The organism is Streptomyces diastatochromogenes, assembly GCF_002242805.1.
GTDB classification, from domain to species: domain Bacteria; phylum Actinomycetota; class Actinomycetes; order Streptomycetales; family Streptomycetaceae; genus Streptomyces; species Streptomyces diastatochromogenes.
Window position 1 is genome coordinate 1 of the sequence record NZ_MCGQ01000029.1, and the last position, 56,370, is coordinate 56,370.

Annotated in this window: 51 protein-coding genes and 1 pseudogene; 18 read left to right on the forward strand and 34 right to left on the reverse strand. The window is 71.4% G+C overall.

Translation table 11 applies throughout. The annotated features are described in order from the left end of the window. The first annotated feature begins 155 nt into the window (after positions 1–155). The 8 genes from BEK98_RS30035 to BEK98_RS30070 all read left to right on the forward strand — a co-directional run bounded on the left by BEK98_RS30035 (position 156) and on the right by BEK98_RS30070 (position 7,666). Positions 156–1,373 (forward strand): MCE family protein, encoded by a 1,218-nt coding sequence (locus BEK98_RS30035; RefSeq protein WP_094219845.1) that lies wholly within the window; start codon positions 156–158, stop codon positions 1,371–1,373. Beyond that, positions 1,370–1,843 (forward strand): hypothetical protein, encoded by a 474-nt coding sequence (locus BEK98_RS30040; RefSeq protein ID WP_094219846.1) that lies wholly within the window; start codon positions 1,370–1,372, stop codon positions 1,841–1,843. Before BEK98_RS30035 ends, BEK98_RS30040 begins: the two co-directional genes overlap by 4 nt. 31 nt (positions 1,844–1,874) lie before the next feature. Beyond that, positions 1,875–2,624, forward strand: coding sequence for a hypothetical protein (locus tag BEK98_RS30045; protein ID WP_094219847.1), 750 nt, complete (start codon positions 1,875–1,877; stop codon positions 2,622–2,624). A gap of 149 nt (positions 2,625–2,773) precedes the next feature. Further along, the gene (locus BEK98_RS30050; RefSeq protein WP_094219848.1) at positions 2,774–3,604 is read left to right on the forward strand and encodes a TIM barrel protein; all 831 of its coding nucleotides are present in this window, start codon (positions 2,774–2,776) and stop codon (positions 3,602–3,604) included. Positions 3,605–3,648: 44 nt separating this feature from the next. Further along, positions 3,649–4,563, forward strand: coding sequence for a 2-hydroxy-3-oxopropionate reductase (locus BEK98_RS30055; RefSeq protein WP_094219849.1), 915 nt, complete (start codon positions 3,649–3,651; stop codon positions 4,561–4,563). A 206-nt stretch (positions 4,564–4,769) separates the two neighbouring features. After that, positions 4,770–6,227 carry a catalase gene (locus BEK98_RS30060; RefSeq protein WP_094219850.1) on the forward strand — a complete coding sequence of 486 codons (1,458 nt, stop codon included), beginning with the start codon at positions 4,770–4,772 and terminating at the stop codon, positions 6,225–6,227. Positions 6,228–6,592: 365 nt separating this feature from the next. Next, positions 6,593–6,826, forward strand: coding sequence for a hypothetical protein (locus tag BEK98_RS30065; protein ID WP_094219851.1), 234 nt, complete (start codon positions 6,593–6,595; stop codon positions 6,824–6,826). A gap of 162 nt (positions 6,827–6,988) precedes the next feature. Then, positions 6,989–7,666 carry a TIGR04222 domain-containing membrane protein gene (locus tag BEK98_RS30070; protein WP_094219852.1) on the forward strand — a complete coding sequence of 226 codons (678 nt, stop codon included), beginning with the start codon at positions 6,989–6,991 and terminating at the stop codon, positions 7,664–7,666. Between the two features lie 120 nt (positions 7,667–7,786). Here BEK98_RS30070 and gcl read toward each other — a convergent pair whose 3' ends face one another. Continuing rightward, on the reverse strand, positions 7,787–9,574 hold the full coding sequence (gene gcl, locus BEK98_RS30075; protein ID WP_094219853.1) for a glyoxylate carboligase: 1,788 nt from the start codon (positions 9,572–9,574) through the stop codon (positions 7,787–7,789). Between the two features lie 195 nt (positions 9,575–9,769). On the opposite strand from gcl, the gene BEK98_RS30080 reads away from it, so the two are divergent. Then, complete coding sequence (locus BEK98_RS30080) at positions 9,770–10,507, forward strand: hypothetical protein (RefSeq protein ID WP_094219854.1); 738 nt, start codon at positions 9,770–9,772, stop codon at positions 10,505–10,507. Between the two features lie 13 nt (positions 10,508–10,520). Here the strand turns inward: BEK98_RS30080 and BEK98_RS30085 are convergent, their stop codons facing one another. Together BEK98_RS30085 and BEK98_RS30090 are read right to left on the reverse strand one after the other, a co-directional pair. Continuing rightward, a complete protein-coding gene (locus BEK98_RS30085; protein WP_094219855.1) occupies positions 10,521–12,119 on the reverse strand; it encodes an AMP-binding protein in 1,599 nt (532 codons plus the stop codon). Beyond that, positions 12,116–13,789: an AMP-binding protein gene (locus BEK98_RS30090; protein ID WP_094219856.1), complete on the reverse strand. Its 1,674-nt coding sequence runs from the start codon at positions 13,787–13,789 to the stop codon at positions 12,116–12,118. The genes BEK98_RS30085 and BEK98_RS30090 overlap by 4 nt, the downstream gene beginning before the upstream one ends. 128 nt (positions 13,790–13,917) lie before the next feature. Between BEK98_RS30090 and BEK98_RS30095 the strand changes: the two genes are divergently transcribed. The 3 genes from BEK98_RS30095 (at position 13,918) to BEK98_RS30110 (ending at position 18,755) form a co-directional block, all read left to right on the forward strand. Beyond that, complete coding sequence (locus tag BEK98_RS30095; protein WP_094219857.1) at positions 13,918–14,754, forward strand: helix-turn-helix transcriptional regulator; 837 nt, start codon at positions 13,918–13,920, stop codon at positions 14,752–14,754. A 172-nt stretch (positions 14,755–14,926) separates the two neighbouring features. Then, positions 14,927–17,761 carry an ATP-binding protein gene (locus BEK98_RS30100; protein WP_094219858.1) on the forward strand — a complete coding sequence of 945 codons (2,835 nt, stop codon included), beginning with the start codon at positions 14,927–14,929 and terminating at the stop codon, positions 17,759–17,761. Between the two features lie 202 nt (positions 17,762–17,963). Next, positions 17,964–18,755, forward strand: coding sequence for a S1 family peptidase (locus BEK98_RS30110; RefSeq protein ID WP_094219860.1), 792 nt, complete (start codon positions 17,964–17,966; stop codon positions 18,753–18,755). A 123-nt stretch (positions 18,756–18,878) separates the two neighbouring features. On the opposite strand, the gene BEK98_RS30115 is transcribed toward BEK98_RS30110, so the two are convergent. Then, a complete protein-coding gene (locus BEK98_RS30115) occupies positions 18,879–19,982 on the reverse strand; it encodes a winged helix DNA-binding domain-containing protein (RefSeq protein WP_094219861.1) in 1,104 nt (367 codons plus the stop codon). A gap of 155 nt (positions 19,983–20,137) precedes the next feature. Here BEK98_RS30115 and BEK98_RS30120 point away from each other — a divergent pair, with 155 nt between their 5' ends. The 3 genes from BEK98_RS30120 to BEK98_RS30130 all read left to right on the forward strand — a co-directional run bounded on the left by BEK98_RS30120 (position 20,138) and on the right by BEK98_RS30130 (position 23,027). Further along, entirely contained in the window at positions 20,138–21,280 is a 1,143-nt protein-coding gene (locus tag BEK98_RS30120; RefSeq protein ID WP_208643271.1) for a magnesium and cobalt transport protein CorA, read from the forward strand. 194 nt (positions 21,281–21,474) lie between these two features. Beyond that, positions 21,475–22,449 (forward strand): RNA polymerase sigma-70 factor, encoded by a 975-nt coding sequence (locus tag BEK98_RS30125; protein ID WP_094219862.1) that lies wholly within the window; start codon positions 21,475–21,477, stop codon positions 22,447–22,449. After that, the gene (locus tag BEK98_RS30130; protein WP_094219863.1) at positions 22,446–23,027 is read left to right on the forward strand and encodes an NADPH-dependent FMN reductase; all 582 of its coding nucleotides are present in this window, start codon (positions 22,446–22,448) and stop codon (positions 23,025–23,027) included. Before BEK98_RS30125 ends, BEK98_RS30130 begins: the two co-directional genes overlap by 4 nt. 21 nt (positions 23,028–23,048) lie before the next feature. On the opposite strand, the gene BEK98_RS30135 is transcribed toward BEK98_RS30130, so the two are convergent. The 19 genes from BEK98_RS30135 to BEK98_RS30225 all read right to left on the reverse strand — a co-directional run bounded on the left by BEK98_RS30135 (position 23,049) and on the right by BEK98_RS30225 (position 40,566). After that, the gene (locus tag BEK98_RS30135) at positions 23,049–23,966 is read right to left on the reverse strand and encodes a TIGR03854 family LLM class F420-dependent oxidoreductase (protein WP_094219864.1); all 918 of its coding nucleotides are present in this window, start codon (positions 23,964–23,966) and stop codon (positions 23,049–23,051) included. Between the two features lie 31 nt (positions 23,967–23,997). Continuing rightward, positions 23,998–24,807 (reverse strand): thioesterase family protein, encoded by an 810-nt coding sequence (locus BEK98_RS30140; RefSeq protein ID WP_143684182.1) that lies wholly within the window; start codon positions 24,805–24,807, stop codon positions 23,998–24,000. Then, a complete protein-coding gene (locus tag BEK98_RS30145) occupies positions 24,797–25,777 on the reverse strand; it encodes a beta-ketoacyl synthase N-terminal-like domain-containing protein (RefSeq protein ID WP_094219866.1) in 981 nt (326 codons plus the stop codon). Before BEK98_RS30145 ends, BEK98_RS30140 begins: the two co-directional genes overlap by 11 nt. After that, positions 25,774–27,000 (reverse strand): beta-ketoacyl-[acyl-carrier-protein] synthase family protein, encoded by a 1,227-nt coding sequence (locus tag BEK98_RS30150; protein ID WP_094219867.1) that lies wholly within the window; start codon positions 26,998–27,000, stop codon positions 25,774–25,776. Before BEK98_RS30150 ends, BEK98_RS30145 begins: the two co-directional genes overlap by 4 nt. Next, on the reverse strand, positions 26,997–27,239 hold the full coding sequence (locus BEK98_RS30155; RefSeq protein ID WP_094219868.1) for an acyl carrier protein: 243 nt from the start codon (positions 27,237–27,239) through the stop codon (positions 26,997–26,999). Before BEK98_RS30155 ends, BEK98_RS30150 begins: the two co-directional genes overlap by 4 nt. Before the next feature lie 64 nt (positions 27,240–27,303). Beyond that, complete coding sequence (gene fabI, locus BEK98_RS30160; protein WP_094219869.1) at positions 27,304–28,080, reverse strand: enoyl-ACP reductase FabI; 777 nt, start codon at positions 28,078–28,080, stop codon at positions 27,304–27,306. Positions 28,081–28,095: 15 nt separating this feature from the next. Beyond that, complete coding sequence (gene fabG, locus BEK98_RS30165) at positions 28,096–28,800, reverse strand: 3-oxoacyl-ACP reductase FabG (protein ID WP_094219870.1); 705 nt, start codon at positions 28,798–28,800, stop codon at positions 28,096–28,098. 25 nt (positions 28,801–28,825) lie between these two features. Further along, positions 28,826–29,254: an acyl-CoA thioesterase gene (locus BEK98_RS30170; RefSeq protein ID WP_094219871.1), complete on the reverse strand. Its 429-nt coding sequence runs from the start codon at positions 29,252–29,254 to the stop codon at positions 28,826–28,828. 22 nt (positions 29,255–29,276) lie between these two features. Continuing rightward, positions 29,277–30,464, reverse strand: coding sequence for an acyl-CoA dehydrogenase family protein (locus BEK98_RS30175; protein WP_094219872.1), 1,188 nt, complete (start codon positions 30,462–30,464; stop codon positions 29,277–29,279). Continuing rightward, entirely contained in the window at positions 30,461–32,035 is a 1,575-nt protein-coding gene (locus tag BEK98_RS30180; RefSeq protein ID WP_094219873.1) for an amino acid adenylation domain-containing protein, read from the reverse strand. Before BEK98_RS30180 ends, BEK98_RS30175 begins: the two co-directional genes overlap by 4 nt. After that, complete coding sequence (locus BEK98_RS30185) at positions 32,032–32,829, reverse strand: hypothetical protein (RefSeq protein ID WP_094219874.1); 798 nt, start codon at positions 32,827–32,829, stop codon at positions 32,032–32,034. The genes BEK98_RS30180 and BEK98_RS30185 overlap by 4 nt, the downstream gene beginning before the upstream one ends. Then, positions 32,826–34,031 (reverse strand): beta-ketoacyl-[acyl-carrier-protein] synthase family protein, encoded by a 1,206-nt coding sequence (locus tag BEK98_RS30190; RefSeq protein ID WP_094219875.1) that lies wholly within the window; start codon positions 34,029–34,031, stop codon positions 32,826–32,828. The genes BEK98_RS30185 and BEK98_RS30190 overlap by 4 nt, the downstream gene beginning before the upstream one ends. After that, the gene (locus BEK98_RS30195) at positions 34,028–34,288 is read right to left on the reverse strand and encodes a hypothetical protein (protein WP_094219876.1); all 261 of its coding nucleotides are present in this window, start codon (positions 34,286–34,288) and stop codon (positions 34,028–34,030) included. The genes BEK98_RS30190 and BEK98_RS30195 overlap by 4 nt, the downstream gene beginning before the upstream one ends. Further along, on the reverse strand, positions 34,285–34,554 hold the full coding sequence (locus BEK98_RS30200) for a phosphopantetheine-binding protein (protein ID WP_167444293.1): 270 nt from the start codon (positions 34,552–34,554) through the stop codon (positions 34,285–34,287). The genes BEK98_RS30195 and BEK98_RS30200 overlap by 4 nt, the downstream gene beginning before the upstream one ends. 124 nt (positions 34,555–34,678) lie before the next feature. Further along, positions 34,679–35,803: an aminotransferase class V-fold PLP-dependent enzyme gene (locus BEK98_RS30205; RefSeq protein WP_094219878.1), complete on the reverse strand. Its 1,125-nt coding sequence runs from the start codon at positions 35,801–35,803 to the stop codon at positions 34,679–34,681. Between the two features lie 17 nt (positions 35,804–35,820). Next, positions 35,821–37,044 (reverse strand): MFS transporter, encoded by a 1,224-nt coding sequence (locus tag BEK98_RS30210; RefSeq protein WP_094219879.1) that lies wholly within the window; start codon positions 37,042–37,044, stop codon positions 35,821–35,823. Beyond that, positions 37,044–38,291 (reverse strand): ATP-grasp domain-containing protein, encoded by a 1,248-nt coding sequence (locus BEK98_RS30215; RefSeq protein ID WP_094219880.1) that lies wholly within the window; start codon positions 38,289–38,291, stop codon positions 37,044–37,046. The genes BEK98_RS30210 and BEK98_RS30215 overlap by 1 nt, the downstream gene beginning before the upstream one ends. Before the next feature lie 99 nt (positions 38,292–38,390). Then, positions 38,391–39,392: a proline dehydrogenase family protein gene (locus BEK98_RS30220; RefSeq protein WP_094219881.1), complete on the reverse strand. Its 1,002-nt coding sequence runs from the start codon at positions 39,390–39,392 to the stop codon at positions 38,391–38,393. Between the two features lie 37 nt (positions 39,393–39,429). Then, positions 39,430–40,566 carry a fatty acid desaturase family protein gene (locus tag BEK98_RS30225; protein WP_208643272.1) on the reverse strand — a complete coding sequence of 379 codons (1,137 nt, stop codon included), beginning with the start codon at positions 40,564–40,566 and terminating at the stop codon, positions 39,430–39,432. A gap of 500 nt (positions 40,567–41,066) precedes the next feature. On the opposite strand from BEK98_RS30225, the gene BEK98_RS30230 reads away from it, so the two are divergent. After that, complete coding sequence (locus tag BEK98_RS30230) at positions 41,067–41,936, forward strand: LysR family transcriptional regulator (RefSeq protein ID WP_094219882.1); 870 nt, start codon at positions 41,067–41,069, stop codon at positions 41,934–41,936. A gap of 1,134 nt (positions 41,937–43,070) precedes the next feature. Here the strand turns inward: BEK98_RS30230 and BEK98_RS50235 are convergent. The 4 genes and pseudogenes from BEK98_RS50235 to BEK98_RS30260 form a co-directional block, all read right to left on the reverse strand. Continuing rightward, positions 43,071–43,430, reverse strand: a pseudogene (locus tag BEK98_RS50235) (serine/threonine-protein kinase); the annotation flags it as partial. Then, the gene (locus BEK98_RS30250) at positions 43,427–45,070 is read right to left on the reverse strand and encodes a S1 family peptidase (RefSeq protein WP_244202069.1); all 1,644 of its coding nucleotides are present in this window, start codon (positions 45,068–45,070) and stop codon (positions 43,427–43,429) included. The pseudogene BEK98_RS50235 and the gene BEK98_RS30250, both read right to left, overlap by 4 nt. A gap of 163 nt (positions 45,071–45,233) precedes the next feature. Next, complete coding sequence (locus BEK98_RS30255; protein WP_094219886.1) at positions 45,234–45,692, reverse strand: TIGR03668 family PPOX class F420-dependent oxidoreductase; 459 nt, start codon at positions 45,690–45,692, stop codon at positions 45,234–45,236. A gap of 16 nt (positions 45,693–45,708) precedes the next feature. Further along, entirely contained in the window at positions 45,709–46,359 is a 651-nt protein-coding gene (locus BEK98_RS30260; protein ID WP_094219887.1) for a phosphoribosyltransferase, read from the reverse strand. A 183-nt stretch (positions 46,360–46,542) separates the two neighbouring features. Between BEK98_RS30260 and BEK98_RS30265 the strand changes: the two genes are divergently transcribed. Beyond that, positions 46,543–47,310, forward strand: coding sequence for a polysaccharide deacetylase family protein (locus BEK98_RS30265; RefSeq protein ID WP_244202074.1), 768 nt, complete (start codon positions 46,543–46,545; stop codon positions 47,308–47,310). Positions 47,311–47,326: 16 nt separating this feature from the next. Here BEK98_RS30265 and BEK98_RS30270 read toward each other — a convergent pair whose 3' ends face one another. Next, positions 47,327–48,340: a DUF2278 family protein gene (locus tag BEK98_RS30270; RefSeq protein ID WP_094219889.1), complete on the reverse strand. Its 1,014-nt coding sequence runs from the start codon at positions 48,338–48,340 to the stop codon at positions 47,327–47,329. 193 nt (positions 48,341–48,533) lie between these two features. Here BEK98_RS30270 and BEK98_RS30275 point away from each other — a divergent pair, with 193 nt between their 5' ends. Continuing rightward, positions 48,534–48,974, forward strand: a complete 441-nt coding sequence (locus BEK98_RS30275) for an SRPBCC family protein (RefSeq protein WP_094219890.1) — start codon at positions 48,534–48,536, stop codon at positions 48,972–48,974. 35 nt (positions 48,975–49,009) lie between these two features. Here the strand turns inward: BEK98_RS30275 and BEK98_RS30280 are convergent, their stop codons facing one another. The 6 genes from BEK98_RS30280 to BEK98_RS30305 all read right to left on the reverse strand — a co-directional run bounded on the left by BEK98_RS30280 (position 49,010) and on the right by BEK98_RS30305 (position 56,365). Next, positions 49,010–49,567, reverse strand: a complete 558-nt coding sequence (locus BEK98_RS30280; protein ID WP_094219891.1) for a GNAT family N-acetyltransferase — start codon at positions 49,565–49,567, stop codon at positions 49,010–49,012. A gap of 42 nt (positions 49,568–49,609) precedes the next feature. Then, positions 49,610–50,761: an XdhC family protein gene (locus tag BEK98_RS30285; RefSeq protein WP_094219892.1), complete on the reverse strand. Its 1,152-nt coding sequence runs from the start codon at positions 50,759–50,761 to the stop codon at positions 49,610–49,612. 50 nt (positions 50,762–50,811) lie between these two features. After that, positions 50,812–52,269 carry an NCS2 family permease gene (locus BEK98_RS30290; RefSeq protein ID WP_094219893.1) on the reverse strand — a complete coding sequence of 486 codons (1,458 nt, stop codon included), beginning with the start codon at positions 52,267–52,269 and terminating at the stop codon, positions 50,812–50,814. 208 nt (positions 52,270–52,477) lie between these two features. Further along, the gene (locus BEK98_RS30295) at positions 52,478–54,862 is read right to left on the reverse strand and encodes a xanthine dehydrogenase family protein molybdopterin-binding subunit (RefSeq protein WP_094219894.1); all 2,385 of its coding nucleotides are present in this window, start codon (positions 54,860–54,862) and stop codon (positions 52,478–52,480) included. A gap of 1 nt (position 54,863) precedes the next feature. Then, a complete protein-coding gene (locus BEK98_RS30300) occupies positions 54,864–55,472 on the reverse strand; it encodes a (2Fe-2S)-binding protein (protein WP_094219895.1) in 609 nt (202 codons plus the stop codon). Next, positions 55,472–56,365, reverse strand: coding sequence for an FAD binding domain-containing protein (locus BEK98_RS30305; protein ID WP_094219896.1), 894 nt, complete (start codon positions 56,363–56,365; stop codon positions 55,472–55,474). Before BEK98_RS30305 ends, BEK98_RS30300 begins: the two co-directional genes overlap by 1 nt. Positions 56,366–56,370: the final 5 nt, after the last annotated feature.

Consider the following 56,370-nt stretch of genomic DNA (forward strand, 5'->3'; position numbering starts at 1 on the left):
TCCGTGCCCCCTGTCCCCTCGACGCCCTCCGACGGCAGCACCCTGCTGTGCCCGCCGGTGTGCACGGCGGCCTACGGCACCGGGGACGGCTCGCACCGCCTCCCGCAGGGGATCGACGTCGGCCTCGCCGAGCTGATGCTGAAGGGGATGCTGCCGTGATCACACGTACGGTCAAGGCCCAGTTGCTGGCCTTCGCGACCGTCACCGCCGTGGGGGTGTCGTACGTCGGCGCCGAGTACACGGGCCTGGTGGACGACGTCCTCGACCGCGGCTACACCGTGCACGCCGACTTCGCCGAGTCCGGGGGCGTGTTCCCCGGCTCCGAGGTCACCTACCGGGGGGTGCCGGTGGGCCGGGTGGGCGATCTGCGGCTGACCGGTTCCGGGGTCTCGGTGTCCCTGAGGATCGAGGACGGCGCGCCTCGGATCCCGGCCGACACCCTGGCCGTGGTCGCCAACCGCTCGGCCGTGGGTGAGCAGTACGTCGATCTCCAGCCGCGCCGCTCGGGCGGCCCGTACCTGATCGACGGCAGCCCGATCCCGCGCGGCCGCACCCGGACCCCGCTGCCGGTCACCGACCTCGTCCTCAGCCTCGACCGGCTGGTGAACTCGGTCGGCAAGGACGATCTGCGCACCACCGTCGACGAGCTGGGGAAGGCCTTCGCCGGCACCGGACCGAACCTGAGCCGCCTGGTGGACTCCGGCAACGAGCTGGTCGAGTCGGCGTCCGAGTCGCTCCCGGAGACGGTGTCGCTGATCGAGGACTCGCGGAAGGTGCTCAAGACCCAGGCCGACCAGGGCTCGGCGATCAAGTCGTTCTCCCGCGACCTGGCCACGCTCACCGCGCAGCTGAAGTCGAGCGACGGGGATCTGCGCAGGCTGATCGGCAACACGGCGCCCGCCGCCCAGGAGGTCAACTCGCTGCTGAAGTCCACGGGGCCCGGCCTGTCGGTCCTGCTGGCCAACCTCATCAGCGGCGGCCAGGTCACCGTGGCCCGGCTGCCCGGCGTGGAGCAGGCCCTGGTGACCCTTCCGCTCACCGTCGCGGGCAGCTACACCGTCGTCCCCGGCGACGGCACCACCCACTTCGGACTGGTCCTCAATGCCGACGACCCGCCGCCGTGCACCCAGGGCTACGGCACGCGGCGACGCGACCCCGCCGACACCGGCACACGCCCGGCGAACACCGGCGCGCACTGCGCGGCACCGCGCGGCGGCGCGACCTCGGTGCGCGGCGCGCAGAACGCCCCGGGCGCGTCGGCCGGCCCAAGACAGACATCCGTCGGGATCGGCTCGACGGGCGGCGAACAGGCCGTATTCGGAAAGGAGTCGTGGCAATGGCTGCTCGTTGGACCGATGGCATCAGGCGCATGAGGTCGCTGGGGGTGGGTCTCGTCGCCGCGACCGTCCTGGCGACCGCGCTGTCCGTCTGGCTGGGGCTGCGGCTGGCCGACCAGCGCGCGGCGGAACAACGCCGCCAGGACGTGCTGGCGGCGGCCCGCCAGTCGGCGCTGAACTTCACCTCGCTCGACTACCGGCACTACGGCCGGGACAGCGGCAACGTGCTGAAGGGCGCCACCGGCGACTTCAAGAAGCAGTTCACTGCGCAGAGCGCGCAGTTGACGAAGCTCGTCGCCCAGAACAAGTCGGTGTCCGAGGGGCAGGTCCTGGAAGCGGGCATCGTGCGGTCCGACGAGCGCTCGGCCCGGGTCCTGGTGGTGGCCGACAGCAAGGTGACCAACACCGCCGCGCCCGAGGGACAGGCGCGGACCTACCGACTCCAGCTCGACCTGGTGCGCGTGGCCGGCCGCTGGCTGACCTCCGACGTCGAGTTCGTGGGCTGAGCCGATGAGGCAGGCAGTGAGGAGAGACACCGTGGCGAACCCGACCACCCGAACCCGCGGCACCGGTTCCCCGGCCCGGCGCACCCTGACCGCGGCCGCCCGCGCGGCGGCCAAGCGCGCCGGGCGGCCGGAGCACGACGAGACCACCCACAGGGCCGAGGAACGGCTCTCGGGACACACCGTGGTCATCGAGCCCCCGGGCGGCTGGGACGACCCGCCGGAGCCGGCGCCGGAGCCGGACGCCGACGAGCAGGAGAGCGCGCCCGCGCGCCCGCCCGGCCTCCCGAGGGTGCTCACCGCGGCACTCTGCCTCGCGCTCGTGGCGGCCCTGGCCGCGGCCGCCGTCCTCGGGTGGCAGTACCGGCAGGGACAGCAGACGGCACGGGCCCGCACCGAGGCCCTCGCCGCCGCCCGGAAGGCCGCGCCGGTCGTGCTGTCGTACGACTACCGCCACCTGGACCGCGACTTCGCCCGGGCACGTGCCCTGCTGACCGGCGCGTTCCGCGACCAGTACGGCAGGACGACGAAGACGGTGGTCGGGCCGACCGCGAAGAAGTACCACGGCGTGGTGAAGGCGACGGTGGCGGCGCCCACGGACGGCGGCGCCCCGGCGGTCTCCGTCGTGTCCGCCGCACCGGACAGGGCGATCGTGCTGCTCTTCGTCAACCAGATCACGCAGAGCACCCAGGTGTCGGGCGCCCGCCTGGACCTCAACCGGGTGCGGATGACGCTCGCCCGCACCGCCGACGGCTGGAAGGTGAGTGCCGTCGACGCCCTCTGACCAGGCACAGGAAGTGCCCCCGCGCAGCCCGCGCGGGGGCACTTTTTCGTGCCCGCTCTTGACAGTCACCCCCGGCCGCAGGCAATCTTCCATTAAGCAGAAATGAACTTCCGCAATACGGAATTCCTAGGGAAGGGAGCGCGGCCCGAATGGGATTCGCAGACCAGCGCTTCAACGTCAACCTGTCGATCCTCTTCACGGAACTCCCGCTCCTGGAGCGCCCCGCGGCCGCCGCCGCGGCGGGCTTCACGGCGGTCGAGCTGTGGTGGCCCTGGGTCGACTCCGCCACCCCCGAGCAGTCCGAGCTCGACGCCCTGAAGAAGGCGATCGAGGACGCGGGCGTCCAGCTCACGGGGCTGAACTTCTACGCCGGCCAGCTGCCGGGCCCGGACCGCGGCGCCCTGTCGATCCCGGGCGAGGAGTCGGAGAGGTTCCGCGCCAACATCGACGTGGCGGCGGACTTCGCGGCCTCCCTCGGCTGCAAGGCGCTCAACGCGCTCTACGGCAACCGCGTCGAGGGCGTGGACCCGGCCGAGCAGGACGCGCTCGCCCTGGAGAACCTCGCCCTCGCGGCCCGGGCCGCCGACCGGATCGGCGCGATCCTGCTGGTCGAGGCGCTGAACCGGCCCGAGTCGCCGCTGTACCCGCTGGTGTCGGCGCCGGCCGCGATCGAGGTCGTGGACAAGGTCAACGAGGCGACGGGCCTCGGGAACGCGAAGTTCCTGATGGACCTGTACCACCTGTCCATGAACGGCGAGGACCTGCCCTCGGTCATCGAGCAGTACGCGGCGAAGACCGGCCACGTCCAGATCGCCGACAACCCCGGCCGCGGCGCCCCCGGGACGGGTTCGCTCCCGCTGGAGGAACTGCTCGACCAGCTGAAGAAGGCCGGTTACGACGGCTGGGTCGGCCTGGAGTACAAGGCCGGCGACCGCCCGAGCGCCGAGGCCTTCGAGTGGCTCCCGCGCGCAGCGCGCTGAACCCCCCTGACTTTGCAAGGCAGTTGAGAGAGGCACCCCCAATCATGAGCAACCTTACGGATTCTTCCCACCCGACCCGCCCGGCGATTGCGTGGATCGGCCTCGGCATCATGGGCTCTCCCATGTCCGAGAACCTGATCAAGGCGGGTTACCAGGTCACCGGCTTCACCCTGGAGCAGGACAAGCTGGACCGCCTGGCCGCCGCCGGCGGCAGCGCGGCCGGCTCGATCGCCGAGGCCGTGCGCGACGCCGACGTGGTCATCACGATGGTGCCCGCCTCCCCGCACGTCGAGGCCATCTCCTACGGCCCCGACGGCATCCTGGAGAACGCCAAGCAGGGCGCCCTGCTGATCGACATGTCCTCGATCACCCCGCAGACCTCCGTGGACCTGGCGAAGGCGGCCAAGGACAAGGGCATCCGCGTGCTGGACGCCCCCGTCTCCGGCGGCGAGGCCGGTGCCATCGAGGCCGTGCTGTCGATCATGGTCGGCGGCGAGCAGGCCGACTTCGACCAGGCCAAGCCGATCCTCGAGGCGCTGGGCAAGACCATCGTGCTGTGCGGTCCGCACGGCAGCGGCCAGACCGTGAAGGCGGCCAACCAGCTGATCGTCGCCGTGAACATCCAGGCCTGCGCCGAGGCCGTGGTCTTCCTGGAGAAGTCCGGCGTGGACCTCCAGGCCGCGCTGGACGTCCTCAATGGCGGCCTCGCCGGCTCGACCGTGCTGACGCGCAAGAAGGACAACTTCCTCAACCGCGACTTCAAGCCGGGCTTCCGCATCGACCTGCACCACAAGGACATGGGCATCGTCACCGACGCCGCCCGCAACGTCGGCGCCGCCCTGCCGGTCGGTGCCGTGGTCGCCCAGCTGGTCGCCTCGCTGCGCGCCCAGGGCGACGGCGGCCTGGACCACTCGGCCCTGCTGCGGGCCGTGGAGCGCCTCTCCGGCGCCCAGGTCTGACGACCCCCTGAGACTTCCGGGCCGCGGTGTCGCTGACACCTGTCCTGTCGCGCCCAGGCGGCACCGCGGCCCGGAATTGCCTTCAACAAACTGTTGACGTCTCGTTCACCCGAACCTAGGCTCACGCCAGCGGAAGCTCCATAAAGCGGAAGTCTGTTTCCGAAAAATCCGAAGATTCCCGCTGCCCTCTCGCACGGAAGGTCACGATGTCGAAGCGCGTGCTCACGACAGAGTCCGGCGCCCCGGTCGCCGACAACCAGAACTCAGCCTCCGCCGGCGTCGGCGGCCCGCTGCTGCTCCAGGACCAGCACCTCCTGGAGAAGCTCGCGCGCTTCAACCGCGAGCGGATCCCGGAGCGTGTGGTGCACGCCCGCGGCTCCGGCGCGTACGGCCACTTCGAGGTGACGGACGACGTCACCGGTTTCACCCACGCCGACTTCCTCAGCGCGATCGGCAAGCGCACCGAGGTGTTCCTGCGCTTCTCCACGGTCGCCGACTCCCTCGGCGGTGCGGACGCGGTCCGTGACCCGCGCGGTTTCGCGGTGAAGTTCTACACCGAAGAGGGCAACTACGACCTCGTCGGCAACAACACCCCGGTGTTCTTCATCAAGGACCCGATCAAGTTCCCCGACTTCATCCACTCGCAGAAGCGGGACCCGTTCACCGGCAAGCAGGAGCCGGACAACGTCTGGGACTTCTGGGCGCACGCCCCCGAGGCCACGCACCAGGTGACCTGGCTGATGGGCGACCGCGGCATCCCGGCGTCGTACCGCCACATGAACGGCTACGGCTCGCACACCTACCAGTGGACGAACGCCGAGGGCGAGGCCTTCTTCGTCAAGTACCACTTCAAGACGAACCAGGGCATCCGCTCCCTCTCCGCCGAGCAGGGCGCCGAGCTGGCGGGCAAGGACCCCAACTCGCACCAGACGGACCTGCTGCAGGCCATCGAGCGCGGTGTGCACCCGTCCTGGACGCTCTACGTCCAGCTCATGCCGGCGGCCGAGGCGGCCGACTACCGCTTCAACCCGTTCGACCTGACCAAGGTGTGGCCGCACAAGGACTACCCGCTGCAGCGGGTGGGCCGGCTGGTGCTGGACCGCAACCCGGACAACGTGTTCGCCGAGGTCGAGCAGGCCGCGTTCTCCCCGAACAACTTCGTTCCGGGCATCGGCCCCTCGCCCGACAAGATGCTCCAGGGCCGGCTGTTCGCCTACGCGGACGCCCACCGCTACCGCCTGGGCGTCAACCACACCCTGCTCGCCGTCAACGCCCCGAAGGCGACGACCGCGCAGAACTACGGCCGCGACGGCTTCATGGCGTCCAACGCCCAGGGCCGCGGCGCCAAGAACTACGAGCCGAACTCGTACGACGGCCCGGTGGAGACCGGCCGCCCGCTGTCGGCCCCGCTGGCGGTCTCCGGTCACACCGGCACCCACGAGGCCCCGCTGCACACCAAGGACGACGACTTCTTCCAGGCGGGCGAGCTGTACCGCCTGATGTCGGAGGACGAGAAGTCCCGCCTCGTCGCGAACATCGCCGGCGGCCTCTCGCAGGTCTCCCGCGACGACGTGATCGAGAAGAACCTGGCCCACTTCCACGCCGCCGACCCGGAGTACGGCAAGCGCGTCGAGGAGGCGGTCCGCGCCCTGCGCGAGGACTGAGGCCACAAACGGCCCGCGGCAGCCGAACGGCCCGGATGAGGGGTGGCCGGTCGGAACAGCTCGCGGGCAAGGCGAGGACCGCGGCGGTGTGTGAGCCAGTGCGGTGGTAAAGGATCCGAGTCCCCTTCTCGACCAGAGGGAAGAGCTCCCGGTTCCGTCGCATCCGCCGCGGTCCCAGCCCACCCGGAGACTCCGTCCGGCGGCGCGAATGTCCTGTCGCGCCCAGCCTCGCGCCGTCGGGCGGTCACCACACGGCACCGAAGCGCCCCCTGCTCAGGGGGCGCTTTCGTGCTGTCCGGACTCCGTCCAGGCTCCGTCCGGGCTCCGGGGGTGCGCTCGTGCCGCTTCCGCAGGACGCTGAACCCATGGGCAATCCGACGCAGTACCCGCACATCGTTGTCCACGCTCCGGCCCTCGACGGCTCCCGGCGCGTCACCGAGGGGGATGTGACCCTGGGGCTCGCCTCCCACCTGGACGATGTCATCGAGATCCTGCGGCTGGCCGACCTGGACCGGATCGAGGTCGAGGAGAGCGACCTCATCGAATGGCAGGGCGGCGGGCCGGACGACTGGCCGGGCCTGTCGGAGCACGAGGTCTAGTCACGCCGGGTACGGCAGCGGCCGTACCCGGCCTACGCAACCCTCAAATCAACCTCTGAACACCGCGAGAGAGGCTTCGACGACCGTCACCGGCGGGCACAACACCGACACACGGGGCCCGCCGGCACGGGGGCGGCGGGTCCCGTACGGGGGGGGTGTCTCATGGACCGTACGACGTCGATTCCGCCGGACCCTTGCGCGGTCGCCCTGCTGCGGGGCGGCGACCGCGCCGCCGTGACCGTCGCCGTCCTCGGGCTGCATCTGCGCGGCGCGGTCGAGTCGGGCCGCCCGGGCACCCTGCGCCGAACGGGGACGCGGGACGCCGTGCCGTTCCGCCATCCCCTGGAGAAGGCGGTACGCACCGGCCTCTACCGGCCCGCCGGACCGCGGGAGTTGCCCGGCAGGGTGATGGTGCGGCGGGCCCTGGCCCAGATGCGGGCCGAACTCGCGGCGGCCGGCCTGCTGCGGTCCCTGCCACCCGGCCGCACCCGTGCGGCCCGCCGCCACCTGGCGGAGCTGCGCGAGCGCCACCCGCTGCCCGCCGGCCCCGAAGGCCTGGCGGAGGACGAAGTGCTGCTCGCCGTCGCGCTGTACGGCGACCGGGCCCTGACGGCCCTACTGCCCCGTTTCGCCCGCGACTCCGGCCTCACCGGCCGCGGCACCCTCGCCGACGAGGGCCTCTTCCCCTTCGGCCGGGGCAGCGGCATCCGCGGCATCACCGGCGACGAGGGCCAGACCGGCTGGAACGGCAACAACCACGATCCCGGCGGCGGCCACGGCGGCCACTCGCACGGTGGCCACGACTACGGCGGCGGGTACGGAGGCGGCGGATTCGACTGAGAGCCGGCGTCCGCGGACATGCGGCATCGTCGGCGACGAGGGCCGAGAGTCGGTCGGGCACATGCGTGAGGGGCGGCCCATCCTTCCCGGATGGGCCGCCCCTGGGGTGCTTCTGTCGGATCAGACCTTCAGCGGCTTGATCGACGTCGGTGCGTGGCCGGGCTCGGTGGCCAGGTCCTCGAACTCGGAGATGTCGCTGATGTCCATGGTGCGGCTCATCGAGATGTTGGTGATCCGCTCCAGGATCGCCTCGACGACGACCGGCACCTGGTACTCGGCGGCCAGCTTCTTCGCCTGCTCGAAGGCGGCGCCGAGCTGGTCCGGCTCGGTGACCCGGATCGCCTTGCAGCCGAGGCCCTCGGCGACCTTGACGTGGTCGACGCCGTAGACGCCCAGCTCGGGGGCGTTGATGTTCTCGAACTCCAGGTTGACCTGGAAGTTGATGTCCAGGCCCATCTGCGCCTGACGGATCAGGCCCAGGTAGGCGTTGTTCACGAGAACGTGGACGTAGGGGATCTTGTGCTGCGCGGCGACCGCCAGCTCCTCGATCAGGAACTGGAAGTCGTAGTCACCGGAGAGCGCGACGACCGGGGACTCCGGGTCGGCCTTGGCGACGCCGATCGCGGCCGGGATGGTCCAGCCGAGCGGGCCGGCCTGGCCGCAGTTGATCCAGTGACGCGGCTTGTAGACGTGCAGCATCTGCGCGCCGGCGATCTGGGAGAGGCCGATCGTGGTGACGTACCGGGTCTCCGGGCCGAAGGCCTTGTTCATCTCCTCGTACACGCGCTGCGGCTTCATCGGCACGTTGTCGAAGTGCGTACGGCGCAGGAGGGTGGCCTTGCGCTCCTGGGTGGAGGCGACCCAGTCGGCGCGGTCGGGCAGCTTGCCCTCGGCCTTCAGCTCCTTGGCGACCTCGACGAACAGCTCCAGCGCGGCCTTGGCGTCGGAGACGACACCGTAGTCCGGCGGGAAGATCTTGCCGATCTGCGTGGGCTCGATGTCGACGTGGACGAACTTGCGGCCCTGGCGGTAGACGTCGAGCTTGTAGCCGGTGTGGCGGTTGGCCCAGCGGTTGCCGATGCCGAGGACGAAGTCGGACTCCAGGAAGTTCGCGTTGCCGTAGCGGTGCGAGGTCTGGACACCGACCATGCCGGCGTTCAGCTCGTGGTCGTCGGCCAGGGTGCCCCAGCCCATCAGGGTCGGGACGACCGGGGTCTGGGTCAGCTCGGCGAACTCGACCAGCAGGTCGGCCGCGTCGGCGCCGATGATGCCGCCGCCGGCGACGATCAGCGGGCGCTCGGACTCCAGGAGGAAGGAGATCGCCTTCTCGATCTGGGCGCGGGTCGCGGCCGGCTTGTAGACCGGGAGCGGCTCGTACGTCTCCGGGTCGAACTCGATCTCGGTGAGCTGGACGTCGATCGGCAGGTCGATCAGGACCGGGCCGGGACGGCCGGAGCGCATCAGGTGGAAGGCCTGCTGGAAGACGCCGGGGACCTGCGCGGCCTCCAGGACGGTGACCGCCATCTTGGTGACCGGCTTGGCGATCGAGGCGATGTCGACGGCCTGGAAGTCCTCCTTGTGGATCACATGCGTGGGCGCCTGGCCCGTGATGCACAGGATCGGGATGGAGTCGCCGATGGCCGAGTACAGGCCGGTGATCATGTCGGTGCCGGCAGGGCCGGACGTGCCGATGCAGAGGCCGATGTTGCCCGGCTTGGTGCGGGTGTAGCCCTCGGCCATGTGCGAGGCGCCCTCGACGTGGCGGGCGAGGGTGTGGTTGATGCCGCCACCCTCTTTGAGCGCCTTGTAGAACGGGTTGATCGCCGCGCCCGGCACACCGAAGGCGTCCGTGACGCCCTCGCGCTTGAGGATCTCAACTGCCGCTCGGGCAGCGGTCATACGAGCCATCGAGTACTCCTGCTTCGGCTGTCGGATGCGTACTCCCCTCGCGCCCCGCGGTGAGTACTTCCGTATTGTGGAAAGTAACTTCTACTATCTGAAATCAATGTAGGTGGGTCCCCGAAGGTCGTCAAGAGAGGGACAAGGAGGGGCCGACAGGAGCACGATGGGAAGCGCTGTCCCGACGTGACGCCTGGAGTGGCCATGCCCGAGAGCGTGCCGGTGCGCTGTCCGGCCTGTCGGCGCGAGCACGTCTACACCGCGCCGCCGTATCCCTGCGCCTGCGGCAGACCGGTCGCCCCGCGACTGGACCTGGCGGCCGGGCCCACCGTCCTCGCGCACCGCTCCTGGGACGAGGACTGGGTCACCGTGCGCTGCACCGCCTGCGGGCGCGACAACCAGTTGCCGCACCCGGAGCTGGGCTGCCCCTGCGGCACGGTCCTGCGCATCGCGGTGCGGGACGCCGTGTCACCGGCGGCACCGGAGGAAGCGGCCGTACCGGGCGACGCCCCGTCGCCGACCGCACGGCCGGACGCGCCCGCCCCGAAGAGCGGCGGACGGACCCCGTTCCGGCCCGTCACCATCCGCACCGCCCGCGACGCCGTCACCGCCACCGCGCTGTATCTGCGCTGGCTCGGCTACCGGGACATCCGCCGCGCCGACCAGCGGCCCCCGTCCGGCATCGGCCTGGCCGCGCACGGCCTGGTCGCCCAGGTGGACCCCGCCGTGCGCCCGGCCTCGCTGCGGGACGTGGAGTGCCTGTGGCTCACGGCCATGACGGAGTCGGCGGGCTGTGTCTACTTCTCCCTGGCGGGATACGCCGAGGACGCCCGCGCCGGCGCCGACACGCTGGGCGTCCCCCTGTTCGTCCTCGACCTCACGGGCACCCCGACCCCGGTGAACGGCCCGGGACGGAACCTCGCCCGGTCGGGCAAGGCCTGACCCGCTGGGCCCCCTAGGCCCCCTGCACTCCGTACGTCTCCCGCAGCTCCACCTTGCGCACCTTCCCGGACACCGTCATCGGGAAGGAGTCGAGGATCTGGAGGCGGCTCGGGATCTTGTAGTGCGCGAGCCTGCCCTGGCAGTAGGCGCGCAGGTCCTCCAGGGTGAGCGGGTCGGCCGCCTCGCGCGGGATCACGCAGGCCAGCACCTCCTCGCCGTACCTCTCGTGCGGCACCCCGACGACCTGGACGTCCTGGATCTTCGGGTGGGCGTAGAGGAACTCCTCGATCTCGCGCGGGTAGATGTTCTCGCCACCCCGGATGATCATGTCCTTGATCCGGCCGACGATCTCCACGTACCCGTCCTCGCGCATCACCGCGAGGTCCCCGGTGTGCATCCAGCGCCCCGCGTCGACGGCCTCGGCGGTCTTCCCGGGCTCGTTCCAGTAGCCGAGCATCACGCTGTAGCCGCGGGTGCACAGCTCGCCGGCCGTGCCGCGCGGCCGGGTGACCCCGGTGGCCGGATCGACCACCTTGACCTCCAGGTGCGGCAGGACCCGGCCCACGGTGCCGGTGCGGTGCTCCAGGTCGTCCTCGATGCGGGTCTGCAGGGAGACCGGTGACGTCTCGGTCATGCCGTAGCAGATGGACACCTCCTCCATGTGCATCTCGGCGACCACCCGCTTCATCACCTCGACCGGGCAGGGCGAGCCCGCCATGATGCCGGTGCGCAGGGACGAGAGGTCGTACGACGCGAAGTCGGGGAGGTTCAGCTCCGCGATGAACATGGTCGGGACGCCGTACAGGGACGTGCAGCGCTCCTGCTGGACCGCCTCCAGCGTGGCCTCCGGGTCGAAGGACGGCGCCGGGATGACCATGCAGGCGCCGTGCGAGGTGGCCGCCAGATTCCCCATGACCATGCCGAAACAGTGGTAGAACGGCACGGGAATGCAGATCCGGTCCTGCTCGCTGTAGGCGATCATCTCCCCGACGAAATAGCCGTTGTTGAGGATGTTGTGGTGGGAGAGGGTCGCCCCCTTGGGGAAGCCCGTCGTGCCCGAGGTGTACTGGATGTTGATCGGGTCGTCGCAGGACAGGTCCGGGTACGGCGCCGGGGTCCCGCGGGCGATCAGCGCGTCCCAGCCGGGGTGGCCGATGTATACGGTCTCCCGCAACTGCGGGCACCTGCCCCGTACCTCCTCGACCATCGCCCGGTAGTCGCTCGTCTTGTGGCTGAGCGAGGCGAAGAGCAGCGAGATGCCGGCCTGGTTGAGGACGTACTCGACCTCGTGGGTGCGGTAGGCCGGGTTGATGTTCACCATGATCGCGCCGATGCGGGCGGTGGCGTACTGGACCAGCACCCACTCGGGGCAGTTGATCGCCCAGATGCCCACCCGGTCGCCCTTGTCGACCCCGCTCGCCAGCAGTGCGTGCGCCAACTGATCCACGTCCGCGGCGAATTCGGCGTACGTCCAGCGCCGACCGGACGGCACGTCGACGAGCGCCTCGCGGTCCGGCCAGGCCGCGACGGCCCGGTCCAGGTTGGCGCCGATGGTGTCGCCGAGCAGGGTCGTCCCGCTCGTGCCGTGCGTGTACGACGATGCCGAGGTCACCGGAAGTCCTCCTCGCGGTACTCGTCGGCCGAGCCCGCGGCCGTCGCCTCGCGCAGCTCGATCCGGCGGATCTTGCCGGAGACGGTCTTGGGCAGGGCGCCGAACTCCAGGCGGCGGATGCGCTTGTAGGGGGCGAGGACCTCACGGGAGTGCTCGAACAGCACCTTGGCGGTGTCGGGTCCGGGCTGCCAGCCCTCGGCGAGGACGATGTACGCCTTGGGCACGGCCAGGCGCAGCTCGTCCGGCGCGGGTACGACCGCCGCCTCGGCGACCGCCTCGTGCTCCAGCAGCGCGCTCTCCAGCTCGAACGGGCTGATCTTGTAGTCGGAGGCCTTGAAGACGTCGTCGGCGCGGCCGATGTACGTCAGGTAGCCGTCCTCGTCCCGGGCGGCGATGTCGCCGGTGCGGTAGTAGCCGCCGGCCATGGCCTCGGCGGTGCGGTCGGGGTCGCCGTGGTAGCCGGTCATCAGGCCCACCGGGCGCTCGGACAGATCGAGGGCGATCTCGCCCTCGGCGGCACCGGGGGCGCCGGAGACCGGGTCGAGGAGTTCGACGCGGTAGCCGGGGCTGGGCCGGCCCATGGAGCCGGTCTTCAGGAGCTGGCCGGGGCTGTTGGAGACCTGGACGGCGGTCTCGGTCTGCCCGAAGCCGTCCCGGATGGTGACGTCCCAGGCCCGGCGGACCTGCTCGATGACCTCGGGGTTGAGCGGTTCGCCGGCCGCGACGACCTCGCGGGGCGGGGTGGCGAGCTGGGTCAGGTCGGCCTGGATGAGCATGCGCCACACGGTCGGCGGGGCGCAGAACGTGGTCACCCCGGCCCGGTCCATCTCGGCCATCAGCCGGCCCGCGTCGAAGCGCGTGTAGTTGTGGATGAAGACGGTCGCCTCCGCGTTCCACGGCGCGAACAGGTTGGACCAGGCGTGCTTGGCCCAGCCGGGCGAGGAGATGTTCAGGTGCACGTCGCCGGGCCTGAGGCCGATCCAGTACATGGTGGCCAGGTGCCCGATGGGGTACGAGGTGTGGGTGTGCTCGACCAGCTTGGGGCGGGCGGTCGTACCGGAGGTGAAGTACAGCATCAGCGGGTCGTCGGCCCGCGTGGGCCCGTCGGGGGCGAAGTCGGCGGGGGCGGTGTACGCGTCCTCGTACGCCTCCCAGCCCCGCTCGGGCACTCCGCCGACCGCGATCCGGGTGTAGGTGCCGGGCACGTCCGCGAACTTGGCGGTGTCCTCGGCCCGTACCAGCACGTGCTTCACCCGGCCGCGCTCGACCCGGTCGCGCAGGTCGGCGGGGCCGAGCAGCGGGGTGGCCGGGATGACGACCGCGCGCAGCTTCATCGCGGCCAGCGCGGTCTCCCACAGCTCGGCCTGGTTGCCGAGCATGACGAGGATGCGGTCCTCGGCTGCGACGCCCCGCGCGCGCAGGTGGTTCGCGACCCGGTTCGAGCGCTCGGCCAGCTCGGCGAAGGACAGCCGGGTCTCGGTGCCGTCCTCCTCGACGATGTGCAGGGCGGTCCGGTCGTTGCCGTCGGCGATCACGTCGAACCAGTCCAGCGCCCAGTTGAAGTGCTCGGGCCGCGGCCAGGCGAAGCCCGCGTGGGCGGTGGCGTAGTCCTCGCGGTGCTCCAGCAGGAAGTCCCGGGCGTTCCTGAAGACGTCGGTCGCCGTCGTCATCTGCGTCCTCCTAAGTTCCGGACCATTGCCGGGCGGCTCTCTGGCATCGTCTAATCCGTGATGCAGGTCTCACTACCCCCGAACGGGGGTGTGGTCCCCCCACGTGACCGCGCCGAAGGAGCGAAGAGGTGTCAGCACAGGCCGTGGCGGCGGTGGAGATACGCGGTGCGCTGGTCCGGCTGCGGCGCACCACGGGGCTTCCGGTCGCCTTCGGCGGCCTGGTCGAGTACGGCCGGCCGCAGATCCGCATCAGCGAGCTGAGCGGCACCACGACGGCCGCCCTCAGCTCGCTCGCGGTGACCTCCGGCAACGGGCTGGGCGGCAAGGCGGTCGCGCTGGCCCGGCCGTGCGCGGTCACGGACTACTCGGTCTCCCGGCAGATCAGCCACGAGTACGACGTCCCGGTGGCCGCCGAGGGCATCCGCTCGGTGCTCGCGGTGCCGGTCGTGGTACGGCGGCGGGTGCGCGGGGTGCTGTACGGCGCGCTGCGCTCGGCCCAGCCGCTGGGCGACCGCACGCTGGGCGCGGCGGTGGCGGCGGCGCGGGACGTGGAGCAGGCGCTGGTGGTGCGGGACGAGGCGCGGGTGCTGCTGGCGGCGGCCCGGCCGGAGCCCGTCGAGGTGCCCCCTGGGCAGGGTGCCGCCTGGGAGCAGGTGCGTGAGGCGCATGCGGCGCTGCGCGCGCTGGCGCCCCGGATCGCCGACCCGGGCCTGCGCGGCGAACTGCTGGCCGCCTGCGGGCTGCTCACCGTGCCCCGCCCCGCCGGGGGCGCGAGCCTGGCGCCACGCGAGCTGGACGTGCTGTCCTGGGTGGCGGCGGGCGCGACCAACGCGGCCGTGGCCGAACAGCTGGGCCTGCGCCCGGAGACGGTGAAGGGGTATCTGCGCTCGGCGATGCGGAAGCTGGGCGCACACACACGAGGAGAGGCGGTGACCGCGGCACGCAGGGCGGGACTGCTGCCGTAGGCGGGCCCTGGGGGCCTTCCGCGGCAGTCGTAAGGAGACTTGCCCATTCATGCGATGACGCTTTGAATTTACCTATGCGTGACCGTTTGTTATTTCCCTCACCACGGCTTCCGTCCGAATTTAAAGGATCGTTGCTTAGAATTTGGCCCGGACACGACACAGGAGGGGAGCGGTGACCGTGCGACGGGACTTCCAGGAGCCTGCCCGATGCCGCCCCGACCTGCTCATCGGCCGCGAGGAGCTGTTCGCCTCGGCCCGTGACCAACTCGCCTCGGGCGGCAGTGTGCTCCTGCACGGCCCCGCCGGAATAGGGAAATCGACCGTCCTGCGGGCATTGGCCGACGAATACGGCGCCAGCGCGCGCACCGTCTTGCGCTGCTCCGCCACGGAGTCCGAATCCCACCTTCCGTTCCTGGCCCTCGCCGACCTCCTCGGTCTGGTCCTCGACGACGTCTCCCCGCGGCTGCCCGCCGCCCAGCGCACCGCCCTGGAATCGGCGCTCACCGGACGCGGCGAGTCCAGCCTCCAGCGCGACGGCCTCGCGCTGCGCCTCGCGGTGCTCTCCGCGCTGCGCGCGCTCGCCGCCCGGGGCCCGGTCCTGGTCGTCGCCGACGACCTGCAGTGGCTGGATCCGGCCAGCGCCGAACTGCTCGGCTTCGCCGCCCGCCGCCTCGAGGGCACCCCGGTGCAGCTGCTCTGCGCGGCGCGCACAGAGGGCCAGGAGAGCCAGGAGTACGACCGTCATCTACGCGCCTGCCCGCCGGACACGCTCGCCGTCCGGCTCGGCCCGCTCACCCGCACCCAGGTCGCCCAGCTGCTCGACCACCGCGGGCACGGCGGCCTGACCCGCTCCACCGTCCGCGAGATCCACCGCACCAGCGCCGGCAACCCGCTGTTCGCCCTGGAGCTGGGCCGCGCCCTCGCCGACAGCCCGACCCCGCCCCGGCCGGGCGAGCCGCTGCCGGTGCCGACCTCGCTGCGCGCCCTGGTGCTCAGCCGCCTGGACATGCTCTCGGTCGAGGCCCGCCGCACCCTGCTGGTGGCCAGCGCCGGCGCCCGCCCCACCCCGGCGCTGCTGCACGCGGCCGGCCGGGAGAACGCCGAGGCCGAGTGCGCCCAGGCCGCCGAACTCGGGCTGCTCGCCACCGAGCCGGACGCGCCGGCCGTACGGTTCGCGCACCCGCTCATCTCCGCCGCGCTGTACGCGGAGGCGCCCGCCCAGGAGCGGCGGGCCGCCCACGCGGCCCTGTCCACCGCCGCCTCCGACCCGATCGAACGGGCCCGGCACCTCGCCCTCGCCACCACCGGCACCGACCCCGAGGTGGCCGCCCGGCTCGCCGAGGCCGCCGCCCTCGCCCGGGACCGCGGTGCCCCGTCGGTCGCCGCCCAGCTGGGGCTCCTCGCCGCCCGGCACACCCCCGCCGACAGCGTGCCCGGCCCCGACGAGCGGCGGCTGCAGGCCGCCGAGGACGCGATCACCGCCGGCGAGGTCGACCTGGCCCGGGACATCGCCCGCGAGGTGCTCACCCGGGCGACCGTGCCCGCGGACCGGGTGCGGGCCTGGATCTACGTCATCGACACCGCCGGCCACACCATGGCGGAGGTCGACGCCGTCTTCCCGCAGGCCCTCGCCGACGCCGGCGACGACCCGCGGCTGCTGGCCCAGGTCCACTACCAGCTGGCGTGGCGGGCGCTGATCGTGGAGGGCGACTTCACCGAGGCCCGGGAGGCGGCCGCGCACGCCGCCGAGCTGGCCGAGCGCGGCGCCGACCGGCGCACCGAACTGCTCGCCCTCGCCCTGCAGGCGCAGACCGAGACCCTGATGGGCCATCCGGAGGCCCCCCGGACCATCAAGCGCGCCCTGAAGGAGCCCCAGGACCCGAGAGTGGCCTGTCATCACAACGGCGCGGGCAGTGCCCGGTTCCGCTGGCTGGTCATGGGCGACCAGCTGGCCGAGGCCCGGGCGACGGTCACCGCGCTGCTGCGCGAGGTGCGCCGGCGCGGCTCGGTGGAGAGCGAGGTGCACTTCCTGCGCGGCCTCGCCGAGACGGAGCTGCGCGCCGGGCACTGCGGCCGCGCCCTGGAGCTGGCCCGCGACAGCCTCCGGCTCGCCCGGGACTCCGGTATCGGCGAGACCGCCTCGGCGATGCTCACCTCGCTCGCGGAGGCCTCCGGCGGGGACGTGGACCGCGCGCTGGCGCTCGCCCGGGAGGCGGTGGAGCACGCCGAGGAGGACGGCGACCAGATGTACCTGTCCCGGGCCCTGGGCGCGCTCGGGTACGCCCAGTTGGTGGCCGGCGATCCGGCGGGCACGGTCCGCTCGCTGCGCCGGGTGCGCCGCCTGGAGCTGGGCCTCGGCATCACCGACCCGGCGCGCGGCCGCTGGCACGGCGACCTCGCCGAGGCGCTGGTCCGCATCGGTGAGCCGGCCGAGGCGCAGGACGTCATCGACGCCAGCCGCGAGCACGCCCTCCGGCTCGGCCGGGAGAGCGTCATCGCCGTGCTCGACCGTGCGGAGGCGCTGGTGCGCGCCGCGCACGGCGACCACGAGGCCGCCGTCGCCCAGCTGACGTCCGCTCAGGACCGGCTGGCGAAGCTCGGCTACGGTCTGGAGGAGGCCCGGGCCGCGTTCGCGCTGGCCCAGCTGCGCACCCGGCGTCCGGAGGGCGGCCCGCGCAGGGCGGCGGCGTACGACGAGGCCACCCGGCTGTTCCGGCGCTGCCGCGCGCTGCCGTGGCTGCGCCAGGTGGACGAGGCCCTCACCGCCCCGGAGCCCGAGCCGGCCCTCGCCTCGCCGGAGACCCTGGACGCGCTGGCGGGTCTGGCCGCGATGGAGCGCCAGGTCGCCGCGCTCGTCATGGAGGGCGCCACCAACCGGGAGATCGCGTCCCGGCTGTTCGTCAGTGTGAAGACCGTCGAGGCGACCCTGACCCGGGTCTACCGCAAGCTCGGGATCCGCTCACGGGTGGACATCGTCCGTTTGGCGGCGGCGCGGCGCGCGAAGTGACGGCGCGCCAGGTTAACTGACACGGACCGAGGGTTTTCCCTCACCCCACCCCCTAGGGGGTTCCCTCATTGGGAGTCGAGGGTTCCGGGTCCTAGCGTAAAGGGCGTGCCGCTCGCCCGGGCATACGGGGGTCGGTCCCGCGACCCCCGTGCACAACCCCACCCGCGCGACCCCCCACCGGCAACCCCCACTGAGGAGACTCATGTTCGGGTCAAGACGTGCCAGAAAGACCGCCGCGACCCTGGTGGCCACCGCCGCCGCCGCGGCGACCGCGTTGCTCGCCTCCCCCACGGCGAACGCCGCACCCCAGCCCATCGTGGGCGGTACGACCACCACCACCACGGCGTACCCCTTCATGATGCAGATCACGGACGCGTCCGGCAGCCAGTTCTGCGGCGGCACCCTGGTGGCCGCCAAGAAGGTCGTGACGGCCGCGCACTGCATGGTCGGCGAGTCGACCAGCAGTGTCCGTGTGGTCGGCGGCCGGACCTACCTGAACGGCACGAACGGCACGGTCAGCCGGGTGAGCAAGATCTGGATCAACCCGGACTACACCGACGCCACCAACGGCGACGACGTGGCCGTCCTGACCCTCTCGACGTCGATGCCGTACACCCCGGCGTCGTACGTCTCCTCGTCCCAGACGGGCGTGTACGCGGCCGGCACCACGGCCCGGATCCTCGGCTGGGGCACCACCTCGGAGAACGGCAGCTCCTCCAACCAGCTGCGGACCGCGACCGTCCCGATCGTGGCCGACACCAGCTGCAAGAGCTCCTACGGTTCGGACTTCGTCCAGACCGACATGGTTTGCGCCGGATACACGTCCGGCGGCGTAGACACCTGCCAGGGCGACAGCGGCGGTCCCCTGCTCATCGGGGGCGCCCTGGCAGGGATCACTTCCTGGGGCGAGGGGTGCGCGGAGGCGGGTTACCCGGGTGTGTACACCCGGCTGACCACCTTCTCGAACCTCGTGACCACGCAGGTCAACTCGTGACCCGGAAGCAGAACACCTGAGCATCCCTCAGGTAGATACCAGGGGGCGTTGCGGGCCACCACGAGCGGCCCGCAGCGCCCCCTCTCCATGCGGCGTACGGCGCTGAGACGTCCGGGGGGCGGCTCAGCGCCGTACGACGGTGCCGAACCGGATGTCGTACGACGTCCCGGGGTGCATCGTCGCCAGCATCCGCGCCCCCTCCGCGGTCACGTCCTCCCGCTGGGCCTTCGTCAGCGTCCCGAAGGGCTCGATGACCAGGCTGTCGCCGTCCAGCTTCCACAGGCCGGCCAGGAAGCCGTCGACGAGGAGGGTGCGGTGGGCCTGGTTGCCCTGCCAGCTGCGGCCCCAGTACTCGGCGGGTATGACGCGGGTGCGGTCGGCGTGGGAGAGGAGCAGGTTGTCGAACTCGGGGAGGAAGCGGGGCGGGGCCGGGGTGCCGGGGTCGGGGCGGGGCGCGTCGGGCAGGTCGAACAGTTCGACTCCGCTCGGGTCCCGGAAGGTGAGGAGCCGCGGGCGCAGGCGTTCGAAGGTGCCCTTGAGCCGGGTGAGTCCGGCCCAGGTCTGCATGTCCTGGACGGAGGCGGGGCCGAACGCGGCGAGGTAGCGCAGGACCACGGCGTCGGAGGCGGGGGCCGGCTCGGCCGGGCGCCCCAGCCAGTGCTCGGCCGTCGTCAGGGCCACCTGTCCGCTCCGCTCCCACAGGCCGCGCGGGGTCACCTGGACCAGGGGCAGCCGGCAGCGGGCGGCGACGCCGAGGGACTGCGGGTCGGCGTCCGGCCACTCGGTGCCGAGCGCCTCGCGCAGCTGGGCCATGGTCCGCGGCTCGGCCTCGACCAGCTCCCGGGCGAGTGCGGCCAGCCGGTCGAGGTCGACCCCGGCGAGGCCCTTGCGGAAGTTCGTCAGCTCCCGGTCCCGGGCGGGCTGGACCAGCGGCCTGAGGGTCAGGCAGTCCTCGGCGGTGTGGGTGTGGATGGTGGAGCGCAGGGTGACGATCCGGACGGCCTCGCGGGCGGCCATGAGCGCGGACAGCCGCTCGGGGGCGAAGCCGTCGAGGCGGGCGGCGAGGGCGTAGTACGGGGGCCTGACGTTCTGCGCCTGGAGGCCGAGGAGGTGCCGTACGGCGTCCGCGGCGGACAGCGGGGAGCGGCGCAGCAGGAGCTGCCGGTCGAGGGTGGCGCGGTTCAGGGCCCGGGTGTCCAGGAGGGGAGCTGCGCTGCTCTTCGTCATGCCCGCACGCTAACGCGGCTTGCGGACACCTTCTGTCCGTAACTCTCACCGAACCCTGGACCGGTTCCGGGCGCCCGGACCGGGAGACCGCGGCTATCCTGCACGTATTCCGCTTCGTGATCACGCCGTACGCAGGCTCGACGGAGAGGCAGCCGATGTCCGAGCGCCCCCACGGCAGAAACGGCGGCCGCAGGTCCGTCTGGCGCCGTACCGTCACCGCGGCCCCCGCCACCGAGACTCCCGCGGCCGCCCCGGAGCCCGCCGAGCCGGCCGAGCCGGCGAGCGTCGTCCAGGCGGCGCTGTACCGGGACGGCGTCCGGGTCTCCGCCCCCGCCACGCTCGCCGAGACCTTCCGTGAGCTGCGCGACCAGCCCTCGGGCATGGCCTGGATCGGCCTCGCCCGGCCCACGGCGGACGAACTCCTCTCCCTGGCCGCCGAGTTCGATCTGCACCCGCTCGCGGTCGAGGACGCGATGGAGGCCCACCAGCGGCCGAAGCTGGAGCGCTACGGCGACACGCTCTTCGTCGTCCTGCGGGCCGCCCGCTACCTGGACGCACCGGAGGAGGTCGACTTCGGCGAGCTGCACGTCTTCGTCGGCCCCGACTTCGTCATCACCGTCCGGCACGGCGCGGCCCCCGACCTGTCCGCGGTCCGGCGCCGCATGGAGGACTCCCCCGAGCTGCTGAAACTGGGCCCCGAGGCGGTCCTGTACGCGATCCTCGACGCGGTGGTCGACGGCTACGCGCCGGTCGTCTCCGGCGTCCAGAACGACATCGACGAGATCGAGACGGAGGTCTTCCGCGGCGATCCCGAGGTCTCCCGCCGTATCTACGAACTCTCCCGCGAGATGGTCGAGTTCCAGCGCGCCACCCGCCCGCTGGTCGGCATGCTGCACGGTCTGATGGCGGGTTTCGCCAAGTACGAGACCGACGAGGAACTCCAGCGCTACCTCCGTGACGTCGCCGACCACGTCACCCACACCAGCGAACGCGTCGACGGCTTCCGCCAGGCCCTCACCGAGATCCTCACCGTCAACGCGACCCTGGTCACCCAGCAGCAGAACGCGGAGATGCGGGCCCTGGCGGAGGCGGGGTTCGAGCAGAACGAGGAGGTCAAGAAGATCTCCTCGTGGGCGGCCATCCTGTTCGCGCCGACACTGGTCGGGACCATCTACGGCATGAACTTCCACGACATGCCGGAGCTGGGCTGGAACTTCGGATACCCCTTCGCGATCGGGTTGATGGGGGTCGTCTGCGTCAGCCTGTACGTCATCTTCAAGCGGCGGGACTGGCTCTAGAGCCCTCACCTCTCGCTCGGCGCGGCCCGCCATGTCACAAACGGTCCTGCTGTCTCGTCTCGGGTAGCGAACGCAGACTCTCCCGGACAGGAGCTGGACCGTGAACGAACCCGCCACGCGCCGCGCATCGTCAACGTCAGCAGCGCCGCCGGGTTCTTCCACGCGGACGGCCCGGTGCCCTGGCAGCCGACGCGATGACTGAATTCGACGAAGGTACCGCCGAGGAGTTCGAGGAGCTGCGGCCGCTGCTGTTCTCGATCGCCTACCGGGTCCTGGGCAGCGTGAGCGAGGCCGAGGACGCGGTCCAGGAGACCTGGCTGCGCTACGAGACCTCCCCGGCGCGCCCCGCGAACGCCAAGGCCTTCCTCTCGGCCGTGGTGACCCGGATCTCGATCGACGTGCTGCGCTCGGCCCGGGTCAGACGCGAGGAGTACGTCGGCCCGTGGTTCCCCGAGCCCCTGCTGGCCGACCCCTACCAGGACCCGGAGCGCTCGGCGGAACTGGCCGACTCCCTGTCGATGGCCGCCCTGTTGCTGCTCGAACGGCTCACCCCGCTGGAGCGCGCGGTCTTCGTGCTGCGGGAGGTGTTCGCCTTCGGCTTCCCCGAGGTCGCGTCGGCCGTCGGGCGATCGGAGGCGGCGTGCCGCCAGCTCGCGGTGCGGGCGCGCCGGCACATGGACGCGGGCCGGCCCCGCTTCGAGGCCGACCGGCGCGAGCGCGAGCAACTCGCCCGGCGGTTCCTCGACGCCTTCCGGGAAGGGGACGTCGACGCGCTGCGGGAACTGCTGGCCGCCGACGCGTCCCTGGTCGGCGACAGCGGCGGCAAGGCCCCGCAGTGGAGGCCCGCCTTCCACGGTGCCGGGAACGTGTCCCAGGTGCTCGCAGCGCTCCTGCTGTCGTACGTCCGGGTCGGCTGCGCCATGGAGCCGCACGAGGTGAACGGACAGCCCGGCGCGATCTTCCGCGACCGCGAGGGCAGGGTCCTCAACACCTGGGCGCTCGACATCCTCGACGGGCGGATCCACACGATCCGCTCGGTGCTCAACCCCGACAAGCTCGGGCACGTGGGTCCCGTGGCGGACATCTGGGCGATCCTCCGCGAGGCCGACCAGGGACCACGCAACCACACCCTGAGCACACCAGAACCCGAACAGGAGAACCGGACATGATCAGGATCGGCGTCATCATCGGCAGCACCCGCCCCGGCCGCAACGGCGAGCAGGTGGCCCGATGGGTACGGGACGTGGCGGCCGAACACGTCGGCGACGCCGCGGACTTCGAGCTGGTGGACCTGAAGGACCACGCGCTGCCGCTGCTCGACGAGGCCGTCCCGGCGCGCATGGCTCCGGGGCGGCACCCGCACACCCGGCGCTGGGCCGAGCGCATCGGCGCGTGCGACGCCTACATAGTCGTCACCCCCGAGTACAACACCGCCCCGCCCGCCGCCCTGACCAACGCCATCGACTACCTCTACGAGGAGTGGGGCGGCAAGCCGGTCGGCTATGTCGGGTACGGCATCTTCGGCGCGGTGATGGCGGTGCAGAAGCTGCGCGCGCAGGCGGGGCCGCTGCGGATGGCGGACATCGGGCCGCAGGTGGCGCTGTCGCTGCGCGAGGACTTCGTGGACTTCGCCGACTTCAAGCCGCAGGAGCCGCACGGGGCGGAGGTGCGCGGGCTTGTCGACGAGCTGCTGGCCTGGGCGCGGGCGCTCGCCCCGCTGCGCGCGGCTTCCCCGGCCGCCGTCTGACGGCCTGCGGGCGGCCGCACGTCAGTGGTTCTCGAGGGGCGACAGCTCGGTCGTGAACGCCTCGACGAAGGCGCGGCGGGAGGTCACCGGGCCCGCCGGGCGCACCACGAACTTCGACAGGCCGGCGTCGGTGTACCGGCGCAGCTGGTCGCGGGCGTCCGCCCAGCCCCAGCACAGCAGGGTGCGCGGGTCGGCCACGTCGGGGCGGTCCTGGCGCAGCCGGGCCAGCAGGGCGTCCACGGCGTGCTCGTCGGCGTCGTCCTGGACGATCGTCAGGTAGGTGCCGTAGTGGTCCTCGTCGATCGTCCGGGACGCGCGGTCGGCGGCGCGGACGATCCGGGTCCGGCAGACCTCGGCCTCGGCCGGGGTGATGGTGCTACCGAGCCAGCCGTCGCCGAGCCGTCCGACCCGGTCCAGCGCGGCCGGCACCCGGCCGCTGAGCCACAGGTCCAGGGGCCGGGTGGGCAGCGGGGCGACCGATGCCTCGTCCAGGTGGAAGAACCGGCCGTGGTGGGTGACGACCGGCTCGGTCAGCAGGGCCCGCACCACGCCCAGTGCCTCCTCGAACACGTCGGCGCGCCGCCCGTCCGGCACGGGGAACACCGTACGGTCGGCGGGCCGGGCGGGGCGGACGCCGAAGACGGGCAGCACGCGGCGCGGGGCGAGCGCGGCCAGGCTCGCGAGCTGCGCCGCGAGCACCGCGGGGTTGCGGCCGGGCAGGACCACCACGCTCATGCCCAGTTTCAGCCGCTCGGTGCGGCCCGCCGCGTAGGCGACGGCGACCAGCGGATCGACCACGCCCGGCGCCGAGACCAGGTCCGAGAACCACACGGAGTCGACCCCGTGCGTCTCCAACTCGGCCACCAGACGGGCCAGATCGGGATCGCCGGGCGGTGTACCGCGCTCGGGCACGTTCCCCACGCCGATGCGAATCTTCATACCGGTATCAGATCGCCTTCCCGGCCGGCCGTCACTTCTGCGCGGCGGTGTCGGCGCGCCGGAGCAGCCTGCCGAGCGTGGTGGCCGTCGACAGGAGGGTGCCGTCGGCGGTCCGGTGGGTTCCCTCGGCCAGCGCGATGCCGTCGGTGATGGTCGCCTCCGTGGTGAGGCGGCGCCACGCCTGGATGGGGACGTGCCGCGTCCAGCGGACGCCCAGATCCAGGGTGATCGGCTGGACGGTCCCGACTCCCTCGCTGCGGAACACGCACTCCAGCAGGAAGCTGTCGAAGAGCAGCAGGTCGACGGCCGCCCCGTGCGTCGCTTCGCCGATGAGGTCCGGGCGGCCCCTGACCCAGACCTCGCACCGGGGGACGCCGTCCCCCAGCCCGGCCGGGGTGAGCGGGTAGTCGATGGCCCGGACCTCGAGGTTCTTGAAGAAGGCGACCTCGTCCTCCAGCCAGGTCACCGGGGCGGCCGATGCCGGGGGTTCCGCGCCGGTGACGGTCTCGTCGGTCGGCACCAGCCGGCTGTCGAGCAGCCAGGCCTGGGCGGTGAAGACCAGTTCGTCTCCCTGGATCAGGTCGACGCGGACCAACTCGGTGCTCCGGCCCTTCCGGACGGTCTCGACGCGGCCCTCGATGGGGCCGGGCGACGCCGCCCGCGGATAGGAGCCCTGGATTCCGCCCAGGACGAGATGCGGTGCGAACGCCCGGGCGACCTCGCTCGCGAACGCCGCCACGCAGCCGCCGAAGACGCGGCCCGCGAACATCCATTCCTCGCCGACCGTCCCTCGGAAGCCCGAGCTGGACGGCGTGACGGCGAAGGCAGTCTCAAACGACAACGGTTTCTCCCTTGACTCGGAGGACAGCGGCGGCCGCGATGCCCTGGGGTTCGGCCGAGGTCAGCAGCGCGAACCGCTCGGCCGGCCCGGAGGCGGCGGCGTGGCTCAGGACGGCGGCCAGTTGGAAGGGGCCCGACGCGGCATGGACCTGGCCCAGGGACTCCGTCAGGGGCGGCAGCACCGTCGCCTCGGGGCAGACCGTGGCCAGCGCCTTGGACTCCGCGTCATCCGACGTTCCCGAGCCGACGGCGGCCCACACCCGGTCGGGCGAGGTACGGGTCAGCACCCGGTCCGCGGCCTTGAGCACCGCCGTACCGAGGTCGCCGTCCACGGCCACCACCGACGCGACGGCGAGCACCTCGGCCAGGCCGTCGGAGGCACTGCGCTCCAGACGGACCAGGGCGCAGCCCTCCGCCAGGGGTGCGGTGCCGTCACCGACCCACGTCCGCGCTTCGGTCAACTCCTCGGCGGCGCCCGCGAGGAGGGTGTCCGCGCGGCCCGTCAGCAGCAGGCGCCGGCAGTAGCCGAGGGCCGACAGCCCGGTGGAGCGGCCCCCGGCGAGGGTGGCGTTGGGTCCCCTGAGGCCGTGCCAGAGCGCGGTCTGGCTCGCGACACTGTTCATGGCCGCGTTCTGGATGACCGTCGGCTGGATGTGGTACGGCTTCCCGCGCTGCAGCGAGGCCCGGTTGACGTCCAGGATGTTCTGCGCGCTGCCGTTGGTCGTCCCGAGCACGAGTCCGGTACGGGCGCGGTCGTCGTCCTCGGTGAGCAGCCGGGCGGCGGTCGCCACGGACAGGGCGGTGGCGCGGCTCATGGCCCGGGTGCCCTGCTGCCCGAGGAACTCCCGCGGTTCGAAGTCCGGCACCGGCCGGGGCCCGTCGGGAAGGGGACGGCCGGACACGGTGCCCTGTGCGAAGTCCTGGTCGTCGGTGCCGTACGGGGACAGGGCCGACCAAGCGGTAATGATCATCGGGATTCCTCGTAACGGCCCAGCAGGACGATGGCGTTGTTGCCGCCGAAGGCGAAGCCGTTGTTCTGCACGATCCGCACGTCGGCGGGGACCGACCGGTTGGGGACGCAGTCGATGCCGAGTTCCGGGTCCGGCGTCCGGTGGTTGACCGTCGGCGGCAGGAAACCCTCGGTGATCGCGATCGACGAGGCGATCGCGCCGAGCGCGGCGGAGGCGCCCATCGTGTGACCGAGCATCGACTTCAGCGAGATGACGGGGGGCGTCCGGTCGCCGTAGACGGACTTGATCGCGCGGACCTCCGTCACGTCGTTGGACTTGGTGCCGGTTCCGTGTGCCGAGATCAGGTCCACGTCCTCGGGCCGCACGCCGGCGTCGCGCAGGGCCGACTCCATGCACCGCTGGATGCTCTTCTCCTCGGGTGCGAACGCGTGGTGGGCGTCGCAGTTCAGCCCGTAGCCGAGGACCTCCGCGTGGATGGTCGCTCCCCGCGCCCGTGCCGAGGTCAGGCTCTCCAGGAGCAGGATCCCCGCTCCCTCGCCGCTGAGGATGCCCTTGCGGTCGGCGTCGAACGGGCGGCACCGGTCGGGGGACATGATGCCCAGCCGGTAGAACGAGGCGAACGACCGCCGGCAGACGGCGTCGACGCCGCCGACCAGGGCGTAGTCGGCGTCGCCGAGCCGGATGGCGTCCAGCCCGTCCCCGATCGCGTAGTTGCCCGCCGAGCAGGCGGTCGGGAAGGTCATCGGGGTGACGTCCTCGAGCCCGAACTCCCAGGCGATGGAGGCGGCCAGCCGGTGGGTCCCGGCGCGCTCGACGAGCGCCGGGTCCACCGCCTCGGCTCCCCGCGCGACCGTGTCGGCGGCCAGCGCGTCGAGATCCTGCGCCTCGCCGTCGGCGGTGCCGACCGAGATGTGACCCGGACGGTCCCGCAGCTCCTCAGCGGCGAGTCCGGCCTCGGCCAGGGCCATCCGGGTCGCGGCCACGGCGAAGGCGCTCGCCCGGCCGAGCTGGTCCACCGGGGTCCGGGTGATCCAGTCGGCCGGATCGAACCCGGTGACCTCGGATCCGTTGGCGTAGGCGAATCCCGTGGTGTCGAACGCGGTGAGGGGCGCGACCTCGTTGCGGCCGGCCCGCAGCCCCTCGGTGAACTCCGCCACGCCGAAGCCGATGCTCGACACCACGCCACGGCCCGTGAGGACGACCCGCTCCGGCGTACCGGTCATGCCTCGGCCAGCACGTCGTAGATGCCGGCCAGGCTCACCATGCGCGGGGCCTCGGCCTGGTCGATGCTGACGTCGAGCGTGTCCTCGAGGGCCGTCAGGATCTCTATGACCGCCAGCGAGTCGGCGCCGAACTCCTCGGTGTACACGGTCGTTTCCGTCAGTTCGGCGGGCTCGACCTCCAGGATGTCGCAGACGATCTTCTTCACGCGTTCCCGAATGTCGTCGGTGATCTCTGCCATGTCGATCTCCTTGTCCGTAGAAAGTTGTCGTGGGGCTCTGTAGAGCACGGGGCGTGACGGTCGGTCAGGCGCCGATGATGTTGACTCCGCCGTCGACGTGCACGATCTCCCCGGTGGTCGAGGGGAACCAGTCCGACAGCAGCGCCACACACGCCTTGGCCGCCGGGACGGGGTCGGCGGTGTTCCAGCCCAGCGGGGCCCGGTCGCCCCAGACGCCGGCCACCTCCTGGAATCCGGGGATGCCCTTGGCGGCCGGGGTGTCCAGCGGCCCGGCCGCCACCAGGTTGACGCGTACGCCCTGCGGTCCGACGTACCGCGCCAGGTAGCGGGAGCATGCTTCGAGTCCCGCCTTGGCGACGCCCATCCAGTCGTAGAGCGGCCAGGCCTGGGAGGCGTCGAAGTCCAGGCCGACGACCGAGCCGCCGCCCTTCATCAGCGGGAGGCAGGCCACGGTCAGGGACTTCAGGGAGTAGGTCGAGGCGTGCATCGCCGCTCCCACGTCGTCCCAGGAGGTGTGGAGGAAGTTGCCGCCGAGTGCCGTCTGCGGAGCGGCGCCGATCGCGTGCACGACACCGTCGAGCGTGGGTACGTGTTCGCTGATCCGGTCCGGCAGTTCCGCCAGCTGCGTCGCGTTCGTCACGTCGAGTTCGATGACGGGCGGCGCGGCGTCCGGGCCGGAGGGCAGACGCCTGGCGATGCGTTCGGTCAGCCCGCGGCGGGGATAGGCGGTGAGGAGGACCTGCGCCCCTTGTTCCTGCGCGATCTTCGCGACGTGGAATGCGATGGAGTCCTGGGTGAGCACCCCGGTGACCAGGATGTTCTTCCCCTCAAGGATTCCCATGAACGGCTTCCTCTCTCAGAGTCCCATGGCCAGGCCGCCGTCGACCGGGACGACGGCTCCGGTGACGTAACCGGCGTCAGCGCCGGCCAGGAAGCGCACGACCTTGGCGACCTCCTCGGGGGAGGCGGTGCGGCCGAGCGGGATGCGCTCCACGGCGGCCGCCTTGATCTGGTCGCTGAGTCCCGCGGTCATGTCGGTGTCGACGAACCCGGGCGCGACCACGTTCGCGGTGATGTTCCGCCCGCCGAGTTCCCGGGCGAGCGAGCGGGCGAATCCGACCAGTCCCGCCTTCGAAGCGGCGTAATTCGACTGACCGCTCTGGCCGTTGAACGCGACCACCGAGGAGACGAAGACGAGCCTGCCGGAGCGGGCGCGGATCATGTTCTTGACCGCGCGCTTCGCGACCCGGTACGCGCCCGTCAGGTTGGCGTCGAGCACCGCGTCGAAGTCCTCTCCGCGCATCACCGCCAAGATCTTGTCCCGGGTGATCCCGGCGTTGGACACCAGGACCTCGACGGGTCCCTGCTCCGCCTCGACCTTGGCGAAGGCGCTGTCCACGTCCTCGGCGCTCGTCACGTCACACTTCACGCCGAACAGTCCGGCCGGCGCCTCGCCCGACCGATAGGTCACGGCCACGGCGTCGCCGGCGGCGGACAGCTCCCGGGCGATGGCCAGGCCTATCCCCCGGTTTCCGCCGGTCACCAATACCGATCTCGTCATCAATGCCCCCGAATCACGATGGTTGTCATGCGGTCCGCAGCGGCGCGACCTCGCCCAGCGCCTCGACCAGCCGCGGGGGCAGCAGCGTGCTGCCCGATCCGTCAGTGGCCACCGCGACGTAGACGATGCAGCCGGTGGCGGTGATCGCGTCGTCGCGGGTGAAGGCGAAGTCCAGGGTGAAGCTCTTCTTGCCGATCCGTGCGGTGCTCATCCGCACCTTGGGCCGGTCGGTGAGGGTGATGGCCGCCTTCCAGTCGATCTCGACATGGGCGACGTGCACGTCGACGCCCAGCTCGGACCAGGTGTCGTACGGCAGGTCACGTGCGAGGAAGAAGCCGTCCACCGCCTCGTCGACGTGGGCCAGGTACCACATGTTGAACATGACGCCCTGGCGGTCGATCTCGAAGAAGCGGGGCACGACTGAGTGCTCGAACACCGCACCGTCCTCGGTCATGAGGTCTCTCCAATCCTTCGGTTCACCAGGAGAACGCGTTCTCGTCGCGGAGGTCGACGCCCAGCGCGGCCTTGCCGAGGTATTCCAGACACTCCTCCGGCTTGGCGGGCATCACCGCCCCGTACTGGAGTTCGCGCAGCAGCCGCTCGATCGGCTTGGCGCGGCTCACGGCCGCCGAACCGCACAGCGAGACAGCGGCCCGGGCCAGCTCCGGGCCGAGGTCGGCCACGGCGTACTTGGCGGCGTGGACCAGGGTGTTGGCCGTGGCGCCGCCGCGGCCGAGGTCGACGGCCTCACCGGCGCGTTCGACCAGGGCGCGGGCCGCGTGCAGGCGGGCGGCGTTCAGCCCGACGGTGCGCTGGACGACGGCCGATTCCGCCTTCTTGGGCGAGGCGGTCACATGGTCGACGACGGCCTGCTGCACGGCCTCGGCGATGCCCAGGTAGGCGCCGGTGTAGCCGGCGACCATCCAGTGCGGTTCGCGGATCACCTTGGGCAGCGACAGGCCCTCGATGCCGAGGAACAGCCGGAACCGGGGCACGGTGACGGCGTCCAGGGTCATGTTGGCGGTGCTGGTCCCGTACATCGCCGTCAGGTTGTGGATCTCCCCGAACCGGACCCCGGGGTCGTCCTTGCTCACCAGGAAGTGGGAGATGCGTCCCGGGTCGTCGGAGTCCTCGGGCCGGGCGGGGACCGCGTAGTAGTCCGCGATGCCGGCCAGCGACACGAACGACTTCTCGCCCGTGATCACGAACCCCTCGCCGTCGTCGGTCCGCCGGTAACGGGTCTGCAGTCCGCGCAGCTTCGCTCCGCCGGCGGGTTCGGACGCGGCGGACGCGAAGATCTTGCGGCCGTCCACCACCTCGTCGAAGAGCCAGGTGCGGAACTCCTCGGCCATCGGCGGCAAGGGCGTGTCCGCCGATTCGCACAGCGGTCCGATGACGGCGTTGTGCATGTTCAGCCCGAGCGCCGCCGCGCCGTTGTGGAAGCCGACGGCGGACAGCACCCGCCAGTAGTCGGCGAACCCGAGCCCGGCTCCGCCCGCCCGGCGCGGTACCAGCAGGGTCAGGAAACCCGCCTCGGCGAGGAGGTCGTAGGGCTCCCGGAGGTCGCCGGTGCGGGCGTCCACGCCGGCCGCCAGCGGCGCCAGCTTCCGTCCGACCTGGTGGGCGGCCTCAAGAATCTTGTCGAAGTCGTCGGGAAGCGTCATCGTGTCTCCTTCGGCGGCGAGGGCTCCGGCGGCCCCTCGGCCGCGAGCGTCAGACGGTCGGTCTTTCCGCGGGCGTTGAGCGGGAACGCGGAGAGCACGACGGCCCGGTCGGGGACCATGTACAGCGGGAGTTGGGTGCGCAGCAGCCCGAGGACGTCCCGTTCGGACACCGTGCCCTGCGTGTACGCCCAGACCTCGCCCTCGTGCGCGCCGGTCTTGGCGACGACGGCGGCGGCCCGGATCCCGGGAGAGTCGAGCAGCACGCTCTCGATCTCTCCGATGTCGATGCGGTAGCCGTGCCGTTTGATCTGGGAGTCCTTCCGGCCGAACAGCACGAACTCACCGCCGCTCGTGCGCCTGCCGAGGTCTCCGGTCGGATAGGCGCGGCGGACGACGCCGTCGGCGAAGCGGACCTGCCGGGTCGGGTCGTGCAGTGCCCCGTCCACCAGGTAGCCCAGGAAGACGGTCGCGCCCGCGACATGGATCTCGCCCCGGTCGGCCGTGGGCTCACCGGTCTCGTCGAAGACGTCCACGACATCGCCGGGAACGGCCGATCCGATCGTGGCCTCCTGCTCCGCCGTCCACTTCGGCGGGACCCGCAGGAAGGTGCAGACGTTCGTCTCCGTCGGCCCGTAGAAGTTGTGGACGGGCCGGTCGCCAGCGAGGCGCAGAAGCGTCTCCAGGGGGCGCGGCGGGAAGGGCTCGCCCGCGTACACCAGCGTCCGCAGGCCGGACGGGAAGGCGTCGGCGATGCCACCCCGTTCGAGCATGTTGACGTAGAGGGACGGCACCGCGTACAGGACGCTGATCCGGTGTTCGGTGAGCCAGTTGACGACATCGGCGGGGAACGCCTTCAGCCGTTCCGGCATCAGTACGGTGCACGCGCCGGCCGCGGCGGCGGAGAACAGGTCGTACGTGCTCAGGTCGAAGGTCAGGGCGGCCTGCGACCCGATGCGGTCGGTGGGACCGAGGCCCGTTTCAACGGCGGCCCAGACGGCGAAGTGCGCGACGTTGGCGTGCGACAGCAGCACGCCCTTCGGCACACCCGTGCTGCCCGAGGTGAACAGCACATAGCCGCCGTCGCGCGCGGGCTCGGGAAGCGGCTCCACCGGCGCCTGCTCCTGCGTGCGCAGCAGGCCGATGCCGCCGTCGAGGTCGTGGACCTCGGGAACCTCGTCGCCGCCCACCGCCTTGCGGGCGATGTTCTCGGACGAGGCGACGGTCAGCAGCCGGGTCAGACCGCCCTGGCGCAGCATGCGGCCGGTGCGGACGACCGGGTTGCGGACGTCCAGGGGGGCCACGACGGCCTTGGCGCGCAGTCCCGCGTGGATCGCGATGACGGCCTCGGCCGACTTGGGGATGAAGACCCCGATCCGGTCGCCGGGCCGCACTCCCTGTCCGGCGAGCCGTGCGGCGAGGCGGCCGACGGCGTCGTCGAGTTCGGCGTACGTCCAGACGCGGTCGCCGTCCACGAGGGCCGGCCGGTCCGGGTACGTCCGGGCGGCGCGGGCGAGCAGCCCGTCCAGCCGTTCCTCCGTGTGCCGTGTCGTGGGCTCGGGTGTCGCGGTCATGAGGGCTCCCTCAGCAGCAGCCGCAGCTCACGCTCGCCCAGCGCGGAACCCACGTTCACGGCGACCGCCCCCGCCGCGGCCGCCGCACGCTCCGCGCGCACGGTGAGGTAGAGCTGGACGAGACCGGCCAGGCTCCCGAAGTCCGACAGGTGTGCGTCGGCGTCGGGGGTCACGGCGGCCCGGGCCGTCCCGGGTGTGGGGTCGGCTCTGCGGATCAGGAAGGCGACGGCGGCGTCGACCCGCGCCGCGCCGGCCTGCGGCCCGCCGTCCTGCAGTTGTGCGTGGGCGTCGAGCGGCCGGGTCTCGGTCGCCAGGTCGACGCCGAGCAGCAGCACCTGGTCCATGCCGTCGTCGAGGATGGTGTCGACGAGGTCGAGGGCTTCGCCGCGCAGGTCGCCGCGGAGGGCGACGCAGGTGGTCGGTCCGGTGATGGCGTAGTCGCGGGCCACCACGCCGAGGATCGTCGTCGGCACCGATTGGTAGAACAGCAGCGGGTTGGCCACCCGCCCGGACGTCAGCAGCTTGCTGCCGAGATCGGCGGTGACGGTGTCGCCGTAGAGGGTCGCCAGCACCAGGCCGGTGCGCGCGCCCTCGTCGCCGAAGGCCTCGCCGCCCGTGACACCGGCCAGGCAGCGGTCGATGACGGACTTGATCAGCGGGCTGAAGGCCGACTCCACGAAGCCGGGCACCCGGCCCGGTTCGACGGGCTCGACCGTGAGGGCGCCGGCCGTGACGCCGGACGGCACGACGAGCGCCTCGGAGACCAGGAGTCGTTCGGTACGCGTGTCGATCATGCTCGCTCCAGGAGCAGCGCCGTGTTGGCCCCGCCGAAGGCGGAGTTGGTCGAGATCGCGCGCCGCAGACTCTGCCGACGGGGGCCGTCGGTCACGTAGTCCAGGTCGAGCGCGGGATCGGGCGTGGTGAAGTTGGCTGTCGGCGGCACGATTCCGTGGGTGAGGGCCAGCAGGGTGATCACGGCCTCCACGGCTCCGGCGCCCTCCAGGGTGTGTCCCGTCGTGCTCTTGGTCGAACTGACGGGCAGGTGCGCGGCCCGGTCCCCGAACACCCGGCGCAGCGCGGCGGTTTCGGAGGTGTCGTTGGATGCGGTGCCCGTGCCGTGCACATTGACGTAGTCCACGGCGTCGGGGCCGAGCCCCGCGACGCGGAGCGCGGACTCCATCGCCGTCGCGGTACCGCGGCCTTCGGGGTGCGGCCGGCTGGCGTGGTAGGCGTCGGAGGAGATGCCCCAGCCCGCGATCCGGGCGAGCACGTTCGCGCCCCGCGCGGCCGCACTGGCCTCGGACTCCAGCATCAGGCACGCCACTCCGTCGCCGAGCAGCAGCCCGGTGCGGTCCTTGGAGAAGGGGCGGACGTGGCCGTCCTTGGCGAAGGCGCGGGCCGAGTCGAACTTGGCGAACAGCTCCCGCTCGACCAGGTAGGACCCGCCGGCGAGCAGCGCGTCGGCCCGTCCCCGGCTGATGAGGCGGCTGGCGTGGATGATGCTGTCGGCGGAGGCCACACAGGCGTTGAGGAAGGTCATGCGCAGTGGCCCCACGCCGAGCGCGTCCCCCACACCGTGGGAGAGCTGGCCGGGCACGCTGTCCTTCAGGAACGCCGTGTCGGGCGTGTCCGCACCGTCGGCCAGCGAGCCCCAGTACCGGGTGATCGGCCGGTAGTCGCCCTGGCTGCCGACGAGCACGCCGGAGATCTTCGACTCGGCGATGCCCGCCATGTCGATCGCGGCCCGGGAGCAGGCCACCAGGGCGTCGTGCTGACGCGGCGGCGGATCGCCCGCGAAGCTCACCTCGGGGATCTCCGGGCCGCTGCCGTCGTATACGGCCGCCGACTTGCACCGGAACGGCGAAATATCGAACCGGTCCACTTCGCGGAATGCCGGACGGCCCGAGAACACCCCGTCGAGCAGTGCCTTCTCGCCGAAACCGAAAGCGGTGAAGACGCCGAAACCCGTGACGACGACGCGCTGGGATTCCGTCATCGGCCGTCTCCTGACGCCGCGGTGACTCCTTCGGTCAGCGCGTTGACATATTCGGCGATCCGGTTGATGCTGGAGAAATCCTCGGCCCGGACTTCCCTGAGGTCGAGTTCGACGCCGAAGTCGGTGCGCAGGCTGTGGTCCAGCCAGGCGAGCGAGAAGGAGTCGACCAGGATTTCCGAGTCGTCCTCGATGTCCTCCACGCCGGCCAGCGTCTTGCCGTCGACGAGGATCCTCCGGATGTCGTTGGATGTGATCACCGGGAACCACTGTTCTCCGCGCTCGCGCCGGCGGCCACTGCCGAACGCTGCCTGACGACCTCGTCGATGAACTCCCCGAGCGTTCCGTTGATCAGCAGCTCCAACGCCTCGTCGGAGAACTCGATGTCGTACTCCCGTTCGAGGTGGACCGTCACCTCGAGAATGCCGATCGACTCGAGTCCGAGACCCTCCGGGCCGATCGAGGTGTTCAGGTCGACGTCGTCGTCCAGTTCCAGGCCGACGGTGTCTTCCATGATGTGGGTCACGAGTGCGAGTATTTCTTGCCTCTCCGCTTCCTGGCTTTCTATGGGCATCTCTGCCCCTCCTTCGCTTCGATGAGACGGGTGTGAAAAAGGCGGATGTGAAAACCGCGGTGTGAAAACCGCTGGGTCAGCGCAGGACGTCGCGCAGCGCGTCGGCGAACGTCTCCACGTCGGCCAGGGAGTTGTAGTAATGCGGGGAGACGCGCACGGCGAATTCGACGCCCGCGGTGCGCATGTACAGGGGTGTGTGACTGCCCTGTGCGATCCACACGTTGACCCCGCGCGCTCGCAGCTCGGCCCGGATCCGCTCGGGCGACACCCGGTCGTGGGTGAACGTGACGATGGCGGCATGCCGGGAGCCGGGGTCCACCAGCCGCGTCCCGGGCAGCTCCTCGATCGCCGCACGTACGGCGTCGCGCAGCGGGCCGGGGCCGCCGTCGGTGCGGGCGAGATGGTGACGGACCGCCGCGTCGAGGCCCATGACGCCCGCGCTGCCGCGCTCGGCGTACTCGAACCGGCGGGCGCTGCTGGTGTTCACCTCGTAGTCGTCGTCCGCGACCATGTCGGCGATGTGCAGGTCGTGGAAGGGCAGCGAGACCTGGGCGCGCAACCGGGGCCCGATCGCGGCGAATCCGGTGCCGCGCGGCCCGCGCAGGAACTTGCGTCCCGCGCCGGTGAGCAGGTCGCAGCCGATGGACGCGACGGAGACCGGCAGCTGCCCCACCGACTGGCAGGCGTCGATGCCGTAGAAGCACCGCCAGGGCGCGAGGATCTTCCCGATCTCCTCGACCGGTGTGACGATCCCGCACCCGGACGGCACATGAGGTACGGCGACGAAGGCGACGTCGTCACCGATGTGCGCGCTCATCCACTCCAGGTCCAGGTCGCCGTCGGCCACCAGCGGTACGACCTCGATGGTGAGGCCGAAGCGGCGGCGCAGCTCGGTCCACAGGATGAGGTTGCCGGCGTACTCGTACGGCGTCACCCAGACCCGGTCACCGGAGGTGAACGGGAGGTGGGACACCACCGACGACCAGGCGCGGGTGGCGCTGTCGAAGAGGGCGATGTCGTCGGCGGGGGCGTCCAGTGCGCGCCCGAGCGTCTCGTACACCCCGTGTTCGAGGGTGTCCGCGTGGCGCTGCTCGGCCTCGTAGGCGCCACCCCGCGCCTCTTCGGCCAGATAGCCGGTCATGGCCTGGGTCACGGCCTCGGGCATGAGCCCCGCGCCCGCGTTGTTGAAGTGGATGGGCATGCGCCAACTCCGTTGGGTCAGGAGACAGGAGCGGGTTCCGGCTCGGGCTCGGTCAGCCAGAGGTGGGAACTGCGCCGGACGGTGACGATCAGGACGAGCGCGCTACCGACGGCGGCGCCGACCACGTACCACGGGGTCGCCGCGTGGCCGCCTGCCGTGAGCATCAGGCTCAGCTGGGGCACGGCGATCAGGCCCACGTTGACGCCCGCCGAGTAGAGCCCCATGTTGCGGCCGGTGACGGACGGGTCGGAGACCTCGCTGACGTAGTGCAGGAGCGCCGGGAAGACGATCATCTCGGCCGCGGTCCACAGCAGCGTCGCGCCCACCAGCGCGGGGCCCGAACCGGACAGGCCCATCAGCGCGAAGCCCGCGCCGGCCAGCAGATAGCCGACCAGCAGCGAGGCGTAGTGGCTCACGTTCCGCATCGCCGTGTTCAGCGGCACCTCGAAGAGCACGATGGCGCCGGCGTTGACGAAGAAGATGATGCCGGCCCAGAAGCTGTCGAGGCCGCGCTCGTGGATCACGTAGGCGCTGAGGAAGGTCGGCGGCAGCGCGTACGCGAGATGGATCGGGAGAGCCAGCAGGAAGATCGTCCAGAACCGGGTCTCGCCCTTGAGGGTCGGCGCCACCATGCGCCCCCGGACCTGCTTCTCCCCCGCCGCCACGGCCCCCTTGGAGGTCCGCAGGGTGAGGAACACGGCGGTCGCGAGGACGACACAGGCGTTGATGAGGAACAGGCCGGCCGGGCGCCAGGCGAACACGAGTCCGCCCAGCGCCGGTCCGAGGCCCATGCCGACGTTGATGGCGAGCCGGTTGCAGGAGAAGGCGACCTTGCGGTCGCTCTCCCGCGAGTACCGCACAGTCTCCGCGTACGCGGCCGGTGTGAACGCCTCGTAGAAGAAGCCCCAGACGAGGGTGCCCACCGTGAGCAGCGCGGCGCTTTCCGCGAGCGGAAGGATCAGCACCAGCGCCGCGTTGCCCACCAACCCGCTGATCATCACGGTCCGCGCGGACACGAACCGCAGGACCGGCCCGGCCGCGATGTCGGCGGCCAGCGCGCCGACGCCATAGGCGCCGACGATCGAGCCCACCTGCCCCGCGGAGTAGTCGTTCTGTGCCACCAGATAGGCGGACAGGAACGGGAACGCCATGGTTCCGGACCGGAAGAGCAGGGTGGTGATGAACAGGGTACGCAGTTCGGGCGCGAGCCCGCGGACCGCGTGCAGAGTGCTGCGCAGCATCAGACGAGGTACACCTTGTCCTTCAGTTCCTGGAGGCGCTTGTAGTCGTCGAGGACGGCTTCCTGGGTGACCCCCGTCATGAAGATCCTCAGGGGGCTGGTGAGGAGGTCGACGGTACGGCGGACCCGGCCGCCCACCGGCACCTTCACGCTCGGCAGGAACACGGTGGGCAGGGCGGCGATCTCCCGGACGACGGTCTCGTCGATCGCCTTGACCTCGCCTTCCTGTGCGCTGGGCGCGTTGTAGACGACGGCAGGCTGGCGCCGGGTGTAGACGCGGTCGCCGTAGCGCTCCAGGAACTCCTGGGGCCGCATGTAGGACAGGGCGATCAGGTCGGCCTGGTTGTGGCCGAGGCAGACCTGGTGGAAGTCCGGGTTCATGTCGCCGTTGAGCCGGGCGCCGATCTCCACCAGCGCCGGGCCGTTGGAGGTCATCTTGACCTCGGTGTGGGTGGGCCCGAAGCGGATGTTCATGGCCTCGAGGACCTGGTCCACGTAGGCGATCAGCTCGGGCACGGGGAACTCGTCGGCCGGCAGCAGCACATCCTTGTCGTAGATGTTCTTGCCGTTGACGAGCGTCTTCTCGTACTTCCAGACACCGCAGACGAAGCGGTGGCCGTCGTGGCTGACGGTGTCGACGATGTACTCCTCGCCGTCCAGGTAGGACTGGATGAGCACCTCGCGGTTGGGCAGGTCGAAGATGTCCCGCGCGGCCAGCACCTGCTGGGCGGCCTCGCGCACCTCGTCCGCGGTGTTGCAGATGAACACGCCGTCGGTGGAGGCGGAGCTGAGCGGCTTGATGACCACGGGGTAGGTGCCGTGCGCCTCGGCCCAGTCGACGAGGGCCTGCGGGTCGTCGCTCTTGAACTGGTCCGCGCAGTGCAGGCCCGCGGCCCGCAGGACCTCGATCATCTCGTACTTGTCCCGGCGGGCGGCCGACAGGCGCGAGCCGTTGCTGGCCGTGCCCATCAGCTCGCTGAGCCGGTCGGAGAGCGGCACTCCGGGCTCCTGCCCGGCGAGCACGGCGCTGACGCCGTGCGAGCGCAGCTCCTTGACGATCTGCTCCTCGTCCTCGAAGACGAGGTCGGCGATGTAGTCGGCCGTGTTGGGCAGCAGCATCGAAGTCATCCACTCCGGCGTGCTGCGGACATGGACGACTTGGGCACCCAGGCGGGTGAAGGCCGCAGGAAGGAAGTTTCCTGTGGAATAACCGTCGACGATGGCGGCAACAGGCGGAGTGGAGGACAACGGACTACCTTCTTTCGGGTTGGAGCAGGTCGTGCTCGCGGGTGGGAACCTCGCGGGTCGGTACGCGAGGGTCAGTACTCGCGGATGAGTACGCGCTGATCAGTACTCGGAGCCGAAGCGAACCCGCTCCGGTTCGTACAGGTCGGCCAGAGCGGTCAGGGCGACCGGCGGGTACTCGGCGAGGCGGTGCAGGAAGTGCAGCCACCAGTTCTGCCCGTACACCGTGGCCACGCGGCACGGGATGCCGCGGTCCTTGTGTGCCTTGAGCAGGGGCGGGCGGCAGCCGTGCAGCATCTCCAGCTCCTCGACGCGCTCCAACAGCCCACGGCTGTCGAGCAGTTCGAGAAGCGTGGCGTCGTGGGTGGCCACGGCCACGGGGTTGCCGTGGTCGAGGATGCGCTCCAGGATCCGGGCGTAGCGGTCGTTCAGCTCGGTGCCGCGGGGCAGGGCGACGTCCGTGGCCTCGTTGTACACGCCCTTCACCAGGCGGATCTTGCGGCCGAGCGGCAGGACGGTGGCGAGGTCGTCCTCGGTGCGGTGCAGATGGGCCTGGAGGGTCAGGGCGACGTTCTCGTGGTCCTCGGCGAGGCCCTTGAAGACCGTGAGGATGTCGTCCACGAAGGACGAGCGCTCCATGCTGATGAGGATGCCGATGCCCTGCGGGGCGGCGGCCTTGAGCAGGGCGGCCGTGTTGTCCGCGCCGGTCTGGGGCGAGATGAGGGAGCCGACGTTCGACAGGTCGAAGCCGAGCTGGGTGGGGGTGGCGAGGCCGGCGCTCTGGTGACGCTCGATCAGCTTGAGGTACTCGTCGACGACATCGCGCACCTCGTCGGCGTTGCGGGCCTCCTCGCCGACGAACTCGACGCCGGTCCGGTAGCCCTTGGCCTCCAGGACCGGGAGCCGCTCGAAGAGGCCGTCTTGGTCGGCGGCGACTATGTAGCGGTTGGCGGCCGGTGCGAGCAGGGCGGCCATCAGCGGGTTGTCCACGAAGGCGCTACGGCAACGGGTGTCCGCGGCCAGCTTCTTGAGGCCGTTGGTGGCCAGGCGCAGCAGTTCGGGGTCCAGAGCTGCGGCCGCCTGGGCGTCCACGACGTGGCTCATGTGGGGGTGTCCTCTCGGAAGAAGCGACGGGGCTGGGTCAGGCGGCGGTGACGACCCGGGCGAGGGCGGCCGCCTCGGCGAACGTGCCGCCGTCGATCTCGGTGGGGTCGCCTCCGTTGCGACGCCAGTCGCGGTACTTCGAGGCGTAGCTGATGAGGGTCTCCTGGTTCTCGCGGCCCCGGGAGCGGGTCAGGACGCCGGCCCACAGGCCGTCCCAGCGGGCGTAGGCGGTGTCCTCCAGGAGGACCTGGTGGGCCCGCTTCATGTTCCAGAACGGCACGCCGGTGTTGAGGTGGTGCACCAGGTGGTAGTTGTCGTGGTGGCGTCCCAGCAGGAAGCGCTCGATGGCCCAGCCGTGGCGGTTGCGGGTCATGAGGATCTGCTTGTTCTCGCTCTCCGGCAGCGGGTAGTGCTCGGCCAGTTCCGAGAGCCAGCCGACCGCGATCGCGGTGGTGAAGAGCGGGACGAACCAGAACAGCAGCAGCTCGATCAGCCAGCCCTGCCAGGCGCACAGGCCGATGATGGCGGCCCACTGCACCAGCAGGAGGACGCGCTCCGTGGAGAGCCGGATGGGCATGGAGACCGCGACGTCCTTCGGGCTGAAGAAAATACGGTCCCGAATGACGTAGCCGGCGTATTCGAGGGTCCGCATGCCGAACACGGCGAGCGCGATGTTCTTGAGGAAGAACTTCTTGTCGGAGATGCGGTGGTCGTAGATTCCCACGCCCACGTGGAAGTTGTAGTCGGGGTCCTTCTCCGGATCACCCAGGTAACGGTGGTGGAAACCTATGTGGGAATTCCGGTACGGGTTGTACAGATGCAGCACCAGGTATCCCGAGAAGACGGTGCCCAGTGTTACGTTGAGGCGCTGATTCTTGGTGAGAACCTTGTGTGAAGACTCGTGCAGGAGATTGACGAACGCCCGCTGGGTCGACCCGATGAGAATGGCGGCGATCGGGTAGAACCAGTACGACACTCCGACGCACAGGTAGACCGAGGCGGCGACCAGCAGGTAGTCGCACAGGATGGCCAGCGGTGCGTGGTGGTTGTCCAGCTCGCAGAGCTGTTTGAGACGCTTGCGAACTCCTCGGTCGAGCCGGCTGAAGTCCAGACTCAGATCTTCTGCACTTTCCAGTTCTTCACCACTCGCGTTTGCTGCACTTTGAGCAGGCAAGGTCACGTCCCCCAGACAAAGAAATGGACATGCCGCAGCGCAGGTCTATGCGCCGAAACATGAAAAAGAAGCCCGTTCAGGCCTGACAGGCCATACCACCGGACTGCATCCGGGATGCGTCAGACAGGGGCGGTCTGCAAGGGGACCACAGGTGAACCCTGGGAAAAGAAATCCTTGACACTAACAACCCCCGTTGGTGGCGCCTTCGCTTGAGTCAAACACGCTCGACAGTCCGGTTACAAGGGCGAAACTTCGCACCTCGGCAGCCTGCGGCCGGATACTGACTCAAACCCATTCTCGGTCAGCGGAATATATGCTCTTTAAATGACACAAAACAAGCCGTGCGCGGGCGCGACGATGGCGTAATCCTTCCTTCAGGGGTGGCTGCGGCAGCCCCGCGGTGCCGCACGACGTCGATGGTCATCCCTCCCGCGCCCTCCGCCCCCATAAGCAGAGTCGATGGCCATAAGCGATGCCGGGGCGGGGGTTATGCTCCGGTGATGCCCACGACGCTTGCCATGCTGCGCGCCTTCGCCGCCGTCGCCCGTACGGGTTCGTTCCAGCGGGCGGCCGACTCCCTCAAGGTGCGGCAGCCGGCGGTGAGCGACGCGATCCGCCGCCTGGAGTCCGAGGCCGGCCGGCCGCTCTTCAGCCGCACCCGCGACGGCGTGCATCTCACCGACTTCGGGCGGCAGTTGCTCGCCGACGCCCTCGCGGCCGTGGACGCGGCCGACCAGGTCGACGCGCTGCTCGCGGACCGCAGGCCGAGTCTCACGATCGGCTTCATGGGGGAGGCGGCCGGCCGCCGCACCTCGTGGCTGATGAAGCTCGTCCGGGACGAGACCAACGCCGACATCACCCTGCGCCGCTACGACTACGCCGACCCGAGCTGCGGTCTGACGTCCGGTCAGTCCGACCTCGCCATCGTGTGGCCGCCGCTGGACGACCCCACGATCCGGAGCCTGACGGTGGCCAGCGACCGGCGGGCCGTCGCCCTCCCCCTGGACGATCCCCTGGCCGGCCGTGACCGCGTCGAACCCTCCGAACTGGCCGGGCGTACCTGGGTCGTTCCCCTCTCCGAGGACCGGGCCTGGGCCGAGTTCCGCACCCCGCAGGCCGTGGGCATCACCGACCTGCGCGACATGGTGATGTCGGGGTCCATCGAGGAGACCCTCGAACTCGTCTCCGTCGGCCGCGGCGTCGCGCTGGTCTCGGAGAGCACCGACGAGCACTACGCCCGGGCCAACGTGGTCATCGTGCCCCTGTCCGGGAACATCCACTGCTCGACCGCGCTCGCCTGGCGCAGCGCCGACCGGAGGGCCGTGGTACGACGGGTCGCCGAGGCGGCGCTCGACGCGACCGAGCCCTGAGGGTCCTGCATCGATCGTCTCCTCGTCTACGTGCGGTCGCATACGGATGTCACCCGGCTCAGGTTCTCCGCGCATGGCGTCGGAGGCGTCGAAGCAGTGGACCGCCTTGGGGTCGAGGAGGGTCCGGGCCAGGGAGCGGCGCCAGTCGGGGGTGGAGTCACCGGCCGTCGGCTGCGCGTGAGCGCTGACGGAGAGGCCGGCTTCCTCGGTGCTCCACGCCCGCTGGGTCTCGGCGGAGGCGAGGTGCCGGATCAGGTCCTGCGCCTGCGGAGTGGCGTGCGGCAGGGCGACCAGGTCGCCGGAGACCTCCCAGGCGTCGTCCGTGGTGGCGCCGGGAATGAGGCGGGCCGAGTGCTCGTAGCGGCCGCGCGCCTCCCTCCACGGATCCAGGTTGCGGATGAAGGAGGCCTGGTGCTCCAGGGTGCACTGGGGCGGATGCATCCTAACCAGCTCGGACGCCTCTTGGTACTCGGTCCGCAGCGCGCGCAGGACCAGATCCCTGGATCCTCCGGCGCCGACCATGGTCCCCCAGGTGGTCCAGGCCCCCTTCACCTCCTTGGACTGCCAGGGCAGCAGGCCCCGCGCCCAGCGCTCGTAGGTGCCGGGGCCGTACCGCTGCAGCAGGATGTCCTCGATCCAGTCGGTGCCGGGCCAGCCGCTGGTGGCGCCCGAGCCCATGTACCAGACCATGCTCTTGAGGTCGGCCTTGAGCGGGAACCAGTACACGTGCCCTTTCCTGGGGGTTACCCAGGACTTGCTGAAGTCGCCCTGTGGGATGAGCTTCTCGAGCGGCCGCAGCTGCCGCTTGGGCGGAGCGAAGCTCGCGGTGTAGACGCAGGCCGAGCAGCGGTCGCCGATCGCGCGGACCGCGCCCAGTTCGATGACCTTGATCGCCCGTCCGAAGTGGATGACGTTGGCGGGCTTCATGTCGCAGTAGAGCAGCCCGCGTTCGTGCATGTACTGCAGGGCGCCGAGGATCTTGCAGCCGTAGCTGAGGACATGGTCGAGGCGGGGGCGGCCCTGGAAGATCCGCTCGGCGTCGTCGGCGTGGCCGGCGACCAGGTCGTCCTTGTCCAGTTGGGGCAGGAAGGAGTAGGGGGTGCCGCAGCGGGGACATCGACCGGTGGCTCGGGCGGGCTGGCCGCCGTAGCCGACGCCGATGGTCATGGTGCAGCCGTTCGCGCCGCAGCGGCGGCCGCCGGTGGGCGGCCGGGGGTCCTCGACGAGCCCGCCCTCGGGGCCGGGGACGTCGGGCAGCAGGACCAGTCCGTGCTGGTCGAGTTCGCCGACTCCGGCGACGGCGTGGGTGGGCTGCGGGCCGGGCGGCTCCTCGGCGCCGGGGCCGGTCGGCGGGGGCGCGGGCTCGGTCCGTGGTTCGGACTGCCGCTCGGACCGCTGCTCGGTCCGTGGCTCCAGGTGCCGGTGTCCGCAGGTGTCGCAGAAGCCGGTGCCCATGATGCGGCCCGCGCAGCCGGGCCGGATGCACGAGGTCATGGGGTGCCGTCCCTTCCGGTCGCCGCGCCGGAGCAGAAGCCGACGAACCGCCGGGCGGCGGTCTCCGCCTCGTCCACGTCGCAGGGGCTCTGCCTCAGCAGCGACAGGGCGAGTTCGTAGCGCCGGTAGGCCTCCATGACCCGGTCGCCGCCCTGGGCCGCGGCCCGTTCCCGGCACAGCGGCCACTCGGCGGAGACCCGGCCGAGGAGTTCCTCCCGGCGGCGCAGCCGGTCGTCGAGGACCGAGATCGCCTGTTCCAGGCGCCGGCGGCGGCGCTCGGCGGTGTCCTCGAAGGTGAACAGCAGGTCGGCGTGGCGGGGTTCCCGCTCCCGCTCGGGGGTGTGGGCGATCCAGGCGAGCAGCATCCGGGTGCGCCGCACGCCGGCCTCGGCCTGGTCCAGCAGCTGCCGGGTGCCGGGGTCCACCGCCACGCGGTCCCGGCGTTCGTCGAGCGCGGGCCCCAACTCGTCGACGATGTGGTCGAGTTCGCGGTGCAGCCGGGTCCAGCGGGTGCGCAGCGGACGCTGGACGAAGGATTCGGCGGCCTGGGCCGCGCGGCCGCCGCGGCGGAAGACCAGGAGCAGCCGGGCCCCCTGCCGGGCGAGCCGGCCCAGCAGACCGAGCAGGGCGTCGGGTTCGGCGGCCTGGTCGACGCCGACCAGGACGGCGGCGAGCGGGACGCGCAGGGCGCCGAGCCGTTCGGGCCGGGGGTCGCCGCGGATGCCGAGCCGCTCGGCGATCCGGTCCATGACCTGACCGACCGTCATGTCCTTGACGTCCAGGGCGAGATCGTGGCCGCCGACCGGGGGCACGGTCTCGGGCGGGTCGTGGCTGAAGGCGCTGGTGTTCTGCTGGGTGCGCAGCTCCCGGTCGGCCAGGGTGACGGCGCGGGTGAGGGTCCAGGCGCGCGGGCTGCGGGCCGGGACGACGGTGACGAGCACCGGCCAGCCCTCGCCCCGGAACCAGCAGGCGAGTTCGGTGGCGAACGGGACGTCGAGCCGGGCGGCGGCGCCCGTCGCGCCGGGGCGCAGCGCCGGGTCGACGGCTTCGGCGCCGTCGCTCCAGGCGGCGGCCTGCGGCAGATGGCTCAGGATGGTCTCGGTGGGGCTCATGCAGCTGAAGACGGAGCCCGGGCCCTCGTCGACGCGGAGGACGATCCCGATGACCTCGTCGGTCTCGTGGTCGACCACTCCCCCGCCGCTGAAGCCCGGGGCGGCCGGCTCGCCCAGGGTCTGCGGGCGCAGCTGCACCTGGTGGTCCCGGCCGCGGGCGGCTACCAGGGTGGCGCCGTGCCAGCGGCCGCCGTCGTCGCCGCCGCCGTCCAGGAAGCCGTACATGCTCACCGGTCCGTGCGGTGAGGCGAGCCGGTAGAGCCGGGCGGTGTGTTCGGCGGGCAGCGGGTCCGCCAGCCGCAGCAGGGCCAGGTCGCCGCTGCGGTCGCCGAAGGCGTCCTTCCGCTGCGGCACGTGCTCGTCCGCCCGGACCGTGGCGGCCACGCCGGGTACGCCCGGCACGCCGACGAAGTGGACGACGTAGGGCCGGCCGGGCCGGACGACATGGGCCGCCGTGAGCACCCGGTCAGGAGCGAGGAGCACCCCCGCGCCGAGCACCCGCCCGTCCTCTTCCTCGATGCGAGCCACCCAAGGTGGCGTCCGTAAGCGCGACTTGACGGCTCGCTCCCCCGTGCGCGTCATGTCACGAGAGGTTACTCCGCGTGCCCTTCCGGGACCACTGGTGTGCACGGGGTTGTCGCGGACGGGCGGGACGGGGGCGTCCGTACCGGACTCCTCGCCGGGTCCGGCGTCACCGCGCGCGGGCCTCCCATCCGGTCCATCTCCGCACGGTGACGGCGATCACCGGGCCGCCCGGCGGGTGGTCCCGGTACTGCGGGTACTTCGCGCACAGCAGCCGTACGGCGGTCTCGTGGGCGTGGCGTACGGCCGGTTCGGCCGCGTCGGGCGGCAGGACGTGGGCCTCGCCGTCGGCGCGGACCCACCACAGCTGGTCCCAGTTCTCGTCGTAGGCGTCCGCGAGCAGGCACACCGACGGGTGTGCGGCGATGTTGCCCAGCCGCTTGAGGCGGGCGGTGGTCTTGGGTTTGTGGTCGACGGCGGTCACGAGCCGGTCGGTGCCGTCGACGGCGTGCCCGGCGAAGACCACCGGCACCAGGTGCGGGCGACCCGCCGCGTCCACCGTGGCCAGCCGGGCCACCCGCGCGGCACCGAACCGGCGCCGTGCCTCCGCCGCGTCCAGTGCGGGCATCCTCGCTCCTCGGCGTTCAGCGCGCGTGCAGTGCGTCGAGCACGTCGAGCACGTCCGCGTCGGTCAGCTGGCCGAAGTCGGCGTACCACTGGCCGACGGCGCTGAACCCGGCCGGGCGGTGCGGGCACACGATGACGTCGGCCTCGTCCGCGAGCAGGTCGAGGGAGTCCGGGGCGCCGACCGGGACGGCCAGCACGACCCGGGCCGGGGCCCGGCGCCACACATGGCGCAGGGCGGCGCGGGCGGTGGCGCCGGTGGCCAGGCCGTCGTCGACGACGATCACCGTACGGCCCTTCAGCTCCGGCGGCGGGCGGTCGCCGCGGTAGCGGTGCTCGCGCCGGGCCAGCTCGGCCCGTTCCCGCTCCACGGTCGGGCGGAGCCGTTCCTCGGTCAGGCCCAGGCGGTCGAGGGTGTCCGAGTCGAAGAGGGGCGGGTCGTCGGCGGCGAGGGCGCCGACGGCGAACTCCTCGTGGTGCGGGGCGCCGATCTTGCGTACGACGAGCACGTCGAGCGGGGCGTCGAGGGCGCGGGCGACGGGCGCGGCGACGGCGATCCCGCCGCGGGGCAGGGCCAGGACGACGGGGTCCGGAAGCTCGCCCTTGTCGCGCAGGTCGCTCAGCAGGCCGGCGAGTCTCCGTCCGGCCTCGGCGCGGTCCCGGTAGTGCATGGGCCCGTCCTCTCGCCGGGGTTCCCTCCCCCGTACCTCCATGGTGCTACGGCGGCCGGACCTGCGGTTGGAACACCTCACAGATAATCGAACTCATGAGCTATACACAGAGTGTATAGTCCCGGCATGCCTCTTTCGACTTCGACCGAGATGAACCCCGCCCCGCAGCACGCGCACATGAAGATGCGCACGGGGCGCCGAAGGTTGCGTCTGACCGCGCTCGCCTCGGCCGCCGCCTGTCTGGCGCTGACGCTGTCCGGCTGCGCGGAGGTCGACACGACCGCGCCGAGCTCGGCGCGGGCCGATGCGGCACACGGGGCACCGGCCCGCTTCGGGTCCGTCGACTGCCGCGAGGCCAAGTGCATCGCGCTCACGTTCGACGCCGGGCCCAGCGAGAATTCCGCGCGGCTGCTGGACATCCTCAAGGAGAAGAAGGTCCCGGCGACCTTCTTCCTGCTCGGCGCACGGCACATCGAGAAGTACCCGGAGCTGGTCAAGCGGATGGCGGCCGAGGGCCACGAGGTGGCGAGCCACACCTGGGACCACAAGATCCTCACCCGGATCTCGGACACGCAGATACGCGAAGAGCTGAAGCGGCCCGACGACGCGATAGAGCGGCTCACCGGGCACAGGCCCACGCTGATGCGCCCGCCGCAGGGCCGTACGGACGCCGACGTGCACAAGATCGCGAAGCAGGAGGGCCTCGCCGAGGTGCTGTGGAGCGTCACCGCGAAGGACTACACGACCAACGACTCCGCGCTCATCACCAAGCGAGTCCTCGCCCAGGCGTCCCGGGACGGGATCATCCTGCTGCACGACATCTACAAGGGCACCGTGCCCGCCGTGCCCGGCATCATCGACGCCCTGAAGGCGCGCGGCTACGTCTTTGTGACGGTCCCTCAGCTCCTGGCACCCGGCAAGGCCGAGCCGGGGAAGGTGTACCGGCCCTAGGGGGGTGTCCTCTGGATCAGAACACCACGGACCAGCCTTCGCGCGCGGCCTGTTCGGCGGTGTACGAGACACCGTGGACCTTGAGGCCGGCCGCGTCCAGGAGGGTGATCTCGCCGCCATGGTCGGTGAGTCGGGTGCCGTCGGTGATCGGGACGGCGAGGCTGGCGCCCGGTGCGAGGGGGGCCGTGGCGGACACCGGCATGCCCTGGCCCACGCGGGCGACGAGGCTCCAGCCGGTCAGATCGACCGGGTCGGGCGAGGCGTTGAGGAGGGTGACGGTCTCCGCCTCGGGGGCGGGGCCCTTCGGGTTGACGAGCGCCGCCACGATCCGCACGGGCCGGGTGCCGGGCTCGGGCCGGCTGCCGTCGACCTTGCGGAGGGCGTGTCCGGTGGTGTCGTCGGTGTGCCAGGACTGGCTCTGGAAGGCGAGGAAGATGCCGACCCAGCGGGACTGTCCGGGGAAGTGCAGGAGCAGTCCGCCGTCCTGCCAGACGCCATCGTCGCCGCTGAAGCGGCCGCTGTTGCCCTGGTTCATATGGATGTCGTGGACGCCGTTGCCGGGCAGGAAGCCGAACACCTTGTCCTTGACGGCCGGTTCGGGCCCGAAGCGGGCGCCGAAGAGATACAGGCGCGCCTGAGCGTCGTCGATCGCGCGCTGCACGTAGTGGTCGAGGAGGTCCGCGAGGTCATTGTCGGGGCCCGCGACGTCCGGTGGCAGCGTGCGCAGTCCGGCCGGGTCGAAGAGGTTGCCGCGCACGAAGTCCAGGTTCGGCCCGTCTGGGCCGGGCGGCAGCGGGTTCCAGCCGCCGGACAGGTCCTCCAGGCGGGCGGTCACCGGGTGCTTGAAGTCGTCGGCGACCAGGTAGAGCAGGTCGGCCGGCTTCTGCTGGGAGAGCACGTTGACCGCGGCGCGGTAGTGCGTCCCCTGATCGTCGGTGAGATGGATCTGGTAGTGCGGAGTCTCCCTCGCGCCCTCGCGCCGGGTGTCGACGGCGCGGGCGATGAGGACGCCGTAGGTCTTCAGCGGCATGTGGATCAACTCCCCCTGCGGGCGGGGAGGTTGCCCGGCCCATGGCAGGAAGCGTAAGCGGGTGGCGGTCGTCGCTCCGTCCCTCGCACCGACTGTTCGCGGATACGACTCCTCACGGACACCCGGCTGCGCCGAGCGGCGGAGCCGGGGGCGAAGGTGCGGGTGACCGGCGACGATTCCCTACGATCGTGCCGTGCCCTTCTTCTCTTTCGAACGCACCGTGCCTCTCCCCCTCGACGAGGCGTGGCGACGGCTCACGGAGTGGCCCCGCCATGGTGATGTGGTTCCGCTGACCCGGATCACCGTGGTCACGCCCACGCCGACCCGGGAGGGCACGCGCTTCGTGGCCCGTTCGGGCCTCGGCCCCCTCTCCTTCAACGATCCCATGGAAGTCACGGTCTGGCATCCGCCGGTGGACGACGAGCCCGGGCTGTGCCGGCTCGACAAGCGCGGGCGGGTCGTCCAGGGCTGGGCGGAGATCGAGGTCCGCCCCGGGCCCGGGGGCCGCGCCCGGGTGGTGTGGCGGGAGGAACTGCGGGTCCGGTTCCTCCCCCGCTTCTTCGACGGCGTGCTGGAGCGAGCGTCACGCGCGGTGTTCGGACGGGCGGTGAACAGACTCCTCAGACGGGCGTGAGAGGGTGCCGCCCCCGCCGCCCCCCGCCGCCGCTCTCAGCGGTCCTTCGCGGCCCAGTGCTCCGGCCGTGCGACATAGATCCAGTCGAAGCCGTCGTATCCCTCGGTGTCGAGATGCCGCGCCCGGCTGAGTCCGGCGCGCACGGCCACGCGCTGGGAGGCGAGGTTCGCCGGCCGGATACGCGCGATCAGCGGGAGGTCGGGCGCGTGCCGGGACGCCCAGGTGGTGACCGCTGCGGCGGCCTCACCGGCGAAGCCCTGGCCCCAAGCCCCGGTGGCGAAGCGGTAGAAGAGGTTCAGGACCCGCTCCCCGTGCAGTTCCATGGACTTGACTCCGCAGAACCCGACCTGCCGGGCGGAGCCGTGCCGCCGGACCACCCAGTACCCGTATCCGTGCCGCTCCCACTGGGCGTCCCAGCGCCGGTAGAGCGCTTCCGCCTCCTCGAACCGGGCGAGTGCGTCGGAGGGGTTGTGGGTGCATGTCCCGGGATCGCTGTGGACGGCGAGGATCGCGTCGATGTCGGCTTCGCCCGGCCGTCGTAGCGACAGCCGGGCGGTCAGCAGCTCCTCGGCCGTCGTGCTCCCGTCACTCATGTCAAGATCGTAGAACCGGGCGCAGCCGCTCGGAAAGAGCCGTCAGGCCACCGACCCGATCCGCTGTGTCGGCAGGGCCGTCGGGTCGTGGTGGATGGGGATGTGGGCGCCGGTCAGGGACGTCCCGCTGCCGCCGCGGCGGCTGGCGACGATCTCCGCGGCGATGGAGAGTGCCGTCTCCTCGGGCGTACGGGCGCCGAGGTCGAGGCCGATCGGGGAGCGCAGGCGGGCCAACTCCAGCTCGGTGACGCCGACTTCACGCAGGCGTTCGTTGCGGTCGAGGTGGGTGCGGCGGGAGCCCATCGCGCCGACGTAGGCGACCGGCAGGCGCAGGGCCAGCGCCAGGAGCGGTACGTCGAACTTGGCGTCGTGGGTGAGGACGCACAGGACGGTACGGCCGTCGACCTCGGTGCGCTCCAGGTACGTGTGGGGCCACTCGACGACGATCTCGTCGGCCTCCGGGAAGCGGGTGCGGGTGGCGAACACCGGGCGGGCGTCGCACACGGTGACGTGGTAGCCCAGGAACTTGCCGACGCGGGCCAGGGCGGAGGCGAAGTCGATGGCGCCGAAGACGATCATGCGGGGGGCGGGGACCGACGACTCGACCAGGAGGGTGAGCGGGGCGCCGCAGCGGGAGCCCTGTTCGCCGATCTCCAGGGTGCCGGTGCGGCCCGCGTCCAGGAAGGCGCCGGCCTCGGCGGCGACCGTGCGGTCCAGTTCGGGGTGGGCGCCGAAGCCGCCGTCGTGGGAGCCGTCGGTGCGCACCAGGAGGGCGCGGCCCACCAGTTCGGCCGGTCCGGTGACGACCCGCGCGACCGCCGCCGCCTCCCCACGGGCGGCGGCGGCCAGCGCGGCCGCGAGCACCGGCCGGGCGGGACCGTCCGCCCGGACCGGTGTGACGAGGATGTCGATGACGCCGCCACAGGTCAGGCCGACGGCGAACGCGTCCTCGTCGCTGTACCCGAAGCGTTCGAGGACGGTTTCCCCGTCCTCGAGCGCCTGTCGGCACAGCTCGTACACGGCGCCCTCCACGCAACCGCCGGAGACCGAGCCGATGGCCGTGCCGTCGGCGTCCACCGCGAGGGCGGCGCCGGGCCGGCGTGGGGCGCTGCCGCCGACGGCCACCACGGTGGCGACGGCGAAGTCACGGCCCTGCTCGACCCACCGGTTCAGTTCCTCGGCGATGTCCAGCATCTCTCGGTCTCCTTAACGGGGTTGCGTGGAAGGAGCGTCGGTCGGGGCGACTAGTGCACGCCGAGCCAACCCTCGATGGGGTGCAGACCGAAGTAGATCAGGAAGATGACCGTCAGACCCCACATGAAGGCGCCGATCTCGCGGGCCTTGCCCTGGGCGGTCTTGATGGCCACGTAGGAGATGACGCCCGCGGCGACACCGGTGGTGATGGTGTACGTGAACGGCATCAGGACGACGGTCAGGAAGACCGGGATCGCGGTGGCGCGGTCGGCCCAGTCCACGTGCCGGGCGTTCATCAGCATCATGGCGCCGATGACGACCAGGGCGGCGGACGCGACCTCCTGCGGGACGATCGCGGTGAGCGGGGTGAAGAAGAGACAGGCCGCGAAGAACAGGCCGGTGACCACGGAGGCCAGACCCGTGCGGGCTCCCTCGCCGACGCCGGTGGCCGACTCGATGAAGACCGTCTGGCCGGAGCCGCCCGCCACACCGCCGATCGCACCGCCGGCACCGTCGATGAACAGCGCCTTGGACAGGCCCGGCATACGGCCCTTGTCGTCGGCCAGGTTGGCCTCGGTGCCGACGCCGATGATGGTGGCCATCGCGTCGAAGAACCCGGCGAGCACGAGCGTGAAGACGATCATGCCGACGGTCATGGCGCCGACCTTGCCCCAGCCGCCGAACTCGACGTGCCCGAAGAGCGAGAAGTCGGGCATCGAGACCGCGCTGCCGTGCAGTTCGGGGGTGCCGTTCGCCCACTGCTTGGGGTCGATGACGCCGAGCCCGTTGAGGACGGCGGCGACGATCGTGCCGGAGATGATGCCGATGAGGATGGCGCCGGGGATGTTCCGGGCCTGCAGCATGAAGATCAGCAGGAGGGTGCCGGCGAAGAGCAGCACCGGCCAGCCGGCGAGTTCGCCCGCCGGGCCGAGGCTGACGGGGGTGTGCTCGCCCTGGTGCACGAAGCCGGCCTTGTAGAAGCCGATGAGGGCGATGAAGAGGCCAATGCCCATCGTGATGCCGTGCTTGAGCGCGAGCGGAATCGCGTTCATGATCATCTCACGCAGGCCGGTGACGACCAGCAGCATGATGACGACGCCGTACATCACGCACATGCCCATGGCCTGCGGCCAGGTCATGTTGGGGGCGACCTGCGAGGACAGGACGCCGGAGACGGAGAGGCCGGCGGCGAGCGCGAGCGGCACCTTGCCGACGAAGCCCATCAGCAGCGTGGTGAAGGCCGCCGCGAACGCGGTCGCGGTGATGACGGCCTTCTGGCCGAGCGTGTCCCCGCCCACGTCCTTGCCGGACAGGATGAGCGGGTTGAGCAGGAGGATGTAGGCCATCGCCATGAAGGTGGTGATGCCGCCGCGGACCTCTCGCGAGACCGTGGACCCTCTCTTGGATATGTGGAAGTACCTGTCGAGCCAGGCACGCCCGGCCGAAACGCGGCTGCCATCGCCCGCGTCGTCGGCTGCGGTCCTGGGCTCCACTGACTGCTGGGTCATGGGCCATCTCCCAAGGTTCAAAGGGGCACCCGTACAACCGCCCTGACGGTCACGGGATTTGGGGAATGGACGACCCGGGGGACGGCCCGAGACGAACGAATTTCCTGGTACTTCAAGGACCGCGAGCGGTGCGGAACTCAAAGAGGTTCCTCCGGGCGACGCGGCGGAGTGTGTGACGTTCCCTCACGCCGCCCGGAGAGCTTGGGTGTTACGCGGTCCCCGTCAGGTGCTCGGGCCGTACCGGAGTGCGGTTGAGCTCCAGCCCGGTCGCGTTCCGGATCGCCGCGAGGACGGCCGGAGTGGACGACAGGGTGGGGGCTTCGCCGATGCCGCGCAGCCCGTACGGGGCGTGGTCGTCGGCGAGTTCGAGCACGTCGACCGGGATGGTCGGCGTGTCGAGAATCGTGGGGATGAGGTAGTCCGTGAAGGAGGGGTTCCTGACCTTCGCGGTCTTCGGGTCGACGATGATCTCCTCCATCACCGCCACGCCCAGGCCCTGGATGGTGCCACCCTGGATCTGGCCGACGACGGAGAGCGGGTTGAGGGCCTTGCCGACGTCCTGGGCGCAGGCCAGCTCGATGACCTTGACCAGGCCGAGTTCGGTGTCGACCTCGACCACCGCGCGGTGCGCGGCGAAGGAGTACTGGACGTGTCCGTTGCCCTGGCCGGTGCGCAGGTCGAAGGCCTCGGTCGGCCGGTGCCGCCACTCCGCCTCGATCTCGACGGCCTCGTCGCCGAGGACGTCGACCAGGTCGCCGAGGACCTCGCCGCCGTCGGTGACGACCTTGCCGCCCTCCAGCAGGAGTTCGGCGGTGGCCCAGGCCGGGTGGTAGGTACCGAACTTGCGGCGGCCCAGCTCCAGCACCTTCTCGCGGACGAGTTCGCTGGTGTGCTTGACCGCGCCGCCGGTGACGTACGTCTGCCGGGAGGCCGAGGTCGAACCGGCGCTGCCCACCCGGGTGTCGGCCGGGTGGATCGTCACCTGGGTGACGCCCAGCTCGGTGCGGGCGATCTGCGCGTGGACGGTGACACCGCCCTGGCCGACCTCCGCCATCGCGGTGTGCACGGTCGCGACCGGCTCGCCGTTGACGACCTCCATGCGCACCTTGGCGGTGGAGTAGTCGTCGAAGCCCTCGGAGAAGCCGACGTTCTTGATGCCGACCGCGTAGCCGATCCCGCGTACGACGCCTTCGCCGTGCGTGGTGTTGGACAGGCCGCCGGGCAGCTGCCGTACGTCGGCGCCCTCGCTGGACTCCCACTGGCGCTCGGGCGGCATCGGCATCGCCTTGACGCGGCGCAGCAGTTCGGCGACCGGGGCCGGGGAGTCGACCGGCTGCCCGGTCGGCATGAGGGTCCCCTGCTCCATCGCGTTCAGCTGCCGGAACTCCACCGGGTCCATGCCCAGCTTCTTCGCCAGCTTGTCCATCTGCGCCTCGTAGGCGAAGCACGCCTGGACCGCGCCGAAGCCGCGCATGGCGCCGCAGGGCGGGTTGTTGGTGTAGAGGGCGATGGCCTCGATGTCGACGTCGTCGATCACGTACGGGCCGACGCTCAGCGAGGAGGCGTTGCCGACGACCGCCGGGGAGGCGGAGGCGTAGGCGCCGCCGTCCAGGACGATCTTGCACTTCATGTGCGTGAGCTTGCCGTCCTTGGTGGCGCCGTGCTCGTAGTAGAGCTTCGCCGGGTGCCGGTGGACGTGCCCGAAGAAGGACTCGAACCGGTTGTAGACGATCTTGACGGGCTTGCCGGTGCGCAGCGCCAGCAGGCAGGCGTGGATCTGCATCGACAGGTCCTCACGGCCGCCGAACGCGCCACCGACGCCGGCCAGCGTCATGCGCACCTTCTCCTCGGGCAGGCCGAGGACCGGGGCGATCTGCCTGAGGTCCGAGTGCAGCCACTGGGTGGCGATGTAGAGGTGGACGCCGCCGTCCTCCTCCGGCACGGCGAGGCCGGACTCGGGGCCGAGGAAGGCCTGGTCCTGCATGCCGAAGGTGTACTCGCCCTCGACGATCACGTCGGCCCGCTTGCGGGCCTCCTCCACGTTGCCGCGGATGATCGGCTGGCGGTGCACGATGTTGGGGTGCGGGACGTGGCCGGAGTGGTGGTCGTCGCGGCCCTCGTGGACGAGGATCGCGTCCGGCGCGGTCGCGGAGGCCTCGTCGGTGATGACGGGCAGCTCCTTGTACTCCACCTTGATCTTGGCGGCGGCGCGGCGGGCCGTCTCCGGGTGGTCGGCGGCGACGAGCGCGACCGGCTCACCGTGGTGACGTACCTTGCCGTGGGCGAGAACCGGGGTGTCCTGGATCTCCAGGCCGTAGTTCTTCACCGCGGTCGGCAGGTCGTCGTAGGTCAGGACCGCGTAGACGCCCGGCGTGGCGAGGGCTTCGCCCGTGTCGATCGAGACGATCTCGGCGTGGGCGACGGTGGAGCGCAGGATCTGGCCCCACAGCATGTCCTCGTGCCACATGTCGGACGAGTACGCGAACTCGCCGGTGACCTTGAGGGTGCCGTCCGGGCGGAGCGTGGACTCGCCGATGCCGCCCTTGGTCTGGGAGCCCTGCGTGATCTTCGTGGGAGCGCCGTTGGTCGGCATGTCAGACCCCCTCGGACTGGCGGGCGGCCGCCAGACGGACCGCGTCCATGATCTTCTCGTAGCCCGTGCAGCGGCACAGGTTGCCCGAGAGCGCCTCGCGGATGTCCGCGTCGGTCGGGTCGGGGTTGTTCTCCAGCATCTCGTCGGCGGCGACGAGCAGACCGGGGGTGCAGAAGCCGCACTGGACGGCGCCGGCGTCGATGAACGCCTGCTGGATCGGGGAGAGCTCCGTGCCCTCACCGGTCTGCGAGTCGGTGCCCTTGGCCTGCCTCCCCCAGGCTTCGCCCGGGGGGACCCCCAGCTGGGCGTCCTGCAGCGTCGTACCGCAGGTGCCGGTCGCGCAGCCGCCCTCGGAGCGCTGCTTGGCGTAGTCGGCCAGGCCCTCCACGGTGACGACCTCGCGGCCCTCGACCTGGCCGGCCGCGACCAGGCAGGAACAGACCGGGACGCCGTCCAGGCGCACGGTGCAGGAGCCGCACTCGCCCTGCTCGCAGGCGTTCTTGGAGCCGGGCAGGCCCAGGCGCTCGCGCAGGACGTACAGCAGGGACTCGCCCTCCCAGACGTCGTCTGCTTCCTGCGGACGTCCGTTGACAGTGAAGTTGACGCGCATTACGCAGCTCCCTCCGAGGCGCGGCGGGCGTCGCGGTACGACTCCCAGGTCCAGGTGAGCGTCCGGCGGGCCATGACGCCGACCGCGTGGCGGCGGTAGCTCGCGGTGCCCCGGACGTCGTCGATCGGGTTGCAGGCGGCGGAGCACAGGTCCGCGAACTGCTTGGCGGCCGACGGCGTGATGATCTTTCCGTTGTCCCAGAAGCCGCCCTCTTCCAGGGCCGCGTTCAGGAAGTCCTCCGCGGTCTTCGCCCGCACGGGGGTCGGGGCGGCGGAGCCGATGCCGGTCCGGACCGTGCGGGTCTCCGGGTGCAGGGCGAGACCGAAGGCGCACACCGCGATGACCATGGCGTTGCGGGTGCCGACCTTGGAGTACTGCTGCGGGCCGTCCGCCTTCTTGATGTGGACGGCGCGGATCAGCTCGTCGGGCTGGAGCGCGTTGCGCTTGACGCCGGTGTAGAACTCGTCGATCGGGATCAGGCGGGTGCCGCGGGCCGCCGACTCCGCCTCGACCTCGGCGCCGGCCGAGAGGAGGGCGGGGTGGGCGTCACCGGCGGGCGAGGCCGTGCCGAGGTTGCCGCCGACGCCACCGCGGTTGCGGATCTGCGGGGAGGCGACCGTGTGCGAGGCGAGCGCCAGGCCGGGCAGCTCGGCACGGAGATTCTCCATGATCTTGGTGTACGAGACGGAGGCACCCAGCCGCACGGTGTCCTCGCCGACCTCCCACTCGGTGAGGTCGCCGATGCGGTTCAGGTCGAGCAGGTACTCGGGCCGGCGATGGTCGAAGTTGATCTCGACCATCACATCGGTGCCACCCGCGATCGGCACAGCGGTGGGGTGCTCGGCCTTCGCGGCGAGCGCCTCCTCCCAGCTGGCGGGGCGAATGAAGTCCATGACCG

Bases quoted from the DNA above. Each gene is read 5' to 3' on its own strand.
- BEK98_RS30090 (WP_094219856.1), bottom strand. From the start codon at position 13,789: ATGACGACGGCGACCGACGTCTTCAGGAACGCCCGGGACTTCCTGCTG.
- BEK98_RS30300 (WP_094219895.1), bottom strand. From the start codon at position 55,472: ATGCGCGTCAACTTCACTGTCAACGGACGTCCGCAGGAAGCAGACGAC.
- BEK98_RS30110 (WP_094219860.1), top strand. From the start codon at position 17,964: ATGTTCGGGTCAAGACGTGCCAGAAAGACCGCCGCGACCCTGGTGGCC.
- BEK98_RS30120 (WP_208643271.1), top strand. From the start codon at position 20,138: ATGTCCGAGCGCCCCCACGGCAGAAACGGCGGCCGCAGGTCCGTCTGG.
- BEK98_RS30190 (WP_094219875.1), bottom strand. From the start codon at position 34,031: ATGACGGAATCCCAGCGCGTCGTCGTCACGGGTTTCGGCGTCTTCACC.
- BEK98_RS30285 (WP_094219892.1), bottom strand. From the start codon at position 50,761: ATGCTGGACATCGCCGAGGAACTGAACCGGTGGGTCGAGCAGGGCCGT.
- BEK98_RS30270 (WP_094219889.1), bottom strand. From the start codon at position 48,340: ATGCCGCTGAAGACCTACGGCGTCCTCATCGCCCGCGCCGTCGACACC.
- BEK98_RS30040 (WP_094219846.1), top strand. From the start codon at position 1,370: ATGAGGTCGCTGGGGGTGGGTCTCGTCGCCGCGACCGTCCTGGCGACC.
- BEK98_RS30125 (WP_094219862.1), top strand. From the start codon at position 21,475: ATGACTGAATTCGACGAAGGTACCGCCGAGGAGTTCGAGGAGCTGCGG.
- BEK98_RS30070 (WP_094219852.1), top strand. From the start codon at position 6,989: ATGGACCGTACGACGTCGATTCCGCCGGACCCTTGCGCGGTCGCCCTG.
- BEK98_RS30080 (WP_094219854.1), top strand. From the start codon at position 9,770: ATGCCCGAGAGCGTGCCGGTGCGCTGTCCGGCCTGTCGGCGCGAGCAC.
- BEK98_RS30185 (WP_094219874.1), bottom strand. From the start codon at position 32,829: ATGATCGACACGCGTACCGAACGACTCCTGGTCTCCGAGGCGCTCGTC.
- BEK98_RS30210 (WP_094219879.1), bottom strand. From the start codon at position 37,044: ATGCTGCGCAGCACTCTGCACGCGGTCCGCGGGCTCGCGCCCGAACTG.
- BEK98_RS30060 (WP_094219850.1), top strand. From the start codon at position 4,770: ATGTCGAAGCGCGTGCTCACGACAGAGTCCGGCGCCCCGGTCGCCGAC.
- BEK98_RS30155 (WP_094219868.1), bottom strand. From the start codon at position 27,239: ATGGCAGAGATCACCGACGACATTCGGGAACGCGTGAAGAAGATCGTC.
- BEK98_RS30130 (WP_094219863.1), top strand. From the start codon at position 22,446: ATGATCAGGATCGGCGTCATCATCGGCAGCACCCGCCCCGGCCGCAAC.
- BEK98_RS30170 (WP_094219871.1), bottom strand. From the start codon at position 29,254: ATGACCGAGGACGGTGCGGTGTTCGAGCACTCAGTCGTGCCCCGCTTC.
- BEK98_RS30145 (WP_094219866.1), bottom strand. From the start codon at position 25,777: ATGATCATTACCGCTTGGTCGGCCCTGTCCCCGTACGGCACCGACGAC.
- fabG (WP_094219870.1), bottom strand. From the start codon at position 28,800: ATGACGAGATCGGTATTGGTGACCGGCGGAAACCGGGGGATAGGCCTG.
- BEK98_RS30220 (WP_094219881.1), bottom strand. From the start codon at position 39,392: ATGAGCCACGTCGTGGACGCCCAGGCGGCCGCAGCTCTGGACCCCGAA.
- BEK98_RS30135 (WP_094219864.1), bottom strand. From the start codon at position 23,966: ATGAAGATTCGCATCGGCGTGGGGAACGTGCCCGAGCGCGGTACACCG.
- BEK98_RS30205 (WP_094219878.1), bottom strand. From the start codon at position 35,803: ATGCCCATCCACTTCAACAACGCGGGCGCGGGGCTCATGCCCGAGGCC.
- fabI (WP_094219869.1), bottom strand. From the start codon at position 28,080: ATGGGAATCCTTGAGGGGAAGAACATCCTGGTCACCGGGGTGCTCACC.
- BEK98_RS30305 (WP_094219896.1), bottom strand. From the start codon at position 56,365: ATGGACTTCATTCGCCCCGCCAGCTGGGAGGAGGCGCTCGCCGCGAAG.
- BEK98_RS30295 (WP_094219894.1), bottom strand. From the start codon at position 54,862: ATGCCGACCAACGGCGCTCCCACGAAGATCACGCAGGGCTCCCAGACC.
- gcl (WP_094219853.1), bottom strand. From the start codon at position 9,574: ATGGCTCGTATGACCGCTGCCCGAGCGGCAGTTGAGATCCTCAAGCGC.
- BEK98_RS30260 (WP_094219887.1), bottom strand. From the start codon at position 46,359: ATGCACTACCGGGACCGCGCCGAGGCCGGACGGAGACTCGCCGGCCTG.
- BEK98_RS30265 (WP_244202074.1), top strand. From the start codon at position 46,543: ATGCGCACGGGGCGCCGAAGGTTGCGTCTGACCGCGCTCGCCTCGGCC.
- BEK98_RS30180 (WP_094219873.1), bottom strand. From the start codon at position 32,035: ATGACCGCGACACCCGAGCCCACGACACGGCACACGGAGGAACGGCTG.
- BEK98_RS30230 (WP_094219882.1), top strand. From the start codon at position 41,067: ATGCCCACGACGCTTGCCATGCTGCGCGCCTTCGCCGCCGTCGCCCGT.
- BEK98_RS30150 (WP_094219867.1), bottom strand. From the start codon at position 27,000: ATGACCGGTACGCCGGAGCGGGTCGTCCTCACGGGCCGTGGCGTGGTG.
- BEK98_RS30115 (WP_094219861.1), bottom strand. From the start codon at position 19,982: ATGACGAAGAGCAGCGCAGCTCCCCTCCTGGACACCCGGGCCCTGAAC.
- BEK98_RS30175 (WP_094219872.1), bottom strand. From the start codon at position 30,464: ATGACGCTTCCCGACGACTTCGACAAGATTCTTGAGGCCGCCCACCAG.
- BEK98_RS30065 (WP_094219851.1), top strand. From the start codon at position 6,593: ATGGGCAATCCGACGCAGTACCCGCACATCGTTGTCCACGCTCCGGCC.
- BEK98_RS30055 (WP_094219849.1), top strand. From the start codon at position 3,649: ATGAGCAACCTTACGGATTCTTCCCACCCGACCCGCCCGGCGATTGCG.
- BEK98_RS30050 (WP_094219848.1), top strand. From the start codon at position 2,774: ATGGGATTCGCAGACCAGCGCTTCAACGTCAACCTGTCGATCCTCTTC.
- BEK98_RS30280 (WP_094219891.1), bottom strand. From the start codon at position 49,567: ATGAGTGACGGGAGCACGACGGCCGAGGAGCTGCTGACCGCCCGGCTG.
- BEK98_RS30255 (WP_094219886.1), bottom strand. From the start codon at position 45,692: ATGCCCGCACTGGACGCGGCGGAGGCACGGCGCCGGTTCGGTGCCGCG.
- BEK98_RS30290 (WP_094219893.1), bottom strand. From the start codon at position 52,269: ATGACCCAGCAGTCAGTGGAGCCCAGGACCGCAGCCGACGACGCGGGC.